35 protein-coding genes, 1 tRNA gene and 4 pseudogenes are annotated in these 50,791 nt (G+C 60.5%); 18 read left to right on the top strand and 22 right to left on the bottom strand.

Annotation, left to right across the window (positions count from 1 at the left end):
- Positions 1–2,480: 2,480 nt before the first annotated feature.
- From ACFSQT_RS22485 to ACFSQT_RS22475, 3 genes and pseudogenes are all read left to right on the top strand, one after another.
- Positions 2,481–3,305, top strand: a pseudogene (locus ACFSQT_RS22485) (ABC transporter permease); the annotation flags it as partial.
- Complete coding sequence (locus ACFSQT_RS22480; protein ID WP_379022241.1) at positions 3,305–4,225, top strand: ABC transporter permease; 921 nt, start codon at positions 3,305–3,307, stop codon at positions 4,223–4,225. The pseudogene ACFSQT_RS22485 and the gene ACFSQT_RS22480, both read left to right, overlap by 1 nt.
- Positions 4,226–4,275: 50 nt before the next feature.
- On the top strand, positions 4,276–5,343 hold the full coding sequence (locus ACFSQT_RS22475) for a BMP family ABC transporter substrate-binding protein (RefSeq protein WP_379022239.1): 1,068 nt from the start codon (positions 4,276–4,278) through the stop codon (positions 5,341–5,343).
- A 46-nt stretch (positions 5,344–5,389) separates the two neighbouring features.
- On the opposite strand, the gene ACFSQT_RS22470 is transcribed toward ACFSQT_RS22475, so the two are convergent.
- Positions 5,390–6,496 (bottom strand): acyltransferase family protein, encoded by a 1,107-nt coding sequence (locus tag ACFSQT_RS22470; protein WP_379022237.1) that lies wholly within the window; start codon positions 6,494–6,496, stop codon positions 5,390–5,392.
- A gap of 310 nt (positions 6,497–6,806) precedes the next feature.
- Here ACFSQT_RS22470 and ACFSQT_RS22465 point away from each other — a divergent pair, with 310 nt between their 5' ends.
- Positions 6,807–8,570, top strand: a complete 1,764-nt coding sequence (locus ACFSQT_RS22465) for an SGNH/GDSL hydrolase family protein (protein WP_379022235.1) — start codon at positions 6,807–6,809, stop codon at positions 8,568–8,570.
- 7 nt (positions 8,571–8,577) lie between these two features.
- On the opposite strand, the gene rimO is transcribed toward ACFSQT_RS22465, so the two are convergent.
- The 6 genes from rimO to ACFSQT_RS22435 all read right to left on the bottom strand — a co-directional run bounded on the left by rimO (position 8,578) and on the right by ACFSQT_RS22435 (position 14,011).
- Positions 8,578–9,891: a 30S ribosomal protein S12 methylthiotransferase RimO gene (rimO, locus tag ACFSQT_RS22460; protein ID WP_379022233.1), complete on the bottom strand. Its 1,314-nt coding sequence runs from the start codon at positions 9,889–9,891 to the stop codon at positions 8,578–8,580.
- A gap of 144 nt (positions 9,892–10,035) precedes the next feature.
- The gene (locus ACFSQT_RS22455; protein WP_379022231.1) at positions 10,036–10,695 is read right to left on the bottom strand and encodes a TerC family protein; all 660 of its coding nucleotides are present in this window, start codon (positions 10,693–10,695) and stop codon (positions 10,036–10,038) included.
- A gap of 177 nt (positions 10,696–10,872) precedes the next feature.
- Positions 10,873–11,280, bottom strand: a complete 408-nt coding sequence (locus ACFSQT_RS22450) for a DUF930 domain-containing protein (RefSeq protein ID WP_379022229.1) — start codon at positions 11,278–11,280, stop codon at positions 10,873–10,875.
- A gap of 56 nt (positions 11,281–11,336) precedes the next feature.
- Positions 11,337–12,035: a DUF2161 domain-containing phosphodiesterase gene (locus ACFSQT_RS22445; protein ID WP_379022227.1), complete on the bottom strand. Its 699-nt coding sequence runs from the start codon at positions 12,033–12,035 to the stop codon at positions 11,337–11,339.
- A gap of 68 nt (positions 12,036–12,103) precedes the next feature.
- Entirely contained in the window at positions 12,104–12,907 is an 804-nt protein-coding gene (locus tag ACFSQT_RS22440; protein WP_379022225.1) for a sterol desaturase family protein, read from the bottom strand.
- Positions 12,908–13,087: 180 nt separating this feature from the next.
- On the bottom strand, positions 13,088–14,011 hold the full coding sequence (locus ACFSQT_RS22435) for a class I SAM-dependent methyltransferase (protein ID WP_379022223.1): 924 nt from the start codon (positions 14,009–14,011) through the stop codon (positions 13,088–13,090).
- A 141-nt stretch (positions 14,012–14,152) separates the two neighbouring features.
- Here ACFSQT_RS22435 and ACFSQT_RS22430 point away from each other — a divergent pair, with 141 nt between their 5' ends.
- The 3 genes and pseudogenes from ACFSQT_RS22430 to ACFSQT_RS22420 all read left to right on the top strand — a co-directional run bounded on the left by ACFSQT_RS22430 (position 14,153) and on the right by ACFSQT_RS22420 (position 17,589).
- Complete coding sequence (locus ACFSQT_RS22430) at positions 14,153–14,911, top strand: TylF/MycF/NovP-related O-methyltransferase (RefSeq protein WP_379022221.1); 759 nt, start codon at positions 14,153–14,155, stop codon at positions 14,909–14,911.
- Between the two features lie 14 nt (positions 14,912–14,925).
- Positions 14,926–15,198, top strand: a pseudogene (locus ACFSQT_RS22425) (glycosyltransferase family 2 protein); the annotation flags it as partial.
- A gap of 9 nt (positions 15,199–15,207) precedes the next feature.
- Entirely contained in the window at positions 15,208–17,589 is a 2,382-nt protein-coding gene (locus ACFSQT_RS22420; RefSeq protein ID WP_379022245.1) for a class I SAM-dependent methyltransferase, read from the top strand.
- 205 nt (positions 17,590–17,794) lie between these two features.
- On the opposite strand, the gene ACFSQT_RS22415 is transcribed toward ACFSQT_RS22420, so the two are convergent.
- The 5 genes from ACFSQT_RS22415 to ACFSQT_RS22395 form a co-directional block, all read right to left on the bottom strand.
- Entirely contained in the window at positions 17,795–19,129 is a 1,335-nt protein-coding gene (locus ACFSQT_RS22415; RefSeq protein WP_379022219.1) for an HlyD family type I secretion periplasmic adaptor subunit, read from the bottom strand.
- Between the two features lie 69 nt (positions 19,130–19,198).
- Positions 19,199–20,992, bottom strand: a complete 1,794-nt coding sequence (locus ACFSQT_RS22410) for a type I secretion system permease/ATPase (RefSeq protein ID WP_379022217.1) — start codon at positions 20,990–20,992, stop codon at positions 19,199–19,201.
- Positions 20,993–21,008: 16 nt separating this feature from the next.
- Positions 21,009–23,684: a M10 family metallopeptidase C-terminal domain-containing protein gene (locus ACFSQT_RS22405; RefSeq protein ID WP_379022215.1), complete on the bottom strand. Its 2,676-nt coding sequence runs from the start codon at positions 23,682–23,684 to the stop codon at positions 21,009–21,011.
- Between the two features lie 608 nt (positions 23,685–24,292).
- Positions 24,293–26,320 carry a CAP domain-containing protein gene (locus ACFSQT_RS22400; protein WP_379022213.1) on the bottom strand — a complete coding sequence of 676 codons (2,028 nt, stop codon included), beginning with the start codon at positions 26,318–26,320 and terminating at the stop codon, positions 24,293–24,295.
- Positions 26,321–26,541: 221 nt separating this feature from the next.
- Positions 26,542–26,631: transfer RNA gene (locus ACFSQT_RS22395), tRNA-Ser, on the bottom strand.
- 331 nt (positions 26,632–26,962) lie between these two features.
- Here ACFSQT_RS22395 and ACFSQT_RS22390 point away from each other — a divergent pair.
- The 9 genes and pseudogenes from ACFSQT_RS22390 to ACFSQT_RS22350 all read left to right on the top strand — a co-directional run bounded on the left by ACFSQT_RS22390 (position 26,963) and on the right by ACFSQT_RS22350 (position 35,946).
- Positions 26,963–28,213 carry a septal ring lytic transglycosylase RlpA family protein gene (locus ACFSQT_RS22390; RefSeq protein ID WP_379022211.1) on the top strand — a complete coding sequence of 417 codons (1,251 nt, stop codon included), beginning with the start codon at positions 26,963–26,965 and terminating at the stop codon, positions 28,211–28,213.
- Positions 28,214–28,316: 103 nt separating this feature from the next.
- Positions 28,317–29,483 carry a D-alanyl-D-alanine carboxypeptidase family protein gene (locus ACFSQT_RS22385; protein ID WP_379022209.1) on the top strand — a complete coding sequence of 389 codons (1,167 nt, stop codon included), beginning with the start codon at positions 28,317–28,319 and terminating at the stop codon, positions 29,481–29,483.
- A gap of 80 nt (positions 29,484–29,563) precedes the next feature.
- Positions 29,564–30,238, top strand: a complete 675-nt coding sequence (tmk, locus tag ACFSQT_RS22380; RefSeq protein ID WP_379022207.1) for a dTMP kinase — start codon at positions 29,564–29,566, stop codon at positions 30,236–30,238.
- Positions 30,235–31,290 carry a DNA polymerase III subunit delta' gene (locus ACFSQT_RS22375; RefSeq protein WP_379022205.1) on the top strand — a complete coding sequence of 352 codons (1,056 nt, stop codon included), beginning with the start codon at positions 30,235–30,237 and terminating at the stop codon, positions 31,288–31,290. Before tmk ends, ACFSQT_RS22375 begins: the two co-directional genes overlap by 4 nt.
- A 123-nt stretch (positions 31,291–31,413) precedes the next feature.
- Positions 31,414–32,511 (top strand): acyltransferase family protein, encoded by a 1,098-nt coding sequence (locus ACFSQT_RS22370; RefSeq protein WP_379022203.1) that lies wholly within the window; start codon positions 31,414–31,416, stop codon positions 32,509–32,511.
- A gap of 13 nt (positions 32,512–32,524) precedes the next feature.
- Positions 32,525–32,668, top strand: a pseudogene (locus ACFSQT_RS22365) (DNA polymerase III subunit delta'); the annotation flags it as partial.
- 90 nt (positions 32,669–32,758) lie between these two features.
- Entirely contained in the window at positions 32,759–34,312 is a 1,554-nt protein-coding gene (gene metG, locus ACFSQT_RS22360) for a methionine--tRNA ligase (RefSeq protein WP_379022201.1), read from the top strand.
- Positions 34,312–35,124, top strand: coding sequence for a TatD family hydrolase (locus tag ACFSQT_RS22355; RefSeq protein ID WP_379022199.1), 813 nt, complete (start codon positions 34,312–34,314; stop codon positions 35,122–35,124). The genes metG and ACFSQT_RS22355 overlap by 1 nt, the downstream gene beginning before the upstream one ends.
- A gap of 3 nt (positions 35,125–35,127) precedes the next feature.
- Positions 35,128–35,946 (top strand): MBL fold metallo-hydrolase, encoded by an 819-nt coding sequence (locus ACFSQT_RS22350; protein ID WP_379022197.1) that lies wholly within the window; start codon positions 35,128–35,130, stop codon positions 35,944–35,946.
- A 448-nt stretch (positions 35,947–36,394) separates the two neighbouring features.
- On the opposite strand, the gene ACFSQT_RS22345 is transcribed toward ACFSQT_RS22350, so the two are convergent.
- The 8 genes from ACFSQT_RS22345 to ACFSQT_RS22310 all read right to left on the bottom strand — a co-directional run bounded on the left by ACFSQT_RS22345 (position 36,395) and on the right by ACFSQT_RS22310 (position 43,703).
- Positions 36,395–37,570, bottom strand: coding sequence for a tetratricopeptide repeat protein (locus tag ACFSQT_RS22345; RefSeq protein WP_379022195.1), 1,176 nt, complete (start codon positions 37,568–37,570; stop codon positions 36,395–36,397).
- A gap of 230 nt (positions 37,571–37,800) precedes the next feature.
- On the bottom strand, positions 37,801–38,454 hold the full coding sequence (locus tag ACFSQT_RS22340; RefSeq protein ID WP_379022193.1) for a glutathione S-transferase family protein: 654 nt from the start codon (positions 38,452–38,454) through the stop codon (positions 37,801–37,803).
- A gap of 45 nt (positions 38,455–38,499) precedes the next feature.
- Positions 38,500–39,372, bottom strand: a complete 873-nt coding sequence (locus ACFSQT_RS22335) for an aldose 1-epimerase family protein (RefSeq protein ID WP_379022191.1) — start codon at positions 39,370–39,372, stop codon at positions 38,500–38,502.
- A 144-nt stretch (positions 39,373–39,516) separates the two neighbouring features.
- Positions 39,517–40,233, bottom strand: coding sequence for a Bax inhibitor-1/YccA family protein (locus ACFSQT_RS22330; RefSeq protein ID WP_379022189.1), 717 nt, complete (start codon positions 40,231–40,233; stop codon positions 39,517–39,519).
- A 23-nt stretch (positions 40,234–40,256) separates the two neighbouring features.
- On the bottom strand, positions 40,257–41,030 hold the full coding sequence (locus ACFSQT_RS22325) for an anti-sigma factor family protein (RefSeq protein WP_379022187.1): 774 nt from the start codon (positions 41,028–41,030) through the stop codon (positions 40,257–40,259).
- A complete protein-coding gene (locus ACFSQT_RS22320) occupies positions 41,027–41,560 on the bottom strand; it encodes a sigma-70 family RNA polymerase sigma factor (protein ID WP_379022243.1) in 534 nt (177 codons plus the stop codon). Before ACFSQT_RS22320 ends, ACFSQT_RS22325 begins: the two co-directional genes overlap by 4 nt.
- Before the next feature lie 170 nt (positions 41,561–41,730).
- Complete coding sequence (phnX, locus tag ACFSQT_RS22315; RefSeq protein ID WP_379022185.1) at positions 41,731–42,546, bottom strand: phosphonoacetaldehyde hydrolase; 816 nt, start codon at positions 42,544–42,546, stop codon at positions 41,731–41,733.
- The gene (locus tag ACFSQT_RS22310; protein WP_379022183.1) at positions 42,543–43,703 is read right to left on the bottom strand and encodes a TIGR03364 family FAD-dependent oxidoreductase; all 1,161 of its coding nucleotides are present in this window, start codon (positions 43,701–43,703) and stop codon (positions 42,543–42,545) included. The genes phnX and ACFSQT_RS22310 overlap by 4 nt, the downstream gene beginning before the upstream one ends.
- Positions 43,704–43,868: 165 nt before the next feature.
- On the opposite strand from ACFSQT_RS22310, the gene ACFSQT_RS22305 reads away from it, so the two are divergent.
- Positions 43,869–45,053, top strand: a complete 1,185-nt coding sequence (locus tag ACFSQT_RS22305; protein ID WP_379022181.1) for an amino acid aminotransferase — start codon at positions 43,869–43,871, stop codon at positions 45,051–45,053.
- Positions 45,054–45,235: 182 nt separating this feature from the next.
- Complete coding sequence (mazG, locus tag ACFSQT_RS22300; protein ID WP_379022179.1) at positions 45,236–46,060, top strand: nucleoside triphosphate pyrophosphohydrolase; 825 nt, start codon at positions 45,236–45,238, stop codon at positions 46,058–46,060.
- 6 nt (positions 46,061–46,066) lie between these two features.
- Here mazG and hflX read toward each other — a convergent pair.
- Positions 46,067–46,831: pseudogene (gene hflX, locus ACFSQT_RS22295) on the bottom strand (GTPase HflX); the annotation flags it as partial.
- 530 nt (positions 46,832–47,361) lie between these two features.
- Complete coding sequence (locus ACFSQT_RS22290; protein ID WP_379022177.1) at positions 47,362–47,859, bottom strand: hypothetical protein; 498 nt, start codon at positions 47,857–47,859, stop codon at positions 47,362–47,364.
- Positions 47,860–50,791: the final 2,932 nt, after the last annotated feature.

Genomic DNA, 50,791 nt, shown 5'->3' with positions numbered 1-50,791 from the left:
GTCTGCGTTTATGTTTGTTTGCGCCATGTCCAGCTCGTGTCGTAACGACGCAGGTTGAGGCTAAGCATGCGCGGCGGTCTCCTCTTGTCTTTTACTTAGGTTGCATGCGCGTGATGTTCTTTCTAACTCCATGGTGGACATTTTTGTAGATCACCGCTCTTTTCCGGTATTGACCGAAGTATAGCCGCGTCCCCCTAGCCTTCGACGGGGCGCCGAGGGGGTCCCACATTTGTCGTGTGATTTCCTGTCGTTCACCCTTTTGTTATCCATTCAGAGCTTCCCGTTCTGAGGAGCAGACGTTCATCGCGAAAACCTCCCGGGTTCCACCCTGAATATACTCCGTGTTCATGGTGGGCACCGTGGAGCACTTGGATTCCAGTACTTTGCCCCACGGCTCGTTGTCGTGCTGTCTTCTCTTTTACCTATCCTTCGCGGTCGGCCTTTTCCATGTTTTTAACTCGCACTCGCGGGTGCAATCCGTCGTCGTTTTTTTGTTTTGACTTCTCGCCTCGTTTGTGAGGTTTTCTTTAACACTCCTCTTAGAACATATTATCCATGCCCCAGAAAGCCCCTAATGTATGGTTCTTTGCTTGTTCAGGAAGGTCGGGAGTGGTCCATCCACTCTTCAGGTGCTATAGTTCTCTTCTCCTCACCTCTTTTAAGAATTTTACATGGAATCACGTTCTTAGCGAGGCCCTTGTTGTGTATGCCTTACAGATGTTCGTTTCCCAGTTTACATTCTTTCTTTTCTATACTTCAGTTGGGTGATTTATTCAGACCTTTTAACTCATGTCCAGTTATTTAGCTGTTTCCTTTACACCTAATACGCCGCGTTTGTCGAACGACGATCGAGTTTATCTACCGGCTTGGGCTAATATATGATATTCATTGTTTAATTTCTGATCCGCTATCGTTCTCGGTAAACGGAACGCGACGGCGGGGGGGGGGCCCGAGCAGGTGAGGGGGGCCTGTGCTTCGGCCCGGCGGGTCATGATCCGTCTCGGTGTGACCCTAAGATTTGTTCAACTACTGCTCTTGTCGTCGTTATTCCGGCGACTGGGAGGACCACGACGCGGGAGCCTGGCTTGCAATACGTCGGCTCTAAGTGCCGTGTAGTTTTTTGTGTCTCAGGCGTGTTTGATCTTTACAGAGATCGGGTCTGTATTTTGTCGCTGTCTTAAAACGACCCAGTAGTCGAACAGGGCAATGCAGGCCCATCAAACTTGGGGAAGATTTGCGTTCTGCATTTGTACTTGGCACCTGACACCGTACCGATTGCCCTGTCTGAGTGTTCTCTTGCCGTTTTTTATCTTGCTGGTCTTGCCCCATCTCCATCTCTGGGCCCCCTTCAACCTCTTAGCTAAATCTAGATGCCGCTCTTAAAAAAAACCCTTCATACATTATCCACCCTTTGCCTTCAAAACGTGGTTACCTGCCTAGCCCTCTTGGAGCGGGGGCAAAAATTAAAACTGTTGTTGTCTTTTTAAATTTATCTATTATTATATTTTTTTAACACGAATCTCTACTACCATTGGTATATTCATTATCTACGTTTTTGTTCGGTGGTGCCACCTGGACACCAACATTCAATATTTTTCTTACGCTAAATTTGTTAGAAAAATATAAAATCAGATACATCTTGTTCTATATGACTTTTCATTTTATTTTTTGGTTGAAGGCAGTATATTTATTTGTTAACATTATATAAAATGATTTAATTCTTTGTGTGTTATTTTCTTCAACTATTTTGGGTTGGGGGTGGGGGGGTGATAAGGGTCTAAATTGTGGGTATTGACAAAGAGAGATTTAGTTGCAAGAGAGATACAAATTAAAATATTTAATGCAAGAAGCAAATTAAAGATTTATAAACGATGATTTTTGTTGCACACTCGGGCCACACTTATTAAAATAAAAAGAAATAAATTTGTGAGTTTCACTGAGAATACGCAATGAAAATTTGTCTGTTGGATTCATAAATTGTTGCGGGGCTACCACGCGTGCTTTGATGGAACTCGGGACAGTGTGTACGCCTATAACTACGTTAGGGGAGTAGGTGTTCCAACGTGTGGAGACCCTTTTTTGGTTTTTTCTTTGATTTTGCCATGTTTTTGTTGTCTTTTTTACTTCGAGTTGATTTCTGCTCCCTATGTAGTATTTCACCGGTTGTCCAAAACAATGCCGGTCGGAAAGAGTTTGAGGACCTTGGGTGGGGGGAGTTACAGGCGGTGCTTGTTGAAATATAAACCTTCGAACGATTATTACTACATTTTTTTTTTCTGGAATTCTACCCTCCCAATTTTACAGTTAGGGTATTCAGTCAACCGTGCGCCACTTGCAAACCGGCCCCTTTGTTATATTAACTCCTGTCAACATTTCCTAATCCCCGATTTTTGATTGGATTTCCGTTCCTATAATCTACCGCTTACGGGTTACCTGTTTTTATCAACTCCACTGTCCCCCCTCTCTTCTTCCTCTCCTTCTCTCTCATTCCGGTGCTGTATCCGCAGTTCGAAGGGCCGCTGGTGCTGCCGCTGATGCTGTTGCTCGGCATGGTCGGCGGCGCCGCCTATGCGGCGATCCCGGCCTTGCTCAAGACGCGCTTCGGCACCAACGAGATCCTGACCAGCCTGATGCTGGTCTATGTCGCCCAGCTCTTCCTCGACTGGCTGGTGCGCGGACCGTGGCGCGATCCACAGGGCCATGGTTTCCCGCAGACCATTCAGTTCGGCGACTCGGCCATATTGCCGGAACTGATGCCGGATGCCGGACGGGCGAACTGGGGATTTGTCTTCGCGCTGGTGGCCGCAGTGCTGATCTGGATGCTGATGAGCCGCATGCTGAAGGGTTTTGAGGTGCGCGTGCTTGGCTCAAGCCCGCGGGCAGGGCGTTTCGCCGGCTTCGGCCTCAACCGCATGGTGTTCTTCGCCTTCCTGCTTTCGGGTGCGCTGGCCGGCCTTGCCGGCATCTCGGAAGTCTCCGGCGCCATCGGCCAGCTGCAACCGGTCATTTCGCCCGGCTACGGCTTCACCGCCATCATCGTGGCATTCCTTGGCCGCCTCAACCCACTTGGCATCGTCGCCGCCGGCCTGGTGCTGGCGCTGACCTATCTCGGTGGTGAAGCGGTGCAAAGCGCGCTCGGCATCTCCGACAAGGTGGCGCGGGTGTTCCAGGGCATGCTGCTGTTCTTCGTGCTCGGCTGCGACACGCTCATTCACTACCGCATTCGTCTGATCGGCCTGGCGCTGACCAAACCGGAAGGCACGGCGAAACTCGAAGCCGCGCCAAAGTTGAAGGAAGCCCGTTGATGGACATCACCGTAAACATCCTTCTGACCATAGCCACCGCAGCAACGCCGCTATTGATAGCGGCGATCGGCGAATTGGTGGTCGAGCGCTCCGGTGTGCTCAATCTCGGCGTCGAAGGCATGATGATCATGGGCGCCGTCGGCGGCTTCGGCGCCAGCTATCTCACGGGATCGCCCTGGATCGGCCTTCTGGCGGCAATCGCCATGGGCGCGGTGTTCTCACTGCTGTTTGCCGTGATGACGCTGTCGCTGGCCACCAACCAGGTGGCCACCGGCCTGTCGCTGACGCTGCTCGGGCTTGGCCTTTCGGGCATGATGGGGGCGAATTTTGTCGGCCAGCCCGGCGAAAGGCTGCCCAACCTTGACATTCCCGGCGTGACTTCGATCCCTGTCATCGGCAGGCTGCTGTTCGGCCAGGACCCGATCTTCTACATCTCGATCGTCCTGACCGCAGCCGTCATGTGGTTCCTGTTCAAGACGCGGACCGGGCTGACGCTGCGCTCGATCGGCGACAGCCATACGTCGGCCCATGCACTGGGCATCCACGTGATCCGCTACCGCTATCTCGCGGTGATCTTTGGCGGCGCCTGCGCCGGTCTCGCCGGCGGCCATCTGTCGCTGGTCTACACGCCGCAATGGGTCGAGAACATGACCGCCGGCCGCGGCTGGATCGCGCTGGCGCTGGTGGTGTTCGCGTCGTGGCGGCCATGGCGGGTTCTGGCCGGCGCCTACATCTTCGGCGCCGTGTGGATCGGCCAGCTTCATGCACAGGCTTTTGGCATTCCGGTGCCTTCGCAGTTTCTTTCTTCGCTGCCCTATCTGGCAACTGTCGTGGTTCTCGTTCTAATCTCGCGCAACAAGCGTCTGACGATGATGAACACGCCGGCTTCCTTGGGGCAGCCATTCGTTCCGGATCGTTGACAATAAAAACAAACGGGAAGCTCCAAGGCTTAACACAGAGAGGTAACACGATGAAAAAACTGCTTATTGCCCTGATGACGACAACAGCGGCATTTTCGCTGGCAGCGTCCGCGGAGGCCGCCGATAAATTGAAAGCCTGCTGGGTCTACACCGGCCCGATCGGCGATTTCGGCTATTCCTACCAGCACGACCAGGGCCGTCTCGAGGTGGAGAAGGCGCTCGGCGACAAGGTCGAAACCGCCTATCTGGAGAACGTCTCCGAGGGCCCCGACGCCGACCGTGCTTTCGAGCGTCTGGCGCGCGAAGGCTGCAACATCATCTTCGGCACCTCCTTCGGCTTCATGGACCCGGAAGTGAAGGTCGCCAAGAAATTCCCCAAGGTGATGTTCGAGCACGCGACCGGCTACAAGACCGGTGACAATCTCGGCATCTACAATGCGCGTTTCTATGAAGGCCGCTATGTGCTCGGACAGATCGCCGCCAAGGAATCGAAGGCCGGCGTCGCCGGCTACATCGTTTCCTTCCCGATCCCCGAAGTGGTGATGGGCATCAATTCCTTCATGCTTGGCGCCCAGTCGGTCAACCCGAACTTCAAGGCCAAGATCGTCTGGGTGAACTCGTGGTTCGATCCGGGCAAGGAAGCCGACGCCGCCAAGGCGCTGTTCGACCAGGGCGCCGACATCATCGTCCAGCACACCGATTCGACCGCTGCCCTGCAGGTGGCGGAAGAGCGCAAGCTGCACGGCTTCGGCCAGTCGTCCGACATGATCAAGTTCGCGCCGAACGCGCAGCTGACCTCGCTCACCGACGAATGGGGTCCGTACTACATCAGCCGCGTCCAGGCAGCGCTGGACGGCACGTGGAAGCCGGACAATGTCTGGCTCGGCATCAAGGACGGCGCGGTCAAGCTCGCGCCCTTCACCAACATGCCCGACGACGTGAAGGCGATGGCGGAAGCCACCGAAAAGAAGATCGCCGGCGGCTGGAACCCCTTCACCGGACCGATCGCCAAGCAGGACGGCACGCCGTGGCTGAAGGATGGCGAGGTTGCCGATGACGGCACGCTGCTCGGCATGAACTTCTACGTGAAGGGTGTCGACGACAAGTTGCCGCAGTAAGCGGCGCGGGATACAACAAGGAAAGGGCGCCGCGCGGCGCCCTTTTTCATTCGGCGGGTTGCGGCCCGGCTTGGGTGCGGCGAAATCCCGCCAGCCCGACATCGACCGCGCGGCCGAGCCAAATCCTGAGCAGCCGCTGCGCGGCTCGTTCGCAGGTGCGCCAGATCGCCCACGAGACAAAGAGCATGAGCGCGATGCAGCCAAGGGCGGCAAGCCATTTGCCGACCAGGGGTGCCGCGGCATTGATGGCGAGATAGCCGATGTTCTGGTGCAGCAGGTAGAGCGGATAGGTCAGCCCGCCCAGCGCCAGGGTGAGCGCGGATGACCGCACGCGATGGCGCAACAGGACCGCGCCGATCAAGGCCGCGTGCATGACGACATTGGCGCCGACGAGATTGGCCGACGAAACGGCAATGCCGTAGTGGTCCAGCATCCAGTGCTGCGTCACGGACAGCGTGCCGCATGAGATCAGGAACGCGGCAGCAAGCAGCAGCAAGGCCGGCAGCGAACGGCCATGCGCATGGAGATGGTGGACCAAAACGCCCGCGGCGAAGAATGGGCCGAACTCGGTGATGAACAGCAGCCTTGCCGCGCCGCTGCCGAGGAAGAATTCGTTCAAGGCCGAGATCGCCAGCCAGATGCAGATCAATTCCAGCTTGCGCTTCTGAAAGTGCCCGGTGAACAGGGCCAGCGTCACCCAACCGTAGAAGACCAGCTCAAGAACGATCGACCAGTAGACGCCATCCATGAAGGATTGGCCGAAGGCGGGCGCGAACATCGACAGATTGGCGGCATATTGGACGAAGGAGGCCGGAAGCAGCGGTGCGCCGGCAAGCACGACGATCGCGAAGGTGATCGTCATGCAGAGCAGGAAACCCGGATAGAGGCGAACGAAACGCGCGATGGCAAACTGGTCCCAGCTGCGGTTTTCCGCCGACCAGGCAATGACGAAGCCGCTGATCAGAAAGAACAGATTGACGCCGAGATAGCCATGGATGGCGAACGGTGCGGCAAGCGGATATCCCTCGGCGAGAAAGTCTTCGGCGGCAGCGCCACGAAAGAAATAGTGGAAGAACACAACGGCCAGCGCCGCTGCCAGCCTGAGCAGGTCCAGCGTCGCGATATAATCCTGCCCGGCAGGTCTGGTGTTCATCCGAATTCCCGCATTTACGGTCGCGAAACCATAATGCGGATCGTGGCGGAGCGGGTTAAAGGGCCCGAACTATCGCTTGACGTAGTAAATGCGGCAAACGATCTCGCTTGAGAGAAATTGGCGGCCTGGATCGGCGAGGTCGCAGCCACGGCATGCGGATCGATCGACGACAAGTCGCCGCTATTCGGAATGCAGTATGATATTCACCAGAAATTTCGCTGCATTCACTTGCTTTACCAAGATTTCGATTGTGTCTTTATCGCAAAGAAATTGAAAGTCCGTTTTCATAAAGCAAGGGAAGGGATAGGAAATGAAATTCCACCAATTGTTCCTGATTTTTGCTTCCGTACTTTTGGCGGCACCGGCCAACGCGGTAGAGCAACCATCCATCGTTTGGTCCATTGTCAACCGCAATAGAATTTTGAGCGACGAAGCAGAGGAGCAACGCTATCTCGTCACGCTGAAAAACTATCTTGGGCGGGCTGCGAAGGCTGCAGCTTGCGATCCACGGCGTTTCAAGGACAGCAGACCCATTCGGACAACCGACCTCTCCACGTGCAGAACGAAGTCGCAATATCCCGCTCCAACAAATCGGCAGTTCCGGACCCGTTGGAACCCCGTCACCTATGCCTACGACAGTGGCTACATTGCAAGGGATCGCAGCGCCGAAGTTCGGGAAGTCCGGCTCGGGCTGACAGCAGGTTCCGCCCGGGAGCGCACCACTATTGGCCATAGCGTCTGCGATTGGTGGATCGATGCCAACAAGGTTGCCACTCGTGCATCCTGCCAAGGCTTTTTGACGCCCGTCACGCTTGGTGAGCACCAGATTGCTGTCGATATCGTGCGCGGCGACCAACAGGCGCAGCGTATTCCGCAGACAGGCGCCCAGGAAATCTCCGTCAACGATTATCTCATTGCGGTGCTTGGCGATTCCTTCGGCTCAGGTGAAGGCAACCCGCACACATTTATCGTCGGCGAGGGTGGCAACTATTTGCGGAACCGACCGGCAATGTGGCTCGATCCGCCTTGTCACCGATCGCTGTTTTCGTCATCCGGCCTGCTCTCCGCCTATTTGGCGGACAAGTTCCAGCATGCATCGTTCACGCTTGCGACCTTTGCGTGTTCCGGGGCCGAAACATCGGAAGGCGTCCTCGATCCATACTACGGCCGGGAGACCGCGAAGCAGCTCCAGGCCGAATGGTGGAATACTGGCGGCAACATGGACACCAGCACTACTGCCGAGCAATTCAAGGGTTTTACCCGTGCGATGATCGGCCAGCCGGCTCATTTCAATACGGCGCAAACCCCGGCACCGCGAGACATCTCCAGCCAGTTGCAGCAATTGCAAGCGCTTCTCTGCGCTCCCGGCAAGCCTTGCCGCGCGCCAGACGCCATTGTGATCTACATTGGGGTCAATGATATCGGCTTCACCAATGTCGTCACGAAACTCGTCACCGGCTGCAAGCCAAAAGCATGTGAGGAAGCCGTTGGGCAAGGCATCAAGTCCGGTCTCGACGTCGTCGAAAGCAATCTTTCGAAAATCAGCGCCGAGCTCAAGCGGCGCGGATTGATGCCGGCGTCACCAAGCAATGTCCTACTCGTCACATACCCAAATCCGTTAACATACCAGGTGAAGAAAAGGATCCTGTATTGCGACTGGCGCAAGGCCAGTATCGCCGGGGGCGAAAATTTCCTCGGCGTGGCCGGAACCTTCCTGGCCATCGGCATTCGCAAGGCAAGTGCTGAATGGGCGGAACACAGACTGCTGTCCCCGCTGAACGATACGTTACGCCGCTCGGCGGCCGACCTTGGCTGGACTGTTGTGGAGACACAGCAGACCGCGCTTGGTCACGGATTCTGCGCACCAGGGCGCTGGTTTCAAATCTATCCTGAATCGCAGGAAAAGCAGGGGCTTATCCCGACCGATTTCGTACCAAATCCAGACGGCAGCGGCCGCAAATCCGGCGGCATTCCTTCAGGCGCAATGCACCCCAACATCTTCGGCCATCTCAATGTGGAGGCCAAGATAAGCGAAAAAGTTCAGACACTGTTCAACCTGAACGGTGCGCCGTAGTGCTGATCTACACCGCCGACCCGTAGAGGTCATAGGCGTCGGCGCGGTCGATCTTGACGGTGACGATGTCGCCGGCACGCAACGGACGGCGCGACTGGATATGCACCGAGCCGTCGATTTCGGGCGCGTCGTATTTGGTGCGGCCCTTTGCCGATGTGCCGTGCGCTTCATCGATCAGCACCGGCAGGCGCTTGCCGACCTTCTTGGCCAGCTGCGTCACCGAAATCTTCTGCTGGCGCTGCATGAAACGGTGCCAACGCGCTTCCTTGATCTCCTGCGGAACCTGTTCGAGACCGAGGTCGTTGGAGCGGGCGCCCCGGACCGGCTCGTATTTGAAGCAGCCGGCGCGGTCGATCCTGGCCTCGTCCAGCCAGTCGAGCAGCATTTCGAAATCGTCGTCCGTTTCGCCGGGAAAACCGACGATGAAGGTCGAGCGGATGGCGAGATCCGGGCAGACCTCGCGCCAACCGCGGATGCGCTCGAGCGTCTTTTCGCCATGGGCGGGCCGGCGCATGTTCTTAAGCACCTGCGGCGAAGCATGCTGGAACGGGATGTCCAAATAGGGAAGGATCTTGCCCTCGGCCATCAGCGGGATGACGTCGGCGACATGCGGGTAGGGGTAGACATAGTGCATGCGCACCCAGATGCCGAGCTTGCCCAGTTCCTCGGAGAGATCGAGGAATTTCGCTCGCACTTCGCGGTCGCCGAACATGCTCGTCTGGTACTTGATGTCGATGCCGTACGCGCTGGTGTCCTGCGAGATGACGAGGAGCTCCTTGACGCCGGCCTTGGCCAGTTTCTCGGCTTCGCGCAGCACATCGGCCGCCGGCCGCGAGACGAGGTCGCCACGCAGCGCCGGGATGATGCAGAAGGTGCAGCGGTTGTTGCAACCTTCCGAAATCTTGAGATAGGCATAGTGGCGCGGGGTCAGCTTGACGCCCTGCGGCGGCAGCAGGTCGACATAGGGATCGTGGCTCGGCGGCGCCGCCTCGTGCACTGCGGCCATCACGCTCTCATAGGCCTGCGGCCCGGTGATCGCCAGCACGTTGGGGTGCTTTTCGCGGATGACATCCGGCTCGGCGCCAAGGCAGCCGGTGACGATGACCCTGCCGTTTTCCGAAAGCGCGGAGCCGATGGCGTTGAGCGACTCGTCGCGGGCGGAATCGAGAAAGCCGCAGGTGTTGACCACGACAAGGTCGGCGCCGTCATGCTTGCGTGCGATCTCGTAGCCCTCGGCGCGCAGGCGCGTGATGATGCGTTCCGAATCCACAAGGGCTTTCGGGCATCCAAGACTGACAAAACTCACGCGAGGAGCGGACATAGAGGCTTTCCGGGCTTTTCAGGATTGCCGGCGCAGTACCACACTTATTGCGGCATTGGTATGGGCACGCCTTCGATGCGGCAATACGCACGGCTTGCGCTTCGGAACACGCTTTCCGGATCGAAGAAGCGGCGGGCAGGCGCCTCAGCTGACCGCGTTGTTCACGTGCGGCCAGACTTCCATGGCACCACGATAGACCATGTCCACCGCCACATAGAGGATGATCAGCAGGCCGATATAGGCGATCCAGCGGTGGCGGTGCAGCAGCTTGGCAATGAAGGTCGCGGCGAGACCCATCAGCGCGATCGACAGCACCAGCCCGATGACCAGCACCGGGAAATGATCGCGCGCGGCACCGGCGACCGCCAGCACGTTGTCGAGCGACATCGATACGTCGGCGACGACAATCTGCAATGCCGCCTGGCCGAGCGTCTTGCGCTTTGCCTTGCCGGCCACCTTCTTGTCGCTGTTGAGATCCGCGTTCGACAGCGCCTCGGTCGCCTCCAGCTCATCGGCTTGGGACGTGCGCAGCTCGCGGTACATCTTCCAGCAGACCCACAGCAGCAAGATGCCGCCGGCGAGCAGCAGGCCGACCACCGCCAGCAGCTTGACGGTCACGGCGGCAAAACCGATGCGCAGCACCGTTGCCGCCAGCACACCGACGAGGATCGCCTTCTTGCGCTGTTCGGCCGGCAAGCCGGCCGCCGCAAGGCCGATGACGATCGCATTGTCGCCGGCAAGCACGAGGTCGATGGCGATGACCTGGAGCAGGGCCGTCAGGCTGGCAGCGCTGAAAATGTCCATCGACCGGAGGCCCTTGCTGGTTTGCCGAGTGTACGTCGATTATTCAGACGGCCCTAACTTGGTGGTCCGTTGGCGTCAAGGGATCACTCGGGACGACGTCACCAAACCATCTTTACGCCGAGGCCGGATCAAAGGGTCCGCTGCACCCGCCGACAGCCGGGCACGGCCGGCAACAAATCAATCGTAGAGATTATACTTTGACCAATCGGCTTCCGGAATCTCGTCGCCGATCCGGTAGCGGAGCTGCAAAACTTCCATATGGTCGGGCGCCGTCTGGCACTTGAATTTCAGCCGATACCATTGCCCCTTGCTGCGAAACGCAGCACCCGGGCTTCTGATCGCATCTGGGCCCATCTCGGGGGTCGCGAAGGCATAGGCGACGACGCGATCCGCTTTGAACTTGCGGTCGTCGTGGGTGATCCGGTCGAGCACTTCGGCGTCACAACGCTGTTCAAGACGGGTTTGGGGATCGAGTTTCATCAAGCCGGCGCGCAATGCATTGTCCATTGCGTTGGCTGGAAAACTCAATGTCACGGACGCCAGGGCGGTCATGCAGAGCTTCTTCATGGGCGGGAGAAGCAGCATATTCTGTCGGAGAAATCAACCAAGCGGATCGCCTCGGACCCCGCGGGAACCCTCAATCAGACGGCCGGCGCGTTCAAAATTACGTGTCGAGGTTCATCGTGCGATGCCTGCGGCCAACGGACCAACGAGGCACGGCCGGCATCCGTGAGATCGTAGAGGCCGCGGTCGACACGCGCGAACCAGCCATAGACATTGTGCTGCAGGATTTTCGGCGCGATCGGCGTCAGCGACTTCAGATCACGCGGGCGCTTCGGTCCATCGACCATGGCGGCAGCGCAGGCGAGGGCGCTCTGGCGATAGGCGGTCATGATCGGATTGCGCGATCCTCCGCCCGCGACAGGATCGCCGCTACGGCGCTGGTGCTCGTCGACCAGGCGAGAGCGCCGGCGCGCATTCTTGCGCGGCGCCACGGCGATCGGGCTGAGAAGCACTTCGACCCGGTCAGTCGCGGTCACGCCAAGCAGGCCGAAACCAAGCCGGCGGCAAAGATTGCGAAACCGCGCATCGCCTTCGCGTCCCTTGCCCCGGGCCGACATGCGCGCGGCCAGCCACACCTCGTCGCAGGCCGTCGCACGGTCGACCCCTTGCAGCACCAGTTCGAGATTGAACTGCAGCTTCAACTCGCAGATGACGACAATGGGCGGCTCGCCGTCGCGCAGCGCGACGATGTCGCAGCCACCGATCTCGCCCTTGACGATAAAGTCCAGGCCTTCGAGGAACCGCTTCACCGGCGCATAGAGTGAGGTCTCGTTCATGCCTCAAAGGCTTAGCCGATTCGGCGATAAAAAGCTTTCCGGCGCTGCGGCGCTACGACACGTCGATGTCAGCCGCCAGCCTCGGTGCTCGGCGCTGCTCGGCTCGACAGCTTCCTGCGGGGCAGGAGCGGATAGCCGGTTTGACCGAAATAAGTGGAGGGGATCGGATCATCGACGCCGTACTTCTCCGGCACCTTGTTGCCGGTGGCATTATAGGTGCCGAACATGACGTCAAGGAAGGGCAACTGCCCGGCGAAGTTCTTGTCATAGGCTTCGCGCTGGTTGGCATGGTGCCAGCGATGGAACTGCGGGCTGGCGATCAGCCACTTCAAAGGGCCGAACGATACCCGCACGTTCGAATGAACAAGCAGCGTGTGCCAAAAGTAGATCATCGAAAAGATGGCGATCGAGGCTTCGGAGAAGCCAAGGAAAAAGATCGGCGTCAGCGATATTGCCTTTGTGACGATGATGTCGATCGGGTGAGAGTGGAAAGCACCGAGCCAGTCCAACTCGTCAATGCCGTGGTGAACGGCATGGAACTTCCAAAGCGCAGGGATATTATGGAAGGCCCGATGTGCCCAGTAGACGCCGATATCGGTGATGAGGATGATTTCCGCAACCTGCAGCCAGATCGGCTGACCACTGACGGCTTGCGTTATCGATTGCGGGACAAGGATTGCAGCGACGCCTAGGGCACCGGCCGCCATCATGACGATGGCCGTCTTTATGATGAAGCCGTTGAACAGCACATAGATCAGATCGACAGCCAAGCCCTTGCGGAAGATCTTCTGCGCCCGCTCGGCAAAAAGATGTTCGAACGGAATGAAGATCAGCGCGCTGATCAACAGCGCCTTGAAACCAAAGATATCCATTCGCCCGCCTCTAACGCCCGTGCTTCGCCAGCGCGCAGCTTGCGCTTCGGCTCCTGATCAGAACCACATCTCCCTTTCCAAAGGCTGAAGCCGTCTCCACCAATGCTCCTGGCAGGCGGGCTCCGACCGCATGGCGACGAATGTTGCGCGTCGTTCGCGGAAAGCGGCTGATCCCGTACTTCAGCGCGCAAAGCCGCGTTTGATGCGATCGACCACCGCCCTTACTGGCGCGGATGCACGCCAGGTCGTGCTGGACGTGATGGCGTCCTGGCGAGCCTGTGCGTCCAGGCTCGCCCTTCGCGCGCGTTCAATCTCCTCGACCAGCCGCGAATTTTCCGAGCGCAGATGCTCCAGTTCGGCATGGATTTGGGGCGAATGCACATAGGCTATGTGAGCCCATCGGTACCGTCGCGATCGGTCCAGGTAAGTCTCGCGGTCCAAAGCGTGAGGCTGGAGTTGATCGCGAACGGCGGACGCAAGCTTGCCGAGGCCCATTACGGCCACGGTGTCTGGAAGGAACACCGTCTCGTGCGCGATGCCGAGATGATCGAGAACGCGCTCCGCATTGACAATCGCGTCCGCGATCAGGTTGGCGTCGTGGAAAGAAACGATGCAGTCCGGATTCATAAGCGGCAGAACACCGACAAAGTCCGAAAAACAGGCCGTGTTCGTGTGCTCCGCGTCGATCAGCGCGAGCGTCGCCCTGGGCTCGATCGCCTCGGGACGCACATCGGAGACGTCGCTATCGATTGTGGTCAGTTTGGCGATTGCCGCTGGCGGAAGCTTATCCGACAGCACGGCGATCATGCGAGCCGCGGTGTTGTCGGGGTAGTGAAAAACCTCGGCACGTTCGTCGGGCTGGGTCGCTGGCCGCAGATCGACCGATATCGCCGCCTCACAGGCCGGATCGATCAGGTGCGGCAACAGGCTGCCGCCGACATCCGAGCCAACCTCGAGGTAGACGTAGCGGCCAAGCGTCGATCGAACGAAATTCTGCACGCGCAGGAAGCTTGTGCGGTCACTGAGCGTGGCTCCAATATGGACCTGGAAAACGGCGATGTCGAGCGTCTCGATCATGCCCATCGCTTGATTGGCGGTTAGCATTCAGGGGCTCCGTTGGAAAAATAGTTTGCAGCTCGCTTGCACGGCGCCACGGGTCGAATCGTGCAAATTCTGTTGCACTTCAGCTAAATGTCCGCAACAGCGTATTTCGATACGGAACTATGACGCCTTGAAAGGTCGCCGATGAACCGCCTCTATACAGATCTCCTGATCAAGATCATCGCCAATACAATCTACGGCTCTGGTTCGCAGGTGATCGATGCCTCGAAAATGGGAGAGTCGACCCCCTTCAATCCCGAAGATCGCCTCCTGGGTCGCGATTGGCCGACGGTTGCTCATTCGATGGCAGGCGTCAGGCGCCTGACAAATGTGCGCGATCTCGTCCAGCGCGCCATCGATGAGAACGTACCCGGGGATTTCATCGAGACCGGCGTCTGGCGCGGTGGCTGCTGTATCCTCATGAGAGGCGTGCTGGCCGCCAACGGGATCAAGGACAGGAAGGTGTACGTTGCGGATTCATTCGATGGCTTGCCACCGCCGGACCCCGAGAATTTTCCGGCCGACCAAGGTCACAGACTGCACGAATACCGCCAGTTGGCGATCGATCAGGCACAGGTCGAATCCAACTTTGCCGCCTATGATCTCCTGGATGACCAGGTGGTCTTCGTCAAAGGCCTGTTTGGGGACACCTTGCCGGGCCTGAAAGCTGGTCCATTCGCCTTGATTCGCCTGGATGGCGACATGTATGAGTCGACAATGGACAGCCTCGAAGCGCTTTATCCAAGACTGTCGCCCGGCGGTTTCGTGATCATCGATGACCTTGCGTTTCCGCCATGCAGGTGGGCGGTCGAGGACTACCGCGCGCGCAACCACATCACGTCGGAGATCCACGAGATAGACTGGACAGGCGGTTGGTGGCAAAAGCCAACGGCTGACAACTGAGCCCCGGAAGCACAATGAAAACGAACATCCTGTCCGTTGTTGTTGTCGCTTACAACATTCCCCGAGAACTGCCGCGAACCTTGTTTTCGCTCGCATCGCCCTATCAGCAGGGTGTGACGACGGACGACTACGAAGTCATCGTCGTCGACAATGGATCATCACCGGCCGTTGGCGAGGACCTGGTCGCGGACTGTGGGCCGAACTTTCGTCTGCTGCGCATCGATGACGCATCACCCTCGCCCGCGGCCGCCGTCAATCGCGGCATCAAGCAAGCGAGGGGGGACAAGATCGGCGTGATGATCGACGGCGCACGGATCGTGACGCCCGGGTTGGTGAATTTCGCTCGCATCGGCCTGGAGATGGCTCCGACGGCAGTCGTGGCCGCGCCTGGCTGGTATCTTGGCAGCGACATCCAGGTGAATGCGCATGGCAATGGCTATACAAAGGCCGTCGAGGATTCGCTTTTGCAATCGATCCGATGGCCGGAAGATGGTTATCGGTTGTTCGAGATCGGGACGATGGATGAGTCGTCGGTCGATCCATGGTTCTCGCCGATATCCGAAGCCAATGCTCTGTTCATGAGCCGGGAAAGTTGGCAGGCGATGGATGGCATGGATGAGCGCTTCAGCTATCCGGGTGGCGGCCTCGTCAACATCGATACGCTCGAACGTGCGATGGAGCTGCCGCGGGCAAAGCTCATCCTCACTCTGGGAGAGGCGACATTTCATCAGCTGCATGGTGGCGTGGCCACCAACGCAGGCGTCGAGCAGCCCAAGAACTGGTACCTCTGGAAAGCCGAAAGGGATGCCTTGAGGGGGCGCGGGGACTTTACCTTTCACACGCCATCAGCGTTCGTGGGATCGCTGCCTGCAGCGGTTGTGCCGCACCTTGCCCGCGCCATGATTGCGTCTCCACACGGCGTCGGGCCAGCCGTGGCCGCGGGCTTCAGGGCGCAATTGGAGCCATCGGAAGAACCCACGCCGACGAACAGGGCAGCTGCAACACTCATCGAGCTGGCCAAGACCCAGTTCGAGCGCGGGAACTACCATGCGGCGGCAGACATCGCTCGTATGGCAAGCAGCCATGCACCTGCCGAGCTTGCGGCGTCACGCCTCCTTTTGTCCGCCGGCATTCTTTCGCGGTACAATCCGGTTCGAGATGCCACGTATTTCACGGCGATCGGCGACGCGCACCGTGCTATCGGCGAGAACGAAACGGCTGAGGTTCAATACCGCCACGCACTGACGCTTGCCGGCGATAGCGAGGGCGCCCATACCGGCCTGGCCAGCATGCGGATGCCGGGGCCTTCCTGTTGCGACTGGCTGGAGCGTCTCTACACAGAATTGAAGCCCGCTGTCGTGGTGGAGATAGGGGTCCATGACGGCGTATCGCTTTCCAGGATCAAGGCTCCAACCCTTGCAATAGGCATCGATCCCAATCCTCGTGCCACGGTGGCGCTCAACGCGCAAACGCACATTTTTCCGGAGACGAGTGACGCCTTTTTTGATCGTGGCGGAGCGGACGCCTTGCTTGCCGGCCGCCCGGTGGGTGTCGGCTTCATCGACGGTCTGCACACTTTCGACCAGGTGTTGCGCGATTTTGCGAACCTCGAGCGCTACTGCGACGCCGGCTCGGTTCTGCTCGTACACGACACCGCGGCCCTGGACGAAGCGACGCAAACGGTTCCGCCGACAACGCAATTCCACACCGGCGATGTCTGGAAATTGGTTCCGGCGCTCAAGGCGCTGCGCCCCGACCTCGACGTGTTCACCATTGCCACGCCCTGGACCGGGCTCACCGTCGTATCCGGGTTTGGCAAGGGCAGATACGATCGTTCATGGATCGCCGACGCGGGCAAACGCTTTGCAAACATGGCGTTTTCCGAGATCGAGGCAAACCTTGGCGAAGCGCTATGCCTGGTCCCAAACGAATGGGAGCCGGTATTTGCGCGGCTCAGAGCCAACCTCGTTGGCAATCACAAATCAAGGCAGCTTGCGGTGGCAGATCGCGAATCTGGGGAGGCTACAATGGGCGGGTTCCTGCACCAGTACTTTTTGAACAACAGCGGCAAGGAGATGTACAAGTGGCTGCACTATTTCGACGTTTACGAACGCCACTTCCAACGGTTCAGAAACCGGAAGCCGGTCGTCGTTGAAGTCGGCGTCTACAAGGGAGGATCGCTCGAGATGTGGCGGGCCTATTTCGGCGAGGGCGCGCGGATCGTCGGAATCGACATCGATCCTGCCTGCAAGGCGCACGAGTCCGAAGGGGTTGAGGTCTTCATTGGCAGTCAGGACGACCCTCAACTTCTCGATCGGATCGTCGAGAAATATGGCCCGATCGACATCGTCATCGATGATGGCAGCCACATGATGGATCATGTCATCGCGACATTCGAGCACCTCTACCATCACGTGCAGCCGAACGGGGTTTACTTCGTCGAGGACACGCATACGAGCTATTGGGACGACTATGGTGGAGGGCTGCGCAAGCCGGGATCGTTCATGGAATTCGCCAAGGGAAAGCTCGACGAGATCAACGCACATCACGCGCGCGGCGCCTTGCCGGCGAACGCCTTCACCGATGCCACAGATTCAATCTGTGTCTACGACAGCATTGTCGTCTTTGAAAAACGGCCGCAGGGCAGACGCCAGTCCCTCCTGACAGGACAGGGATAGGCCCGTTCACGAGCAGAAGCGTCTGCGCCAGAGCATGATGCCGAAAAGTGTGAAGCGGTTTTCGGACGACATCATGCTCTATCTCTTTAATTTAGAGCCGGCCGCGGAATAGTTGGGTTCGGTCTTCTATCGGGGCCGGACCGCCTAACAAATGCGAACTGTTCTGGCGTAACCGATAGTCCGGGATAGTCCGATCTTGGGGCGATTATTCCCTGAAGGCCCGGGAGAGCTGATCGGTGATGGGTTTCATCAGATAGGACCAGACCGTGCGGTCACCGGTCTGGATGTGCAATTCGGCAGGCATGCCCGGTATGAGCCGGTTTGCCGTTTTCAGGCAGGTCGCCTCGTCGGAAATGTTGATACGGGCCTCGTAATAGGCAGTCTTGTTGGCTGCGTCCTTGACCAGATCGGGGGAGATCCGGTCCACCGTTCCATGACACTCCGGTGTGGTGTTGCGGTCGAAGGCCGAGAAGCGGATGACGACTGGCTGGCCAAGGCTGACATCGTCGATGCGCATGGGCGGAACCTGGGCATCGATCACCAGATCGTCCGCCTGCGGCACGATCAGCATCATGATTTCGCCAGAGGCAACAACGCCGCCAACCGTGTGGATCGCAAGTTCCTGTACGACGCCTGATTGCGGGGCCTTTATCGTCATATGGCCCAGCTGGTCTTTGGCCACCTGCTTGCGCTCGACCAGTTCGGCCTCCTTGCCTTCGGCCTCGCGCAGATCGGAATTGGCGCTTTTGCGAAAGTCGTTGTCGAGCTGGATCCTGGCCAGCGCGTTCTCGCTGATGCGCCCTTCTACTTCGGCGATCGCGGCCAGAAGCCTTCCGGCCTCGCCCTTTTGCTGGATCGTCTGCGTCTTCAAAGCGGTCAGGCGATCCAGCGATGCGAACCTCTTGGCGTAGAGATCCTGGATGATGGCGAGGTCGTTGGTCGCAAGGTCAAGGGCTTCCTGGGCCGCGGCGCGCTGGGCTTTGAGGCCTTCGATCTGTTCGCGATATTGATCGTTGCGGGTCCCAAGCTGCGCCTTCTGGCTTTCCAGAAGCGTCATGTTGCTTCGATGCAGCGCGTTTTCACCCGCGATCAGGATCGCCATCGCGGGATCGCTGGCCCGGGCGGACAGATCGTCGGGGATGATCATCTCGTCGCGGCCAATGGACTCTGCCTCCAGGCGGCTCATCTGCAGCCGCGCGCGATCCAGCTGTTGGCCGACGATACCGAGATTTGCGCGGGCCACCGTATCGTCGAAGCGAACCAGGACTTGGCCGGCGGTAACCTTGTCGCCATTTCGCACAAGGATTTCGCTGACGGTTCCGCCAATCTGCTCCTGCACCTTCTTCACATTCGATTCCACCACCACCGTTCCGCTGGCGATAACCGCACCGGCAAGGGATGTCGTCCCGGCCCAGATGCCAATGCCGCCGACAAGTGCCGCGACAACGACAAGGCCGGATCCGATGGTCGATCGAACTCCGTCGTTGCGCATCGACGGGCGTTGCAATGCGGGCAGGGTTGCTGGGTGCGATAGCGCCATGGCGGCCTCACTCAAGCGTTTGAAAGGAGGGCGTCTGAAAGAGGGGCATTTGCATGGACGGGAGGCTCATCATGGCCGCCTGTCATGCAAAGTCACGACTGTTGGTGCACGCTCGCCGCCCGGGTTCTGCTCCGTCCGCACATTGGCTGGGCGCGTCATCTTCGCCAGCACCTCGTCACGCGGTCCCATCGCCTGTACCGTTCCGCCGGCCATGACCAGCACGGTATCGATATTCGCCAGCGCCGCAGGCCGATGCGCGATGACGACGACGATGCCACCTCGATCGCGCACGCCCCTTATGGCGGTGCCGAGGGCGATGTCGCCTTCGCCGTCCAGATTGGAATTCGGCTCGTCGAGAACGACGAGGAACGGGTCGCCATACAATGCCCGCGCCAGCCCGACCATCTGACGCTGGCCTCCGGAAAGCGCCGAGCCGCCTTCGCCGATACGCGTCTGGAAGCCGTCGCTCAGCCGAAGGATCATCTGTTTGACCCCGGCGGCTTCGGCCGCCGCGACGACGGCATCCCCGCTCGCATTGGCGTCGAAACGGTTGATGTTCTCGGCAACTGTACCCTCGAACAATTCGATGTCCTGCGGCAGGTAGCCGATGTCGCGTCCAAGTGCCTCTTCATCGAATTGGTCAAGTGCGGCCGCATCAAGACGCACAGTGCCGCGAAGAGGGGTCCATGCACCGACGAGCGCGCGCGCCAGCGTGGACTTGCCTGACGCGCTTGCCCCGATGACGCCCAGCCCGGCTCCCGCCTGCAAGGAGAACGTGACATTCTGGATGATTGGTTTTTGCTGGCCGGGAGCACCGACCGAAATAGCCTCGACCGACAGCGTCTCGCGAGGCCGCGGAAGCGTCAGAGGCGCTGCTTGTGCATCGGCGGTGCGCAGCATCTGTTTGAGCCGCGCATAGCTCTGTCTGGCGGAAATCCACGGGCGCCAGTTGGCAATGACGAGATCGACGGGCGACAGCGCCCTGGCGAGCATGATCGAAGTCGCGATCATGACGCCAGGCGATGCTTCGCCTTCGATCACGAGGTAAGCGCCAAGTCCAAGCATCAGCGATTGCAGGATCATCCGCCACGTGCGCGACACGGTTCCGGTGGCGCCGACGACATCGGTAATGCGCAGCTGATTGGCAAGATACGCTTCGCTCCGATCCTGCCAGAGACGGCTGATACGAGGTCCCATGCCAAGCGCACGGACCACCTCTGCATTCCGGCGCCCGGCATCGGAAAGCTGCTTGCGGGAAATGGACGATTCCATCGCTCGTTTGGCGGGCCCGCGGCTTAAGCCCTCGGCGACCAGGGTCAGCAACACGCTCACGATCGCCCCGGCTGTCGCAAGCGCTCCAAGCAGCGGATGGAGGAAAAAGATGCCGACCAGATAGAAGGGGAGCCAAGGCAAATCGAAGAATGCCGTCGGCCCCGATCCCGAGATGAAGCTGCGTATCTGGTCGAGATCGCCGATCGGCTGAAGCCGCGTGCCTTCCTGGCCGGATCTGAGAGGGAGCGAGACTGAGAGAGCAAAGACAGCGGGTTGCAGGCTTGTATCGAAACGCCTGCCGATCCGTGCAAGCAGCCTGAGCCGCAGGAGATCAAGCAAACCATAGGCGATATAAAGCCCGGCCATGGCGATCGAGAGCACTGTCAGGGTTGGGATGCTGTGCGAAGGCAGGACGCGGTCATAGACCTGAAGCATGTAGAGCGAGCCGGTCAGACCAAGCAGGTTGATCATTCCGGAGAATAGCGCAACGCAAACCAGTGCCGCGACGCACGACCTCAGCGCCCGGCTGGGCGCGGACAGGCCTGTTGGGGCCAGCCGGGAGCCGCCACGGTTCTGTATCTGAATTGCCATGAGCCCCGCTTACCGTTCAGACCACAACGAAATCGGCGTTGGTAACCGCCAGGTTGGCGGCGAGGGTGGCGAAATGGGTTGAGCCGCCCGCCACACTGCCGTTGCTGTCATAGTAGAGCCAGCCGGTGTCTGTCTCGTAAACGATGTGATCGTTGCCGTCGCCGGCAAATCCGGTGGTGTTCTTGATGAACTGGTCGGCGGTCAGCGTCCCGTTGCCGCCAAGCGCTGCGAAGATCGCATTGTCGACCCAGATGGTGTCGTCGGCCACCGAGAAGTCGGTGATGGTATCGACATTGGTCGAGGCGTTGAGCGCTGTGGTGAAGACGAAGGTGTCCTGGCCGGTGCTGCCGCTCAGCGTGTCGTTGCCGCCAAGGCCATTGATGATGTTGTTGCCGCTGTTGCCGCCGATGACGTTGGCAATCGAGTTACCGGTGCCGTTGATTGACGCCGAACTGCGCAGCTGCAGGTTTTCGAGCTCCTGGCCAGAAAGGTTGAAGCTGACATAGGCCTGCACATTGTCGATGCCCTGGCCAATCACGTCGATGACATGGTCGCCGACATTGTCCACGTAATAGGTGTCGTTGCCCTGTGCACCGCTCATCGTGTCGGCGCCGCCGAGGCCGTCGATGATGTTGTTGCCACTATTGCCATTGATGATGTTGGCAATGGAATTGCCGGTGCCGTTGATGTTCGCTGCACTGCGCAGTTGCAGGTTTTCCAGCTCCTGGCCGGAGAGGTTGAACGAGACATAGGCCTGCACATTGTCGGTGCCATGGCCAATCACGTCGATGACATGGTCACCGGCATTGTCGACATAATAGGTGTCATCGCCCTGAGCACCGCTCATGGTGTCGGCGCCGCCAAGGCCGTCGATGATGTTGTTGCCGGAATTGCCATTGATGATGTTGGCGATGGAATTGCCGGTGCCGTTGATGGAGGCACTGGTGCGCAGCTGCAGGTTCTCCAGATCCTGGCCACCCATGTTGAAGCTGACATAGGCCTGCACATTGTCTGTGCCGCCACCAAGCCCTTCGATCACGTGGTCGCCTGCATTGTCGACGTAATAGGTGTCGTTGCCCTGTGCGCCGCTCATCGTATCGGCGCCGCCAAGGCCGTCGATGATGTTGTTGCCGGAATTGCCATTGATGATGTTGGCGATCGAATTGCCGGTGCCGTTGATGTTTGCTGCACTGCGCAGCTGCAGATTTTCGAGCTCCTGGCCGGAAAGGTTGAAGCTGACATAGGCCTGCACATTGTCGGTGCCCTGGCCGATCACGTCGATGACATGGTCGCCGAGATTGTCGACATAGTAGGTGTCGCTGCCGAGGCCGCCTTGCATGGTGTCGGCGCCGCCACGGCCATCCAGGACGTTGTTGCCGGAATTGCCAATCAGCGTGTCAGCGCCGGAACCGCCGACGGCATTCTCGATTGTCGCTCCGAAAGCGATCGAAACATTGCGGAGGAAGCCGCCAATGTCGGAGAAACTGCCTGCCGCCAAATTGATGATTTGGGCCTGGCCGAACCCGGACGCATCCAGCGTATCGGTACCGCCGGCGTCCCAAATGCAGATTGCCGGCGAGGTGTTTATGGCGAAGTTGTACACGTCCCCTGCATTGGAACCAAAACCATAGACGGTGTTGCCCGTGCGCGTCGACATATTGGCGCCGTAGAGCTGCTGAACAGCCAGAATGTCATACAACATTAGCGTGTCGGGGTAGGACTCACCGTACGATGCCCCGGTGTTGGTCTCGTAAAAATAGCTCATCACGGAGTACTGGTTGCTGTCCTGGATGAACTGTGCGTCGTTTTCATAGGTGGGATCTCCAGACCCGGCATTGTAATCGCCGGGATGCGAAAGGCCGATTGCGTGGCCTGTTTCGTGCAGGATCGTCTGGTAGCTGTAAGAGCCGATCGGCAGACTTCCCGTGTCTACGGCGTCGGTGTTCAAATGCACGTCCCCGGAAATGTCGCCCGGCGCCGTCGTTCCCGGGTATTGTGCGTAGGCTCCTGCAGGGTCGTCCTTCGATGTGTAGTTTCCAAACAGCATCGTCGCGTTGTTGCTAGTGCCGCCGGGATTGACTTGCGTGAAAGTCAGTCCGCAGACCGACGAATAGAAGGCAAGCACCGACTGGACGGCGGCGACTTGCGCGGCAGTCAACTGGCTGAAGGGGGCAGCATACCCTTGCGAGTCCGCGCAACCGGCGTCCGTCGTACGAGCAGCCCATGTCACGGTCGCCGGTTGCCCGGGCGTTGCGGCCCAACTGCTTTCGGGCGTCAGGATCGCGCCGGCCCCCATCAATTCGTCATAGCCAGCATGGGTTCCGCTCACCACGGAAACGCCATACTGCCCCGCATACCAATCCGCTGATGAGCCGGCATTGATGAAGTAGTCGCCCGTGGTCGTGGCTTTGTAGGTAATCGTCGAATTGTAGGCTGGGCCACTGTTATCGTCAGCCGTGATCGGGTTTCCGAATCCGTCCATCAGAGCCAAGAAGGTATCCGGGACACGGTTGTCGAGTGCGCCTTCACCGACCTCTGCGAATGTATAGGTCTGACCCGCAACCAGATGGACCCGGTACCAATCATGGTCGCTGCCCGAAGACAGATGGCCGGTCGCTGTCTGGCCGATTGCCAGGGTGTAGGTCGTGGCGGTGGATGCTGCCGCATCGGTTGTTTCGGTGACGTTTGGCATTGCCTTCCCCGTTTGCCGTTCCAGCGGCCGTGCCGCTCAATATCCACAGTGGAGCGCGAGTTTCAAAACCTGCGCCTGTCCGACTGCCTATCTGCTGGCTGCGGTCCCACAACGGATGCCACGGCGACAGCTCCTATGTATCGAAGGTTGCGAGCCATGAGACTTTTCCGTTAACCGATCTGTTTTTGATCAAGCCACCGTCTCAAATTTCTCGGCTGGGTGACGGCAACGACCACCCATACCTGCCGCCATCATGATCGGCCACAACCGCCTTCCGAAAATATACTATCGCGTTCCGTGCAGCAGAGCGCCGACGGTCAATTGCGGAGTATTGTTTTTCGAAATCCTATGCCCAAAGCCCACTGGATTGGTACTCTATGTCGTGCATGCGTTCAACGCGGTTCTTACTAACAGGCTGAAATTCTGCTTAATTCCCGTATGTACCGCCGCGCGTTGACGGTATTGGTTTGTTGTTGCGAACGAGCCGACTAGTCCGTTGCCCCTGCGAGTATCTGAACGATCCAGTCGCAATTCTTGCGCGTCACAAGTTCTGAGCCGTTGAGGAAGCCGGGCGGCTTCCTGCTTCTCATTATTGGATCAGACTTCCCTCACACCACGACGAAATCGGCGTTTGTCAGAGCCAGGTTGGCCGCCAGCGTGGCGAAATGGGTGGAGCCTCCAGCGGTGCTGCCGTTGCTGTCATAGGTGAGCCAGCCGGTGTCGGTCTCGTAGATGATGTGATCGTTGCCGTCTCCGGCAAGACCGGTGGTGTTCTTGATGAACTGGTCGGCCGTCAGCGTGCCGTTGCCGCCAAGTGCGGCAAAGATCGCATTATCGACCCACATGGCGTCCTCGGCCACCGAGAAGTCGGTGATGTGGTCGACATTGGTCGAGGCGTTGAGCGCCGTGGTGAAGACGAAGGCATCGTTGCCCTGTGCGCCGGACAGCGTGTCGTTGCCGCCGAGGCCGTTGATGATGTTGTTGCCACTGTTACCAGCGATGACGTTGGCGATCGAATTGCCGGTGCCGTTGATGGAAGCCGAGGTGCGCAGCTGCAGGTTTTCGAGCTCCTGGCCAGAAAGGTTGAAGCTGACATAGGCCTGCACATTGTCGGTGCCCTGGCCAATCACGTCGATGACATGGTCGCCGGCATTGTCGACATAATAGGTGTCGTTGCCCTGAGCACCGCTCATCGTGTCGGCGCCGCCGAGGCCGTCGATGATGTTGTTGCCGGAATTGCCATTGATGATGTTGGCAATGGAATTGCCGGTGCCGTTGATCGAGGCGCTGGTGCGCAGCTGCAGGTTTTCGAGCTCCTGGCCGGAGAGGTTGAAGCTGACATAGGCCTGCACATTGTCGGTGCCCTGGCCGATGGTCTCGATGACGTGGTCACCGGCATTGTCGACATAATAGGTATCGTTGCCCTGAGCACCGCTCATGGTGTCGGCGCCGCCAAGGCCGTCGATGATGTTGTTGCCGGAATTGCCGTTGATGATGTTGGCAATGGAGTTGCCGGTGCCGTTGATCGAGGCGCTGGTGCGCAGCTGCAGGTTTTCGAGTTCCTGACCGGAGAGGTTGAACGAGACATAGGCCTGCACATTGTCGGTGCCCTGGCCAATCACGTCGATGACATGGTCGCCGACATTGTCGACATAGTAGGTGTCGTTGCCGAGGCCGCCTTGCATGGTGTCGGCGCCGGCCTTGCCGTCCAGAAGGTCGCTTCCCGACGAACCATGTATCGTTTGAGTGCCGTCGGTGCCGATCAGCGCCAAGGCATTCGTGCCAAGTCCGACAATGGTCGAAATGCCGTTCACCGCTGTCACCGATACCGACGTGCGGATGGTCGATTGGCCCATCAGGTCGATCTTGGCGTTGAAGCCGGCCGCGATCGTCGCGGTGAGGACCACCGGCGTCACCTGGTCGCCACTGGCAAACGTGATGGTTTTGAGACCGGCCGCCACCTCTTCGGAATAGCCGCCGGCGCTGCCGCTAGCCGTGCTCGGTCCGCCGCTAACGGAGACCGTTATGCCGCCGCGCCCTTCGCCGATCGAATAGAACTGGTCGGCGGTCACGGTGTCGTTGAAGGCGACACCGGTGAGAAACTGATGGTTGGGGCCTGCACGGCCGAAATCTTCGGTCAGCATCGTCGCCTCGCCCTCAGTCTTATAGGCGCCCTGGGCCTGGCCGACGCCAACTTCCTGAAAGTCCGGATTCATCAAATTGACGCGGTGGCCACGGCCAGGGTAGTTCGGATCGACAAACAGAAGTTGATGGAGCTGCAGTGTCATCTCCGGCGTGAGCGTGCCGTGCGTAGATTGATACGCGATGTTCTCGCCGGCCCAGTCCCAGTTATAGCCAGCGGCGGTCATTCGTTCGAATGGATCTCTCCCACCCGCGCCTGGTTCATCATGCGCGAAGTAGTCCCTGTCGATCATATCCTGGCTATGACCCCGCGCCGCGCTCAGCAGCAAGTCGTTCATTGCCAGCGGTTGCTTCATCGCCGGGGAGATGGTGTCTTCAGACGGAACCCCCTCATTGAGGGCTATGCCGTATCGTGCGGCTTCTGCGGCGGGGTCGAGCCGCGCGCGATTGACCAGTTCCAGGATTGCCTGCTCGACAGCACTCTGATTGGCCATGGCCTTTCCCCATTCAGCATTGTCCGAGTTTTTAGGCAAAATATTGCCGAATACCCATCGACTGGGAACGAGCCTGCTCAAAAGCCCGTGCCGTTCAACGCGTGGATCGATGCTAACATGGTTGACCGATGACGGGCATCCTCGACAGCGGCAGCTCGCCGGTCATGCTGATTCATGTGCGTATTAGTAGCTGTTGATTTTATTAGTATTTATTCGATTTATGGCGGAGGAAGTGGGATTCGAACCCACGGTGAGCTTGCACCCACGCCGGTTTTCAAGACCGGTGCCTTAAACCGCTCGGCCATTCCTCCGGCAGTCGCGGTCCACTGCTCTAGTGTGCTCGGCAAAGACCTGTCAACCGGCAGGCATGTCCCGGTAGAGCCGGGGGCAGGCGCTCTGCGGCAGCCGGACAACACGACTTTCACGCAGCAGAACGAAAAGCCGAGACTTTTCAGGATGCTCAGCTTAGAGGCCATGTCACAATCTTGCCCGGTTCCGGCCACAATCGGTTAATACCGTGATAAACAATTCCTGCGCACAAAGGATCGGGGTTCGCGGCGTCGTTGGTTAATCGAGAGAGTGATTTGGCTCCTCCGATGCTCGAACGGCGTTTCGGCTGAGACTGTAGGGGACATCAGGAAAATGCAGGCTATGACGCACCCGCGTCTTCGTCGCGCTGCTACGGTCGCGTTGTTCGCTGTCTCGGCTGCCTTGCTGGCGGCTTGCGCGTCGCAGCCTGGACCAAAAGCGATGGTCTACAAAAAGACCCGCTCCAAGGAATATTTCTCCGAATCCGAATATGGCGTGAAGGCAAGCCCGCGCGTGGCCTTCCGGAGCGGGCGTCTGCAGCGCGGCGGCGGCCGTGACCAGCTCGGCAAACCCTATCAGGTCCGTGGCAAGTGGTATTACCCCAAAGAGGAGAGGCACTACGCCAAGGTCGGCCTGGCCTCCTGGTATGGCGATGCCTTCCATGGCCGGCTTACCGCCAATGGCGAAGTCTACGACATGACGCATCTGACGGCCGCGCATCCGACCATGCCGCTGCCCAGCTATGCCCGCGTCACCAATCTCAAGACCGGCAGCTCGGTCATCGTGCGCGTCAACGATCGCGGCCCCTATCATGAAGGCCGCATCATCGATGTCTCGGAGCGCGCCGCCCAAATGCTGGATTATGCCAATATCGGCACCGCGCAAGTGAAGGTCGAGTATGTCGGCCGCGCACCGCTCGACGGCGACGACGACCAGTATCTGATGGCCTCCTACCATCCCGGCAACAGGGCGCCCGATCCGTCGGATGGACTGCCGACCGGTGTCATGGTCGCCATGAACGGGCCGTCGCCGAGCCTGCCTGTCGGTGCGGCTGCCGTACCGTTTCCCGGCCAGTTGACCGATTCGGGCCAGTTGACCGATTCAGGGACGGTTCAGCCGGTCCAATCGGCGCAGTCGCCGGCCTATGGCGATCCGGCGTTGCCGGATTTCGGCCCGATCGTGCCGGAACGCCCGGAGATCAACCTGCCGCCGCAATCGCCGTTTGCCGTGGCCTCGCTGTCCTATGCGGATGAGCGGGTGGAACGCGCCTCCAACGCCTTCGCGGCACTCGGTGGCGGCGGCATGTCGCCGGCCGACGTGCTTCAATCGTGGAAGCGGCAGCCGCCACCGGCCGGTTCGTCCACCGACTACGTCGCGGCGGGCTCGTTCGAGGACGCGGCGGAGGCCAGGCGCATTGGCGCTCAGCTTGCCGCATTCGGCCAGATCGAGATCCAGCGTTCGGAACTCGACGGCGAGGATTGGTATTCGGTCAATCTCTATCCCGATGGCCACCGCAATCTGGATGATTTGCTGCAGGCGGCATGGTCGCACGGCGCACCGGATGCATTGGCCGTGCGCAACTGAGCGGAAGCCAGTTCGGATTTCCGCTGCGCGGTTGATCCGCCGCGGAAAAAGCCCGATACTTTTTGCGGGCTTGCCGGACGTTCCGGCCAACGGGTCGAACATCATGCAATTTCGCTTGCTCCAGCCTTTCGCCGGGCTTCTGGTTTCTTGCCTGCTATTGCTTTCCCTGGCTCCAGCCAGTGCGCAGCTTTTCGAGACCAAGGCCACGCAGGTCTTCATGATCGATGCCGAGACCGGGACGGTGCTGTTTTCGAAAGACGCCGACAAGCCGATACCACCGGCTTCGATGGCCAAGCTGATGACCATGGAAGTGGTTTTCAACGCCATAAAGTCCGGACGCCTGAAGCTCGACGATACGTTCGTGGTCAGCGAAAACGCCTGGCGCAAAGGCGGCGCGCCGTCGGGAACATCGACGATGTTTGCCAAGCTCAAATCGTCGATCCGGCTCGAGGATCTCATCCAGGGGGTGACGGTGCAGGCGGCCAATGACGGCTGCATCGTCATCGCCGAAGGCATGTCCGGGTCCGAGGACAATTTTGCCGCGCAGATGACCGAGCGCGCCCGCCAGATCGGCCTCAAGACATCGACCTTCGTCAATTCGACCGGCCTGCCGGCGGACGGCCAGCAGACCACCGTGCGCGAGCTGGCGCTGCTGGCCGTGCATCTGTGGCGCGATTATCCGGATTTCTATCGCTACTATGGCCAGAAGGATTTTACCTGGAACAAGATTTCGCAGAGGAACCGCAATCCGCTGCTGGCGATGGACATCGGCGCCGACGGCCTGGCTGTCGGCGCGAGCGAGGCGTCAGGCTTCGGCATTGTCGGTTCGGTCAGCCACAGCGGCACGCGGGTGATCGCGGCGATGAGCGGGTTGGCCAGCGACAAGCAGCGCGCCGAGGAGGCGCGAAAGCTGCTCGACTGGGGTGTTCGCTCTTTCGAGAAGACCGAAATCTTCGCCAAGGACGAGGTGGTCGGCGAAGCCCAGGTTTTTGGCGGCGCGAAATCCGGGGTGACGCTGAAGGCCAAGGGCCCGATCGAAATCTTCCTGCCGATCACCAACCGCGACAAGCTGACGGCCAAGATCGTTTACACCGGCCCGGTTGCAGCACCTGTGGAGGAGGGACAGCCGGTGGGTGCGCTGCGCGTCTGGATCGGCGACACGCTGAGCCAGGAGACACCGCTTTTCGCCGCCGAATCGATCGGCGTCGGTACACTGCCGCAGCGCGCGCTCGACGCGGTAAAGGAACTGGCGGTCGGCTGGCTGCGCTAGCGCCGGCGGCATGGACGTTTGCCCAAACGCGGACTATCTAGAGCGCTACACCACCCCGCAAGCATGCAAGGGCTTTTCGATTGGCGCGCGGATTTTTCATCACCTTCGAAGGCGGCGAAGGAGCAGGCAAGTCGACGCAGGTCGAGCGGCTGGCCAGGAAGATGCGCGCCAAGGGATATGATGTCCTGCTGACCCGTGAACCTGGCGGCTCGCCGGGCGCCGAAGCGGTCAGGCATGTGCTGCTTTCGGGCGCCGCCGAACCCTTCGGGCCGAAGATGGAGGCGCTGCTGTTCGCCGCCGCGCGCTCCGACCATGTCGAGCAGGTCATTCGACCGGCGGTCGAGCGTGGCTCCATCGTGCTTTGTGACCGCTTCCTGGATTCCTCACGCGTCTACCAAGGTGTTACCGGCGGTATCGACCCGGCGTTCATGGCGACGCTGGAGCAGGTCGCCATCAACGGCATGATGCCGGACATGACGCTTATCTTCGACATCGATCCGGCGGAAGGCCTCAGGCGCGCAACGCTGCGGCGCGGCACCGGAACAAGCGCCGACCGCTTCGAGAAGGAGACGCTGGCGATCCATCAGGCCCGCCGAGAGGCGTTTCTGGAGATCGCGGCGGCCGAACCGGAACGCTGTATCGTCGTCGACGCAGCCGCCGATCCCGATACGGTCGAGAATGTCGTCACCGCCGCCGTGTTCACGGCGCTGGAGGCAAGAACGCCGGCGCGCAACCGACAGGTGACGCCGGCATGATCTTCGAGCGCATCGCACCGGAACAGCACGACACGCTGGATGGCGTGCCCGAGCCATCCGAGACACCCCGCCTGTTCGGACACCGGCAGGCCGCGGGAATGCTGACATCCGCCTATCGTGCGGGGAAGCTGCCGCATGCGCTGATCTTTTCCGGACCGGTCGGCATCGGCAAGGCGACGCTCGCCTTCCATCTCGCGCATCATCTCCTGAAACACCCGGACTTCGCGCAGGCGCCGGAAAGCCTTGCCATTCCCGATCCGGCCTCGTCGCTGTTTCGCCAGATCGCCACCGGCGCGCATCCTTCGGTGCTGCATCTGACCCGTCCGCTCAACGACAAGACCAAGAGCTTCAAGACCGTCGTCACCGTCGACGAGATCCGCAAGGTCAGCCGCTTCCTGTCGCTGACCTCGCATGACGGCAGCTACCGGGTCGTCATCGTCGATCCGGCCGACGACATGAACGCCAATGCCGCCAATGCCTTGCTGAAGAATCTCGAGGAGCCGCCGGCACGAACGCTGTTCACTTTGATCGTCCATGCGTCGGGCAGCCTGCTGCCGACGATCCGGTCGCGCTGCCAGGTGGTGCGACTGACACCCCTCGATGCCGCCGATCTGATGGCGGTGTTGGATACCACTGAGCCGCCGCCGCCGGACGATCCGGCGGCGCGGGCGGCGCTGGTCGAACGGGCAGGGGGCAGCGCGCGCAGCGCGATCCTGTTGACGCAGTATGGCGGGCTGGAGATCGCCTCGACCCTCGACGCCCTGGTGGCGGCGAGAAAGGGGGATATCGGCGGTGCGTTTCGCCTTGCCGAGGCTGTCGCCGGCCGTGACCAGGCGATCCAGTTCGACATCTTCAACCGCCGGGCGCTGGAGCTGCTGTCGGACGCGGCAAGTCAGGCAGCACTGACCGGCGACCTCGTACGGGCCAAAACACTGTCGGACACTTGGCATGAGGCTCTGGACGCCATTTCCGAGACCGACACCTACAATCTCGACAAGAAGCAGCACGCCTTGACCATGATCGACCGCCTGAATTCCGCAATGCGAACGTGACGATTGTTTCATGCATGCCGTTTGGGCCACTTTTGGCTGGTGAACAAACTACGCGCCGGCGGGGAAGCGGGCCGGTTCTAGGATTTAGGCTTCAACTACACGGCAACAGGGGGATCTGAGCCGATGGGGCTGTTGCGAATACTGCTCGCCGCGTCGATAGTTTTTGCCCACAGCGGCAATTTGTTCTTTGAAGTGAAGCCCAAATTTGCGGTGCCGGCGTTTTTCATAATCTCCGGCTTCGTCATCGCGCTGGTTCTCAATGAAAAATACACCGGAAAGGTCTGGAGCTTCTATCTAGCTAGGTACCTTCGACTTTGGCCGAGCTACATCGTGGTTTTGCTGGTCACGTTGGCAATATTTACGGACATCAATCCGATAGCAGACTCTCCCATCGCCAATTTGCACCTCTTCGGTGCGTCGTATGGGCTGTTGTTTTTCGATACGCTTGGATGGGTCGGCTACGATGACAAGCTGCACACGATGGTCTTCATGACCGGCGGTGCCGGATTATCCGACGAAAACTCACTCGTGTGGCGAACTCCGATGGCACATATGTGGTCCGTGGGCGTGGAGATGTCGTTTTACCTCGTTGCACCGCTCATGGCTCGTCGGCCGAAGATACTGGCGGCTGTTTTTGTCGCAGCATTCGTCGCTCACCTGTGGATCACGCTCAACCTCATTCCCACCCATCCCCTGCGGGCAAAAAGCGCTGTGAACTCATTCTACCTCTTTGTTGCGGGGATGCTTGCCTATTGGGGTTGGGTTCATTCCAGGCAGTGGTTGGAACGTTTTTCATTCCCCTCGGCCCCGTTGGCGATCGGCACCTTCTTGGTTGCCATATGGATGGGGTTAGTGCTTGATCGCATCAACCCGCTGCTGAGTGACATGGCGTTGCTGGCAACGGCCTTCGCTCTAATCCCGTTGTTCCATTTCTCCAAGGTCAGCAAGATCGACAGGGCAATTGGCGAAGTGAGCTACGCCGTCTACCTCGTTCACTTTCCGCTGGTATTGTATGTGTTCGACGGACATTATCACGACAAGTGGTGGGGGACGTACCTGCTGGCGGTATCGATAACGCTCGCCATTGTTCTGCAATATCTTGTCGTGCGGCCTCTTGAACAAGTAAGGCGACATCTGGCTTCATCGTCCAGCAAACAGGTCCTTTCGGTGGCTCTTGCAACGCCCATGCCGGCTCCGGCAGCATCTCGGAATATGCAATAACCCAGGCTGACTTGGCGACCTCGCACGGGCCAAAACGCTGTCGGACACTTGGCATGAGGCGCTGGACGCTGTATCTGAGACCGACGCCTTCAATCTCGACAAGAAGCAGCACGCCTTGACCATGATCGACCGCCTGAATTCTGCAATGCGAATGTGACTGGGTTTCCGGCATCGGGATGGCAATCGCCGCCCCGATACGATATCCACCGCCACGCCTTTCCATTCAGACATTCATGACGGTTCATTCATGTCACGCGACAAATTCTACATCACGACGGCGATTTCCTACCCGAACGGCAAACCGCATATCGGCCATGCCTACGAGCTGATCGCCACCGACGCGCTTGCCCGCTTCCAGCGGCTCGACGGCAAGGACGTCTTCTTCCTTACCGGGACCGACGAGCACGGCATCAAGATGCTGCAGACCGCGAAGCGGGACGGCATTTCGCCGCGCGAACTGGCCGATCGCAATTCGGCCGATTTCAAGCGCATGGCTGAGGCGCTCAACGCCTCCAATGACGACTTCATCCGCACCACGGAAGAGCGGCACTATGCGTCGTCGCAGGCGATCTGGAAGGCGATGGCCGCCAATGGCGACATCTACAAGGGTGGCTATGCCGGCTGGTACTCGGTGCGCGACGAAGCCTATTACGGCGAGGAGGAGACGGAGGTCCGTCCCGACAATGTCCGCTACGGGCCGCAGGGAACGCCGGTCGAGTGGGTCGAGGAAGAGAGCTATTTCTTCCGCCTTTCGGCCTATCAGGACAAGCTCATCTCGCTCTATGAACGCCAGCCCGACTTCATCGGCCCGACCGAACGACGCAACGAGGTGATGAGCTTCGTCAAATCGGGACTGAAGGATCTGTCGATCTCGCGCACCACCTTCGACTGGGGCGTGCCGGTGCCTGGCGACGAGAAGCATGTGATGTATGTGTGGGTCGACGCCTTGACCAACTACATCACCGGCGTCGGCTATCCAGATGAAAATGCTAACGATTGGCGTTTCTGGCCGGCGGACGCGCACATCATCGGCAAGGACATCGTCCGCTTTCATGCGGTCTATTGGCCAGCCTTCCTGATGTCAGCGGGCATCCCGCTGCCGAAACGCGTCTTCGGCCACGGCTTCCTGTTCAACCGCGGCGAGAAGATGTCGAAATCGGTCGGCAACGTCATCGACCCGTTCACCATGATCGAGCATTACGGTCTCGACCAGGTGCGTTATTTCTTCCTGCGCGAGGTGCCGTTCGGCCAGGACGGCAGCTACAGCCATGAAGCGATCGTCAACCGCACCAACGCCGATCTTGCCAATGGCCTTGGCAACCTGGCGCAGCGCTCGCTGTCGATGATCGCCAAGAATTGCGGCGGCGTGGTGCCGCAGCGAGGCGAGCTGATCGATGCCGACAAGGCGATTCTCGAGCAGGCGGCGGCCGCTCTTGCCGCCGCGCGCAAAGCAATGGCCGAGCAAGGCATCCATCTGGCGCTGGCAGCGATCTTCGGCGTGGTGGCGGATGCCGACCGCTACTTCGCGGGCGAGGCGCCATGGGCGCTGAAGAAGAGCGATCCGGCGCGCATGGAAACCGTGCTGTGGACGACCGCCGAAATCGTCCGCCGCGTGGCGCTGTTGTGCCAACCCTTCATTCCGGGATCGGCCAACAAACTGCTCGACCTGCTGGCGGTGCCGGCGGACAGCCGCGATTTCGTGCATGTCGCGGCTGACCACGCGCTTGTGCCCGGAGTTGCATTGCCCGTTCCGGAAGGCGTGTTTCCGCGTTACGTCGAACAGCCGGATGCGAACGCCTGATGCTCGTCGACAGCCACTGCCACCTGGATTTCCCAGATTTTGCCGAGGAGCGGGCGGCCATTGTCGCCCGCGCCAAGGCGGCCGGCATCGGCCGCATGGTGACGATCTCGACGCGCGTGAAGCGGTTTCAACAAATACTTGAAATTGCTGATACTTTCGACGAAGTGTACTGTTCGGTCGGCACCCACCCGCACAATGCCGCCGACGAACTCGACGTGACGTCGGCAGATCTCGTCAGTCTGGCTGCCCACCCGAAGGTGGTGGCGATCGGCGAGGCCGGTCTCGACTATTTCTACGACAAGGCGCCGCGCGACGCGCAGGCGCAAGGCTTTCGCGCCCACATCGCCGCCGCACGCGAAACCGGGCTGCCGCTGGTCATCCATTCGCGCAATGCCGACGACGACATGGCAGCCATTCTCGAAGACGAAACAGGGAAGGGCGCCTTCCCTTTCATCCTGCACTGCTTTTCGTCGGGGCGCCGGCTGGCCGAAATCGGCGTCGCGCTCGGTGGCTATGTCTCGTTCTCGGGTATCCTGACCTTCAAGAATTCAGCCGAATTGCGCGCCATTGCCGCCGATGTGCCGCATGACCGGCTGCTGGTAGAAACCGACGCACCTTACCTGGCGCCGGTACCGTTTCGCGGCAAGCGCAACGAGCCGGCCTATGTCGCGCACACCGCCAAGGTGCTGGCGGAGACGATTGGCGTCGGCGAGGCCGAAATCGCTGATCTGACGACGAGCAATTTCTTCCGGCTGTTCGGCAAGATGCCGCGACCTCCCGAGCAAACTGCTTGGCCCGAGCAAAGCGCCTGAACGATGACCGACCGGCTGCGCCTCACGATTTTGGGCTGCGGCTCGTCGCCAGGTACGCCGCGTATTACCGGCGACTGGGGCAATTGCGACCCGGACAACCCGAAGAATCGGCGCACGCGCGCCGCCGCGCTTGTCGAGCGGATTGCCGCGAATGGCGGCCGCACCAGTGTCGTCATCGACACCGGACCGGATTTCCGCCAGCAGATGCTGCTGGCCTCGGTCAGGCGCATCGATGCGGTCGTCTACACGCACCCGCATGCTGACCATATCCACGGCATCGACGATCTGCGCGGTTTCGTCCTCGAGCAGCGCCAGCTCATCGATGTCCATGCCGACAAGGCGACGATGCTTCGGCTGCGGGATGCGTTCGGATACTGTTTCGAGACGCCGCAAGGCAGTTCCTATCCGCCGATCGTCAAGCCGCATCTCATCGACCACGCCAGGCCGGTGGTCATCGAAGGAGAGGGGGGCGCCCTCACCCTTGAACCGCTGCCGCAGGTCCATGGCGACATCATATCGCTCGGTTTCCGCATCGGCGCGCTCGCCTATTGCCCCGATATCAGCGACTTTCCAGAGGCCACCGCCGAACGGCTGCGCGGCCTCGACGTGCTGATCATCGACGCGCTGCAGTACAGGACGCATCCCAGTCATCTGTCGCTTGGCGAGGCGCTGGCATGGATCGAACGGCTGGTGCCAAGACACTCCGTGCTGACACATATGCATGTACCGCTGGACTACGCCACGGTGATGGCCGAGACACCTGCCAACGTCGAGCCAGCCTATGACGGCATGGTGATAGAAATCCCTTATGAGTCAGCATGATGGGAAGAAGGCTTCACGGAACGCCGCGTTCCTTGAGCCCCCAAAATGACCAGCGTTCCAATTCGCTCATAGCCAATGTGAGGATAAAGAAGCGTCCCGATGTGTGATGCTGGCATTGTGGTGGCGCACGAACAGCCCGATGGCAAACTTAGTCGCCTGGTTTGCCCCGCCATTGCGGCAGCCTGGCGTTGCCCGGCAAAACGCGGTCCGGCGTCAAGCCGATGAAAAACATCGGCAATTTCCAGCCCGAGTCTGAACCTGAGTTCCATAATCTATCTTATGCGACTTTTGTATGCCGTCGTTGATGCGTAACGACGTTCGGCGCTGGCGAAGCTTTGTCGCTCGGCCTCGTGATTGTCGGCGACGCGCTCGACCCGTTTCAATTCGAACAATCGGACCATTGCGCCGCCCGCTATTCCAGATTGTCTTGTGCATGATGGCTGTAGGTTCAAGGCGTCATCTTCGAAGCAACTTCCCAAAGCGCCCAGGCTTTGCGGCGCGAGTCCTCCACCGCCTGCGTAAATTGCAGCGCTTCGGACGGTTTGCCCATTTCCGCAAGCGCGGCGGCGGCGAAGGTGATCAGCGTTTCCTTGTCGTAGTCGTTCGTCGCAGAATCGATGAGGGTTTGCGCAACCGGCAGGTAGCCGGACAAGGTCAGCGCTCGAACCAGGCCATTGGCCATACGGTCGCGGTTGAAGTTGGCAGGGTCGTCGCGCATCGCCTTCTCGATTAGTGCGAAGACTTCCGGTTGGCGGGCGTGTTCCGCAACGTTGACGAAGGCATAGGCCCGGTCGGACGCAGGAAGTGTCTGTGCAAGATCGATTGCCTTTTGCCACTGCCCCGTGGCGGCCAGTGCATAGATCACGTCCAGCGCGATGTAGGGGTAGTCGTCGGGCGGCACCTGCGCCAATGAGACAAGGACCGCGTCGGCAGCCGCCTTGTCCTTCGTTTTCGTCGCAATGTAGGCCTTGCGGCGAATGGTGCTGGGATCGGATGAGGTCAGGTAAGGCAGCATCGGTTTGGCGCGCTCGGTCTCACCGCCAAAATAGAGCGTTTCCGCAGCCAGTCCGGCCAACTCCTCCCGCTCGGTCTCCGGCACGTCGCCCAGATGCTTCACCGCTTCCGCCGCACGGCCGGCGCGCAAATGGCCGAGCACCTGCCAATAGCTAAGTTGGAGCGGATCCGGCGGCGGCTGGATAGCTTTCACCAAGGCGGCGAGTTTGTCTTCGCGGCCCAGTTCAACAAGGACCGGGCCGATGACGAAGGCATATTTCGTCTCCGAGGTTTCGAGGCGTGAAAGGGTCGCTTGCAGATCGGCCAGACGGTCGGCGCGGGCAAAAGCGGCGATCAGGTCGGCTGACGGGATCGAGTCCGTCTTCGTCAACTGGGCGGCGAATTCGAGCGCCAGATCGAGTCGCCCGGCGCGAGACGCTGTCTCGACCATGCGACCGTAGGGCAAGTTCTCAGTCGTTAGCGGTGCCGCAGTGCGGATCGCGTCCGCAGCCATGTCGAGCGCGCAGGATTGTGTCGGCTTGGCCTGGCACATGAGCGCGGTCAGGCTTTCCTGGGCTATGCCGGCGTTGGGCGCGGCAAGCAGCAGAGCGGCAAGAACCAAACGACGCATCGAATGCCTCCGGAAAGTAAGCTTTCACCGCATTGGGCTTTGGCCCGATTGGATTGCATACACCTAAGCAGAGATTTGTTGATTGGCCAACGGATCGCGGTTTCGTTCTGAATTCAAGGCGGCGACGGCGCTGAAATGACTTGGACGCTGTAGAAGACGGCATTGATGATTTGGAATTGTGGCGCGACGCCAACGGTGAGTAAACTGCCAACACGACCCGCCCCTGCCCGCTAATTTGTCGTCGTTCGTGTAACCGGCGGCAATTCGGGCGCATCCAGCCCCCTGAAAGGATCGCGCCAGGCGTCGATCTCTTCAAGCCGACGGTACCAGCGGCCGACAGAGGGATAATCATCGAGCGGCAATCTGGCGGCATCGTTGAACGGCAGAAACGTCGCCATTCGGAAGTCGGCATAGGAAACCGAATTTCCGACCAGCCATTCCCGTGCGAAAAGCTCCGTCTCGAGTATCGCGGCGGCCGTGCGGAAATGTGTCAGCCCCTCCTCCACGCGCGCCTGATCGATAGGGCCTATGCCGTACCGCTGTTTGGTGCCACGTTCGAAATGCACCGTGTCGCAGGCGAATGCGAAATGCGCCTTGCCCCAACTCAGCCACCGGATCATGTCGGGTTCGTCATCGCCGGTGCGCCAGAAATTTGAATGTGCGTCGCGCGAGAACCGGCAGGCTATGGCGTCTGCCTCCCAGAGGCTCTTTCCGCCGTCTTCCACCAGTATGGGCAAGGAGAGATTGGGATTTAGCGAGCGATATTTCTCTGCCTGTCCCGGAGCGAATGGCGAGGCAAATTCAAATTCGACCTTCGCATCGAGATAGCGGGCCACCGCGACGGCGAGCCGGGGATTGGGATTGCGGCTGAAGTACAGCTTCATTCCATGTCGGTCCTTGAAATGGCGCCTACGAATTCGAGGCGAGGCTCACAGCAGCCGGATTTGGTAGCTCAGCACGCGCTTCGCCGCGGGCGCGATCAGCATCAGGCCCGGCTTGTCGACAAAGTCGCCGTCGAAGTCCACCGGACTTGCGATGCCGTGCCAGGGTTCGATGCACAGGAACGACGCGCCGCCCGGCTTTGACCAGACGCCCAATTCCTGAACCCCCTGCCACGCCATTTCGATCGCCGGACCACGCCCGGCGGCATAGCGCACGCTGTTGCTGGCAGGCCGGTCGAGGATGACCGCGTCCTCGTCGAACAGCCGCTCGGAGAGTGCAAGGATGTTGCCTTCGACAGGTGTCGGCTGCGGCGTTTTCAGCAGCAGGCCGTCCTTCAGGCGACGGATCGGAGCAGGCTCGTCATCGGCAAAGATCAGCTGGTAATCCGTCTTGGCCAGATCCGGCAGCAATGGCCAATTGAACGCCGGGTGCGCCCCGATGGACGCCGGCAACGGCTCGTCGCCGGTGTTGGCGATGTCGAAGGTCACGCCAAGCTGCTGGCGGTCCAGCGTGTAGGTCACGGCGAGGCGGAAGGCGAACGGATAGTGCGTGCGGGTGTCGGCGTCGTCGGTGAGAACCAGCGTGCAGGAGCGAGGCCCCCTCTGCGCCCAGGCAAACGGCTTGTCGCGCGCGAAGCCGTGCTGCGTCATCGGGTAGGTCCGGCCCTGATGGCGCAATTCATCTCCCTTGAGCCGGCCGACGATCGGAAACAGCACCGGCGAATGGCGCCGCCAGGCCGGTCCGGCCTGCCACAGGAACTCAAATCCGCTGATGTCTTGCAGCGAAACCAGTTCGGCGCCCTGCGCGACGATGGTCGCCGAGATGCCGTCGCCTTGAAGCGTTTGGCTGTCTTGTGCCACATGTCCTCGCGCGGCTGGTGTGCAGCTGATGTGGCAGCCAGACTAGCAAATGTCCTTGGGTGTTCAAGGTGGGTCGGGCGTTGCGACATCGACAGTTGGCCGGAGGATCTACCTCCGGCCGTATCCCTCGCCTGCCCGGGCCGGCTATTCGCGTTCGCCGGTGAAATTCAGCAGCAGCTGGAAGATGTTGATGAAGTTCAGATAGAGCGAGAAGGCGCCGAAGACGGCGAGCTTCTGGCGCGATTCCGCCTCGAAATTCTCGGCATACTGCTCCTTGATCGTCTGCGTGTCCCAGGCGGTCAGGCCGATGAATACGGCGATGCCGATCACCGAGATGGCGAACTGCAGCGCGGTCGAGCCGAGGAAGATGTTGACGACGCCGGCGATCACCACGCCGATCAGGCCCATGATCAGGAACGACGAGAATTGGGTCAGGTCGCGCCTGGTGGTGTAGCCATAGAGGCTGGTGGCGCCGAACATGGTGGCGGCGATGAAGAAGGTGCGCGCAATGCTGGTTCCGGTGAAGACCAGGAACACGGAGGCCAGCGACAGCCCCATGACCGCGCAGAAGGCCCAGAACATCGCCTGGGCGCTGGCCGCCGACATGGTCTGCATCTTGAACGAGAACAGCATGACGAAGGCGAGCGGCGCCAGCATCACCACCCATTTCAGCGGGCTGGAGAAGATCGGCACGTAGAGTGCGGGCGTCGACGACACCATGAAGGCGACCAGGCCGGTCACCACCAGGCCAACGCCCATGTAGTTGTAGACGCGCAGCATGTGCTGGCGCAGGCCCTCGTCATAGATGGCGCCGGTTTGGGCGCCGGCGCCGACGCGATATCCCAGATTGGGGCTGTTCATTTGAATTCTCCTTTGTGGATCGGTCAGTAAAGCGTTCTGGCGAGCGTCTCGGCGGCACGGTCGAGGTCGTGGACCTCGCTTCGTCCAACCACCGCATAGGCGACCTCGCCGATCTGGAAATAGGCCGAGGAAATGTCGCCCGAGGGCGCAACGGTCGGCTTGACGACGTCGAAGGTTCCCGGCCGGATCGCAAACAGCGAGACCAGCCCCATCTCCTTCGTCTCGACAGCCATCTCGACGCTCGGACCGAAGCGCGACGGATAGATCTGCACGTCGCGGACCTTCCAGTCCTTGGGCAGCGACGGCATGACGATGGCGGTCGCGGCGCGGATCTCGCCGGCATTGTAATTGGGCGCCTCAGGCTGCGACGGCATGGTCTCGCGCACCAGAGTCGTTCTGTGTGCCCGCACCGCCTCGTCGACATAGGCGGGCGGTTGCGGCGAGGCGACAACCTTGGTCACCGACATCGGTCCGATGATGCCGTTCGCCAGCCACCCGGCGGCGACGAAGGCGGCCACCGCCGCCGCGCGCTGCAGCACACCGAAGATGCGGCCGCGGGCAAGCCCCCTCTCCAGCCGCCGCGCGGCGTCGGCGGTCGCCAGCCGCGCCATGCCCTTGGAACCGGCAAGCGCCACGCGCAATTCATCGCGGGTCCGCAGATCCGCCATCACGCGCGCCGCCGCCTCCGGACGGGTGGACAAAAACGCCTCGACCTCGATGCGGCGGGTGACGTCGAGCTGGTCGTCGACATAGGCGTCGAGATCGGCATCGGCCACGGGATCGACAGTTCCAGTCATGACGGTCCTCCAACGATCCTGAGGTGGGTCTTCGCCTTCGAGGGAGCCGCATCCTCCATCTCGCGAAGCGCCGCACGCGCCCTGCCGATGCGCGACATCAGCGTCCCCAGCGGCACGCTGCTGGCATCGGCCGCCTGCTGGTAGGAAAGCCCCTCGATGGCGACCAGGTGCAGCGCTGAACGCTGTTCCTCCGGCAGATTGAAAAAGGCTTCGCGCACCTGCGCCAGGCGCACCGAATGTTCCTGCGGTGCCGGCGTGCTGCCATCGGCAAGATGTCCGGCCTGTTCGACGCGCGCCGCTTCAGACCTGCGGGACCGCATTTTGTCGATGAAAGTGTTGTGGACGATCGATAGCAGCCAGGCGCGCAAATCGCCGCCGGAGCGGAAGGTGCCGCGCCGCTCATAGGCGCGCACCAGCGCGTCATGCACGAGATCCTCGGCGTCCGTGCTGTCACGCGTCAGCGAGCGCGCATAGCGGCGCAGCGACCCGAGCTGTCCTAAGATGTCAAAGCGTGGCATCGACCGTTTCATGTCCCGTTTACGGAGCATGCGGGGACTTTAATCCCGGCCGCGCCAATTTTTTCGCTGGATGCTGGAGGACATCGTTCGCGGCTGCCCTCGCCTCATGCTCGTGCGTCCGACGATGATCTGCAACGGCACCCCGGCGCAGGTGAGATGCCACCGGTGGTTCGAATGAACGATCAGGGCCTTTCGCCGCGCCGCAACTTGCCTTCAATCGCGGCAATCACGGGCAACAGATCGGCGACGCCCTTGACGACGAAATGCGCGCCGGCGGCGGTAAGCTTGGCCGATGCCTCGGCCCGTTTCATCCTGAACACATCCGCAGCCATGGCCTGCGTCTCCGCCAGCGTGTGGCCGAAGACATTGCCGGTTACCGCCACGCCGACGGTCCACGCGCCCGCATTGATCCCCTCGCCGATACCGACCTCGGTGTCATCGACCTTGACACACCGCCACGGCGGATAGACGCCGAGTTCGGTCAGCGCTTTCCAGAGCATGAACGGCGTCGGCCTGCCGTCGGGCGTATCGCCGGTGCAGACCAGGCAATCCGGCGAAAAGCCCTGCGCGGCGGCAACGGGCAGGATCTCCGCCATGATGTCGCGCGTGTAGCCGGTTGTCGTGCCTATTTTGAGGCCTCGCTTCCGCAGCGCCTTGACCACCTCGACAACACCGGGAATGACATCCGAGAACCGCGCCGCCACAGCCCGGTTCTTCGGCACGAATACGTCGTAGATGGCGTCGATGTCGGCATCCGTCGGCGCATGACCGTGCTGCTCCGTCCAGGCGGCGGCGATCCTGGGCTGTGCCAGCAGTGCTGCGATGTGCGGGCGCTTGGCCATTCCCATCGGCCCCCTCGCCTCATCGACGCTGATCGCCACGCCGAATTCGGCGAAGGCCTCGACAAAGACACCCATCGGCGCCAGCGAACCGTGATCGACAACGGTGCCGGCCCAGTCGAGGACGACGGCGCGAAGCAAGCCGTGGGTGGGCATCATGCGATCTTCCTGGCGTCCGCCGTGGTTGAACCGAAAAGCTCGTCGACCACCTCTTCGGCGATCGCGAACGAGGTGCTGGCGCCGGTGCCGCTGGTGATCATGACCAGCCGCATGCCCTCCCGCGGCGCGTCGGCGAACATTGTTTGGCCGGTTGCCGAGGCATAGATGCCGGTCCAGCGTTCCAGCACGGGCGGCGGCGGGCCGCCGAAGACGGCGCTGAACTCCTCAAGGATGAGGTCGTCGACACGCGCCGACGCGAACGGATCGGGCGTTGTCGCATAGTGGTGTGAATCGCCCACCACGAGCGTGCCGTCGGCACTCTGGACGACGATCAGATGCACGCCGTTGTCGAGCGCGTCGCCTTGCTCTACTTCCAGCCGGCTTCGCAAAGCGGCGGCTTCCGGCAAAGCGGCGTAACCGCTGTAGCGTGCCAGCCCAAGATCCGACATCACCGCTGCCGGCAAGCGAAAGCCGGGATCGGCAAGGCGCATCATCTGCAGTTTGCAGCGGGTGACGCCGTATTGCGCGATACGATCGGGGTAAAGCGTGGCCAGATCGTCGCCGGGACAGACGATCACCTTGTCGGCGAAAACCGGTCCCCGGCTGGTCTCGATATCAGGCGGCTCGATCGAGCGTACTGCCGTTTCGCGCCGGAATTCGACGCCATGCTTTTCGGCGAGGAAGGCTGCGAGCCGCGGGATGGCCTGGCGCGACTCGACACGCACATCGTGCGGGCTCCACAGGCCGCCGGCAAAATTCCGGCCCGCCAGTTCGGGATGGTCGCGGCGAAGCGCATCGGGTTCGAGCAGCAGGCAACCCTCGCCCATCTCGGTTTGAAGAAACGCCTCGACCACCGAGCGCGCTTCGGGGCGGCGCGCAACGACGACCAAGCCGCGCTGGATGACTTCGATGCCGGCGGGCGCGGCCACCTCCAGCCAGATGTCGCGGGATCGCATGGCACGGCGCCACACCTGGCCTCGTTCCTGGCCACTGACCGTAACAAAGCCGAAATTGCGCACCGAAGCGCCGTTGGCCTGAGCGTCACGGTCGATGACGACGACGCTGAGACCGCGACGGATGGCGGCGAGTGCGTGGGCGAGACCGACAATGCCGGCGCCAACAATGGCGAGGTCGAATTTTTGGTGTCGGCTTGTCATTTTCCCCACGCGGATCAACGAGTTCTCCCATCAAACTCTGTCCATATGACAGGAGCGTGTATGGCGCACGCGCGGCATCTGGGTCTCGGGGCGGCGCAACTAAAGCGCTGGCGAAACGCGTTCGATTTGCGTATCACTCCGCCGCGCCAATGGAAACCATTCCCCATGTTTGAAGATCTGCAGCCCGCCCCCGCCGACAAGATCCTTGCCTTGATCGGCCTCTATCGGGCCGACCCGCGCCCCAACAAGGTCGACCTCGGGGTCGGCGTCTACAAGGATCGCGACGGCAAGACACCGGTCATGCGCGCCGTGCGCGAGGCCGAAAAGCGGCTGCTGCAGGGTCAGGATACCAAGACCTATCTCGGTCTTGCCGGTGATACCGGCTTCAACACCGTAATGGCCAAGCTTGCCTTCGGTGCAGGCGCCGACATGACGCGCATCCGTGCGGCACAGGCGCCCGGCGGCTCCGGCGCGTTGCGACTGGTGGCGGAACTGCTGAAGCGGACACGATCCGACGCGACCATCTGGCTGTCGGACCCGACATGGCCCAACCACATGCCGGTGATGCGTGCCGCCGGCCTGCAGATCCGCGAATACCCCTATTTCGATGCTGCCTCGGGCGCCGTTCGCTTCGACGACATGCTGGCGGCGCTGCGGACGGCAAAGAGCGGCGACGTGGTGCTGCTGCATGGCTGCTGCCACAACCCGACCGGCGCCAATCTGGATAGCGCGCAATGGGCCGTCGTTGCCGATCTGGTCGTCGAGCGCGGCCTGCTGCCGTTTGTCGACATCGCGTATCAGGGCTTTGGCGATGGCCTTGAGGCCGATGCTGTCGGCTTGCGCCTGCTGGCCGCGAAGGTTCCGGAAATGGTCGTCGCCTCGAGCTGCTCGAAGAACTTCGCCGTCTACCGCGAACGCGTCGGCGCGGCGATGATCCTGGCCAGGGACGGCGCGCAGGCCGATGTGGCGATGAGCCAGATGCTGTCGGCGGCGCGCGCCATGTATTCCATGCCGCCGGACCATGGTGCTGCCGCGGTGCGCATCGTGCTTGAAGACGCCACCTTGCGCGCCGACTGGGAAGCCGAGCTCGAGGAGATGCGGCTGCGCATGCTCAGGCTTCGGGTCCAGTTCGCCGATGCGCTGCGCCGGCAATCCAATTCCGACCGTTTCGATTTCGTTGCCAACCACCGCGGCATGTTCTCCCGCCTTGGCCTCACGGAAGTGCAGGTCGAGCGGCTGCGTGCCGAGCACGGCATCTACATGGTCGGCGACAGCCGTATCAACGTGGCCGGCCTGCCCGAGGACGGGATGGACGAACTCGCCAAGGCGATCGTTTCCGTTCTTGATTGATTGCCGGGCATCCAGCAACTGTGGACAAGGCCCCCTCGCCGGCTGACAGCGTTGGCCGCGCGAGCGACCGCGCGGTAGCATCCGATAGAGCGCTTCGGCGTTTCACGGAAACGCACTATCTCTCTGTTTTGACGCAATTCCGGACAGAAAACCGTCTCACACTTTTCCTGGAATAGCTCTAGATGACGCCATCGAAAGACATTTCGCGCCTGATCGAGATTATGGCGGCGCTGCGAGCGCCGAAGACAGGTTGTCCATGGGACATCGAGCAGGATTTCTCGACCATCGCCCCCTATACGATCGAGGAAGCCTATGAGGTGGCCGATGCCATCGCACGCGGTGACCTCGACGATCTGCGCGACGAACTCGGCGACCTCCTGCTGCAGGTCGTCTACCACGCGCAAATGGCCGAAGAGGCTGGCGAGTTCGCTTTCCCGGATGTGGTTCAGGCGATCACGACGAAGATGATCCGCCGCCACCCGCATGTCTTCGGCGACGAGACGGCTCGCGGCGCCGGCATGGCCAAGGGCATGTGGGAAAAGATCAAGGCCGTGGAAAAGGCGGAGAAACGAAGCGCCCGCCTCGCCCGCGGTCTCGACCCCGAGGACAATGGCAAGGGGTTTCTGGACAGCGTGCCGGTCGCCCTGCCCGCGCTGACGCGGGCGCTGAAACTTCAGGAGAAGGCCGCCCGTGTCGGTTTCGACTGGAGCGAGGCAGCGCCCATCCTCGACAAGATCGAAGAAGAGATCGGCGAGTTGCGCGAGGCATTGGCGAAAGGCGACACGGCGTCGATCAAGGACGAATTCGGCGACATGCTGTTTGCCGTCGTCAATCTCGGGCGTCACCTCAAGCTCGATTCGGAAGCCGCGCTCAGCGGCACCAACGAGAAATTCCGCTCACGCTTCCACTATGTCGAGCAGGCTCTGGAAAAGTCCGGCAACACGCTGGAAAAGGCTGATCTGGCCGAGATGGAAGCGCTCTGGCAGGAAGCAAAAACCGCGAAGTAAGCGACGTTACCCTTTGGTTTTGGCGCGCAATCTGCTTTCGATCTCTTCGCGGGCGATTTGGGTCGCCTTGAGCGAGATGGTGGCGCTGCCGTCGTCATTGTCGGTTCGCGAAACGACATCGCCATTGCGGTAAAGCCAGTCGACAAGGCCGAACTGCGCCGGCTCGACCGTCACCGTCAGGTCGTCGAGCTCGCCCGCCATCCGCGTCTCGATGATCGCCTTCAGCGCATCGATGCCCTCGCCGGTCACCGCCGACACCGCGACCGGCGGCGCCTTGCTGGCATCGGCGCCATCGGCGAGCAGTCGGTTCCTGTTGCCTTCGTCGAGCCGGTCAATCTTGTTCCACACTTCGATGACCCGCTTGGCGTCGCCGGCATCGACGCCGAGGTCGGCCAGGATGCGCTCGACATCCTCGGCCTGCGCGGCAGTGTCGGGATCGGAAATGTCGCGCAGGTGGATGACGAGGTCGGCCTCGACCACTTCTTCCAGGGTGGCGCGGAAAGCGGCGATCAGATGCGTCGGCAGGTCCGAGATGAAGCCGACCGTATCCGAAAGGATGACCGGCGTGCCATGCGGCAGGCGCACGCGCCGCAGCGTCGGGTCGAGCGTGGCGAACAGCATGTCCTGCGCAAGCACGCCGGCCCCGGTCAGCCTGTTGAACAAGGTCGACTTGCCGGCATTGGTGTAGCCGACGATAGCCACCACCGGAAACGGCACCTTCTTGCGCTTGGCGCGGTGCAGATCGCGGGTGCGGCGCACGGTCTCCAGCTCACCCTGCTACCTTGATAGATAGACAGCAGTGCTTTGGTCTGTCACGAGCGCGAGGCGTTCCCGTGTTCGCCCTGCTGACAGTAAACCACCTTGGTTGACATAACCGACAGCGTGTCCTCGGCTGATTGAGCCTGCAGCTCGAATTCCCGCGCCCATTTTCTGCGTACCGAACTTGTCCGACAGCGCCGCGCGATGTCTCGCGCGGTTGGCGTCAGGTGATTCAATAGATTGTTGTAGTGCGCGTTCTGTTCGAAGTGATCGCGCCGGCCATTGGGACGACCTTCCTGTCGAGCACATGTACTTCGCCTACCGACACCAACGTTGAATCGTGGTTCTGGAAACAGATCCTCAAGAAGGGTGTGGGTCGCCGACTTGGACGTTGCCCGCGCGAAGCCGAAGACCTTTCAGGAGCGTCCCGGTCGGCACCGCCCCTTCGTACTCGTGATGCATGACCCAGCCGACCGCCGCGGCGTCCGCCATCGATGCCAGGGATCTCGATAAAGGTCACGTCATCGAACGTGATATCCGCCTTATTGTCCAATACAAACGGTCGCGGTGCGGACGATAGAGCGGCTCTTCGGCGCGTCGATTCGAATGTCGAGCACACTTAGATCGAGATGATGCGAAAGTGCCTCGGTCATTTGCCCGCCGAAACGGAAATCGGGGGAGAACGGCAGGGGAGCGACCTGGCTCAGATAGTCGCCAATCGCCATCGGGCTCATCAAGCGATCGTTCCGCAGCCGGACAATGCCCCTCATTTCAACTTCGAAAAATCGCTCCGGTGCGTCGGAGATTTCGACGCGTTGCAGCGTGGTCACTTGGCGGATCAGCTCCGCGATACCTGTATCCTCTTCCAATGCGCGCAGAGCTACCTTCAGTTGGCGGCAATCCCAACGCAGTTCGGAAATTTTGGCCTCACCCGGAACGCGCGAACGGAAGATCAGCTCCTGCGCATATGCGAGCCCTGCGAGCCGGCCTACGCCGCGAAATCCTACGGGCCGTGATGTCCCTCGCTGTGGCACTGCCACCAAGTGTCGGTCAACATTGCGACCGAATTCCTGCGAAAGAACGCCGCAGCCAGTTGTCTCGAATTCGACCGTCCTGCTACCAGTGCTCGACGACAATCGTCGACGCGGCCAACCTCGCTGGCAGCGAGCTGGCCCGCGAGCTTGGCCGCGGCGACCGCGCTCAGCTGACAGTTTGAATGTACTCGCGGTACCCGGTCATAGGCGTCGACGCTACATCGCGACTCGAGAACGAGCTCGAGAGCATCCTTGCCGATTACGATGCTGCGGCAACACTCGTGCCGTTCGGACCGTCCCCGCGACTTGTAACGCCGCCGGGCGAGCTTGATTGCAGCCGTCGCGTTCATGCGGCGATCCCTTCATGCGTCTTCGATTTGACAGACCGGGCGGGGCTCCTCTCATGGTGCACAGGCCTGCGTCCTCGACCGTTCATCGCTCCGCAGACCTGTTTCGCAGTTGCGCTCGCGCCCTGGTAAGCTCTTCTGCTTCGCCAAAATTGCAAACACAGTTCGTCTTTAGGCACTGGCACGTAGAAGTCGAGAACCGCTTCAGTGCGCAGTGGTGTGCCTGCTCCGCCAGCCCCGCGCAACTGTCGAGTGATCGCACGGACGACAGATAACTCCAGCAGCTCGCGCCTTTCATAGCCATCGAGCATGTTGACACTCGGCCCGATACGCAGCGAGCCGCTCTCGGACGTCGAACGTTGCGTACCAATCGCGATGAAAAGCTGAGAGTCGTGCGGGAGAGCCAGGATACGCTCGTACGCCTCGAACGTGTGCCGAAGGCCCGCTTAAAAAAGGTGGGTTAGCGCCGCTGACGCATGCGCGGGTCGCCTGCAGGATGAGCTGCATCGAGCGGAGAGCTGGTAACGACGGTCACTTGCTGCCGATCACTCCTCTGTGTGACACGGATCGGGCCGGCGGTTCGGCTGGAAGCGCATTGGAAACGACCAGCACATTGCGCACGCCCAACTCCTTCGTTCGAGAGACTCACGACTATGAGACCAAGCATCGCTCAACACAAGATCGGACAGGCATATGTCATGGAAGTTAGAGGGCATGTAGTTCGAGAGCTCGGTGAGGTCCGTATTCGGCGGCGTCGCACCGCCTGTTCGTACGGCTTCCTCACACCGCCAGAGGTCAAACGCGATCCTCAGCGTGCGGGTAGGCAGATGGCTCGCAGTTCGCGCAGATACTGGGATCTTTGCAGAGGATCCGGGCATCAACACCCTGATTAACGTCGACCCGGCAGCTGGTACAGCACCCGCATCCCTCGCGCTGGAGCTTGCGCCTGGCGTGAACCCGAGATCGCGATTCGGCCGATGATCTCCTTGAAGCGCGGTGCTGCGACAGACATTGTTGGCCATAAGGGTTGTCAAGTCCTTTTTGACCGTAGGCGCGTCGATGGCCTTGATGAGCGCCGTCAGTGACTCTGTGTCCCGCTGCTGCGCCCTCGAGCTTTGGCACTCCGCAGAAGTGACATTTTCGAATACAGCGCGGGAGCGTGTACGCGAAGTAGGCATCACGGACCGGATACTTGTAGTCGATCTCGATCGAGAGGATGCGTAGTCGGGGACATCCATCCTCGATCAGCGCGCGCCCTCGGTAGTCCTCCAGCCTCATAAAGCAGGCAATCCTCTGAAAACTCATCCAACTGGCGCAACAGCCAGGCGGATCCGAGAGCAGCCCCACCATTGATAACTGTATGCCCGCCAGCGTCTCTCTCTCAATGAAGCGCTCGTGCACAATCAATGAGGCGCAGCAATACCCGCGACGAAAACTTTGTCGCTTGACCGTTGGCGCCTCATCCAATGGCGAATTCGAGCGTCACTGCGCAATGCTGCGCAATCTTCGGGTACTCGCAAGAGAAAAGGGTTGTGATCGTAAATGTCGTGTCCCAGCGACCTGGTTCAGCAACTGAGCGACTTTACTGTAGATGAATCGACGCGCATCTCGTTTCCGCCCGCGGTCCATGATATATGGCAATTGTCATCAGGACGAGTCCGGTGGGATACTTGTGCTGCTAGCCGGGCTCGATCAGCAGAATATTCTATGTTAGCACCCATTGACCCCCTTATAACGACGCGCGCTTTCGAACATTCCGCAATAATGTCTACCGCCTGCTTGACGCCCGACCTCGGGCCGCCGAAGCCTCCGCGGGGCCCGAGTGGACCAATCGCTCGTTCGTGGACAAAATCAGAAGCTGCGCGTGATGACGCCCGCTGTCACATGATCGTCCCGCGCGCGCGGCATATCGTTGACCATATCCGCGCGATGCGAAAAAAGCGCATAGACCCCACAGCCTTTGTCAGACATATGCTTGCGTGGATTGGCCACTCCTGCGGAGCACCACGAGCCAACCGCACGCCAGAATCCGGCACGATACGCAGCGCTTCTCGACGAGCCCTCCTTCGAAGACAGTTTGGTTCGCCTTCATGGAATGCAGGATGGCTGGACTGCATCATTACGCAGCGCGAAACGATCCTTTTCAGCCGATGGGTGCTCTGTGCCGCCAAGGTGTCAGGCGCCGATAGCCACGTGCGAGTCTTCTGGTTGTTCAGCGCTGAATGCCATGAAAAGCGCGGGACGTTCGAGGGCACAGAGCTCGGCAAGTTGGGCTTCGTCGGTAGTCGCGCAGACTGGTGCTCAGATCCCGTGGCTTTGCTGTTGCTGATGCTGAAGACCGCCATCTCCTCGCGCTCGGAAGCTCGATAAAAGCACGATGAACGGGAGGGAATCGCAGGTCGCCCAGGTGACGCGAGGCGGTGCTGGCAGTCGACCTCTGGTGCCATGATCTTGCTGGGCGCCGGTCCCGGAGAATCTCCATGGCGAATGCGACCATCCGGAAGCTCGTCGATCCGCCATTCGTCATTGAAAGGCCGGCCGCAGGTTCAGCTTCACACGGGATCGTCGAACTCTTTTCACTGGCTCCTTGA

It is taken from the genome of Mesorhizobium calcicola (assembly GCF_042682105.1).
In the GTDB taxonomy this organism is placed as follows: domain Bacteria; phylum Pseudomonadota; class Alphaproteobacteria; order Rhizobiales; family Rhizobiaceae; genus Mesorhizobium; species Mesorhizobium calcicola.
The sequence above is the reverse complement of the archived record's forward strand: the minus strand, read 5'-3'. Positions and strand labels throughout refer to the sequence as shown.

Coding starts and splice junctions, on each gene's coding strand:
- ACFSQT_RS22480 (WP_379022241.1), top strand. CDS start 3,305: ATGGACATCACCGTAAACATCCTTCTGACCATAGCCACCGCAGCAACG.
- ACFSQT_RS22475 (WP_379022239.1), top strand. CDS start 4,276: ATGAAAAAACTGCTTATTGCCCTGATGACGACAACAGCGGCATTTTCG.
- ACFSQT_RS22470 (WP_379022237.1), bottom strand. CDS start 6,496: ATGAACACCAGACCTGCCGGGCAGGATTATATCGCGACGCTGGACCTG.
- ACFSQT_RS22465 (WP_379022235.1), top strand. CDS start 6,807: ATGAAATTCCACCAATTGTTCCTGATTTTTGCTTCCGTACTTTTGGCG.
- rimO (WP_379022233.1), bottom strand. CDS start 9,891: ATGTCCGCTCCTCGCGTGAGTTTTGTCAGTCTTGGATGCCCGAAAGCC.
- ACFSQT_RS22455 (WP_379022231.1), bottom strand. CDS start 10,695: ATGGACATTTTCAGCGCTGCCAGCCTGACGGCCCTGCTCCAGGTCATC.
- ACFSQT_RS22450 (WP_379022229.1), bottom strand. CDS start 11,280: ATGCTGCTTCTCCCGCCCATGAAGAAGCTCTGCATGACCGCCCTGGCG.
- ACFSQT_RS22445 (WP_379022227.1), bottom strand. CDS start 12,035: ATGAACGAGACCTCACTCTATGCGCCGGTGAAGCGGTTCCTCGAAGGC.
- ACFSQT_RS22440 (WP_379022225.1), bottom strand. CDS start 12,907: ATGGATATCTTTGGTTTCAAGGCGCTGTTGATCAGCGCGCTGATCTTC.
- ACFSQT_RS22435 (WP_379022223.1), bottom strand. CDS start 14,011: ATGCTAACCGCCAATCAAGCGATGGGCATGATCGAGACGCTCGACATC.
- ACFSQT_RS22430 (WP_379022221.1), top strand. CDS start 14,153: ATGAACCGCCTCTATACAGATCTCCTGATCAAGATCATCGCCAATACA.
- ACFSQT_RS22420 (WP_379022245.1), top strand. CDS start 15,208: ATGATCGACGGCGCACGGATCGTGACGCCCGGGTTGGTGAATTTCGCT.
- ACFSQT_RS22415 (WP_379022219.1), bottom strand. CDS start 19,129: ATGGCGCTATCGCACCCAGCAACCCTGCCCGCATTGCAACGCCCGTCG.
- ACFSQT_RS22410 (WP_379022217.1), bottom strand. CDS start 20,992: ATGGCAATTCAGATACAGAACCGTGGCGGCTCCCGGCTGGCCCCAACA.
- ACFSQT_RS22405 (WP_379022215.1), bottom strand. CDS start 23,684: ATGCCAAACGTCACCGAAACAACCGATGCGGCAGCATCCACCGCCACG.
- ACFSQT_RS22400 (WP_379022213.1), bottom strand. CDS start 26,320: ATGGCCAATCAGAGTGCTGTCGAGCAGGCAATCCTGGAACTGGTCAAT.
- ACFSQT_RS22390 (WP_379022211.1), top strand. CDS start 26,963: ATGCAGGCTATGACGCACCCGCGTCTTCGTCGCGCTGCTACGGTCGCG.
- ACFSQT_RS22385 (WP_379022209.1), top strand. CDS start 28,317: ATGCAATTTCGCTTGCTCCAGCCTTTCGCCGGGCTTCTGGTTTCTTGC.
- ACFSQT_RS22375 (WP_379022205.1), top strand. CDS start 30,235: ATGATCTTCGAGCGCATCGCACCGGAACAGCACGACACGCTGGATGGC.
- ACFSQT_RS22370 (WP_379022203.1), top strand. CDS start 31,414: ATGGGGCTGTTGCGAATACTGCTCGCCGCGTCGATAGTTTTTGCCCAC.
- metG (WP_379022201.1), top strand. CDS start 32,759: ATGTCACGCGACAAATTCTACATCACGACGGCGATTTCCTACCCGAAC.
- ACFSQT_RS22355 (WP_379022199.1), top strand. CDS start 34,312: ATGCTCGTCGACAGCCACTGCCACCTGGATTTCCCAGATTTTGCCGAG.
- ACFSQT_RS22350 (WP_379022197.1), top strand. CDS start 35,128: ATGACCGACCGGCTGCGCCTCACGATTTTGGGCTGCGGCTCGTCGCCA.
- ACFSQT_RS22345 (WP_379022195.1), bottom strand. CDS start 37,570: ATGCGTCGTTTGGTTCTTGCCGCTCTGCTGCTTGCCGCGCCCAACGCC.
- ACFSQT_RS22340 (WP_379022193.1), bottom strand. CDS start 38,454: ATGAAGCTGTACTTCAGCCGCAATCCCAATCCCCGGCTCGCCGTCGCG.
- ACFSQT_RS22330 (WP_379022189.1), bottom strand. CDS start 40,233: ATGAACAGCCCCAATCTGGGATATCGCGTCGGCGCCGGCGCCCAAACC.
- ACFSQT_RS22325 (WP_379022187.1), bottom strand. CDS start 41,030: ATGACTGGAACTGTCGATCCCGTGGCCGATGCCGATCTCGACGCCTAT.
- ACFSQT_RS22320 (WP_379022243.1), bottom strand. CDS start 41,560: ATGAAACGGTCGATGCCACGCTTTGACATCTTAGGACAGCTCGGGTCG.
- phnX (WP_379022185.1), bottom strand. CDS start 42,546: ATGATGCCCACCCACGGCTTGCTTCGCGCCGTCGTCCTCGACTGGGCC.
- ACFSQT_RS22310 (WP_379022183.1), bottom strand. CDS start 43,703: ATGACAAGCCGACACCAAAAATTCGACCTCGCCATTGTTGGCGCCGGC.
- ACFSQT_RS22305 (WP_379022181.1), top strand. CDS start 43,869: ATGTTTGAAGATCTGCAGCCCGCCCCCGCCGACAAGATCCTTGCCTTG.
- mazG (WP_379022179.1), top strand. CDS start 45,236: ATGACGCCATCGAAAGACATTTCGCGCCTGATCGAGATTATGGCGGCG.